We start from the raw sequence: 52,528 nt of genomic DNA, 5'->3' as shown, positions 1-52,528 counted from the left end.
AAATTTATATGTTCAAATACAAAGCCCGGGGAATTTTACTGATCGTAAAATTCCCCGGGCTTCTTTGTTAATTCTTGAGGTTTTGTCCCAGCCTCGTTTTGTTTATTCTAATTCGATTTGCTTTGTTTCTTTACCTAAGAATAGTACGCCGACAACCCCGATAATGATTGCTCCACAGAAAATAGCAAAAATGAAGCCGATATCATAACCTGCTGTTAATAATGATCCCACTAACAAAGGACCGAAAATACCACCGATTCGTCCAACGGCTGCTGCCATTCCTACACCCGTACCACGAATAATTGCCGGATATTGCTCAGGAGTGTAAGCATAAAGTGCACCCCATGCTCCTAAGTTAAAGAACGATAAAAACATTCCAGATGTTAACAGTACTGCCAAAGTATCAGCATTACCAAAAATGAAAGCACTTACAGCTGTTCCAATTAAATAGGAAACAAGTACAAATTTCCGTCCGATTTTTTCTATAAACCATGCAGCAGTAAAATAACCTGGCAACTGAGCAAGTGTCATAATAAGAACGTATTTGAAGCTCGTAATCATATCAAAACCTTTACCAACCATTACACTAGGAAGCCATAAAAACATACCGTAATATGAGAAAACAACTGTAAACCATAGCACCCATAGCATCAATGTTGAACGTGCATATTTCTTCGACCATACATCTCGAATGTTTTGCCCAACACTACGTTTCTTCGACTCTGTCTTCACAGTAAATTGTGGCGAATCTGGTAGATGCCAGCGAAGATAAATCGCATATATTGCTGGAATAGCCGTTAACAATAATGCGACACGCCAGCCCCAACTAGGAATAACAAAATATGAAATCAATGCAGCAATTAACCATCCTGCTGCCCAGAAGCTTTCTAGTAAAACAACGACACGTCCACGTTCTTTGGCTTCAACACTCTCAGAAACTAACGTTGAGGCAACCGGCAATTCTCCGCCTAGCCCCATCCCTACTAAAAAGCGCAGTGCCATAAAAGCAGTTAAAGTAGTTGTAAACGCGGATAAACCACTTGCGATAGAAAATAACACCAGAGTCCACATAAAAATTTGCTTTCTTCCTACTTTATCGGCAAACACACCGAAAACGAGCGCACCTACAGCCATCCCAATCGAATTAATACTACCTATCCAGCCTGATTGACTTGGGGTTAATCCCCACTCAGCTGCTAATGCCGCAATAACAAAAGATAATATCCCAACATCCATTGCATCGAAAAGCCAGCCTACGCCCGCTACTCCTAAAAGCTTATTGCGAGAAATGGATTGTTGAGGTTTATTCGTTGTAACCGTATTTATTGTCATCTCAACCACCTGTCTTTACACTTGACTTTACATTACGATATTACTATACAGTTGTTTCAAGAAAGTGACAAGCAAAATTCAAATTACCGAATTGTTTAGACAATTTCTGAAATGCTATTGAAAACACAGGGCGATTTGCGTTAAAATGTCTTTTATACAAAAACAACTGTTCTTTCTATAAGAACAAAAGGAGATCGTGAACGTTATGTGGAAAGGCCTTATTGAAGAATATAAACAATTTTTACCCGTAACTGAAAATACACCTGCCCTAACTTTAAATGAAGGTAATACGCCTCTTATACATTTAGTAAATCTCTCTAAAAAACTTGGCATTGAGCTTTACGGAAAAATCGAAGGTGCAAATCCAACAGGTTCATTTAAAGACCGCGGTATGGTGTTTGCCGTTGCTAAAGCAATCGAAGAAGGCAGTAAATGTGTTATTTGTGCTTCTACAGGTAACACATCAGCAGCAGCAGCAGCTTATGCAACTCGAGCGGGAATCCAATCTATAGTGGTTATCCCTAAAGGAAAAGTGGCCCTCGGCAAGCTAGCTCAGGCGACAATGTATGGTGCCAAAATTATCGAAATCGATGGTAATTTTGATGATGCCTTAAATATTGTTCGTCAAGTAAGTGAAATTACTCCTGTGGCACTTGTAAACTCTGTAAATCCATTCCGCATTGAAGGGCAAAAAACAGCATCATTTGAAATTGTAGATGCTTTAGGAGCAGCTCCAGATTATCTGTGCATCCCTGTCGGTAACGCAGGAAACATTACTGCATACTGGAAAGGCTTTAAAGAATATGACGCTGCAAAAGGCTCTGGTTTACCAAAGATGTTTGGCTTTGAAGCAGAAGGTGCAGCTGCTATTGTAAAAGGCGAGCCAATTGCTAATCCAGAAACTGTGGCTACAGCAATTCGTATAGGTAATCCTGCAAGCTGGAAATATGCTGAGGCAGCTCGCGATGAGTCTGGTGGAATCATTGATTCGGTAACAGACGAAGAAATTTTAGCTGCGTATAAATTAATTGCTGGAACTGAAGGAATTTTCGTTGAACCAGGTTCGGCGGCTTCATTAGCGGGTGTTATTAAATCGGTTGAAAATGGAAAAATTGCAAAGGGCTCAAAAGTTGTTACAATTTTCACAGGTAATGGATTGAAAGATCCTGATACTGCGATGAGTGTCTCAACTGTTGAAGTTGTATCACTTAAAAATGATGAAGAAGAAATTCGAAAATACATCGAGGGCGTACTATGAGTAACATGTGGCAAATCTCAGTTCCTGGAAGCACAGCCAACCTTGGCCCCGGCTTTGATTCAATAGGACTTGGCTTGTCTCTATACTTAAAACTAACTGTTTCTTTACAGGATAGATGGGAAATTATCCACCTTGATGAGAACGGTCCTAAAAAGTTTGAGCTTGAAGAGCACTTACTATACGTAATAGCTAAAAAAATTGCCGATCAATACGGTAAACAGCTACCTGCTTGCCGAGTCGAAATGGCAAGTGAACTTCCATTAGCCCGTGGTTTAGGAAGCAGTGCAGCCGTTATCGTTGCAGGGATTGAACTTGCTAACCAGGTTTGTAAGCTAGGTTTAACCGTTCAGGATAAACTCAATTTATCCTCACAAATTGAAGGACATCCAGACAATGCTACAGCCTCCGTTTTAGGGGGCTTAACAATTTCTTCAATGGATGAAAACGGCGTTGTCGATACATTCCATGTAAATGATATTGATGCTTCCTTTGTTGTGTTTGTACCCGACATCGAACTAAAAACAAGTGAATCTCGTTCTGTTTTACCAGAAAAATTTGATCGTGCATATGCAGTACATGCCTCAGCAAATGCTAATATGTTGGCCGCTTCATTAATGGCACGAGATTTTGAGCGTGCAGGTCACTATATGGAGGCTGATTTATTCCATGAACCTTTCCGTGCCAAACTGATTCCACAATATACAGAAATTCATGAGGCTGCGAAGGCTAACGGAGCATTTGGAACAGCTTTAAGTGGAGCGGGACCAACACTTATTTCTATTATCCCCACCGCTATTGCTAATGATTTTGTAATGGCCATGAAAAATCAATTTCCAGAGCACCACATTATCTTAACAAAAGCCGATGAGCATGGTGTACAAGTTAAATAATGTATGTTGGACGTCTACTAAAAGGTAGACGTTTTTTCTTGAAGGTATACTATTAAGGTCTAAACATTGTAAAATCGCCTGTTAGGATACTATGCAGAGAACGGAAATGAGCTTTCCTTAAGGAGGAAGTACCTTGAAACCAATTATTTTCTGTGATTTTGATGGCACTATAACAGAAACAGATAATATCATCTCGCTCATGACGCAATTTGTACCGGAGGAGTCTGAGAAAATTGCTAAGTCTATGATGGAAAAAACTATAACCTTTAAAGATGGTGTTTCAGCAATGTTCGAGCTACTATCTGCCAACCAAAAGGATGCTGTTGTTCAATATTTATTGGATACAACCATTATACGCAAGGGCTTTGGCGATTTCGTTCGCTTTGCACAAGAGGAACATATTCCGTTTTATATTGTCAGTGGAGGTGTCGATTTTTTCATTGAGCCGTTGTTAAAAAGATACGGCCCATTTTCAGGTGTTTATTGTAATAGTGCTGATTTTTCAGGGCAACAAATTAAACTAGTCTATCCAAATAGCTGCGATAAGGAATGTACGAAATTTAAATCCCAAGGCTGTGGCTGCTGCAAGCCAAGTGTCATACGTAAAGTCGCACAAAAAGAGCATTTTAAAATCGTGATTGGAGACTCCCTTTCTGATTTTGAAGCCGCAAAACAAGCAGATCTAGTCCTTGCCAGAGATCACCTTATTAAACGCTGTGAAGACCTTCATCTTCCTTATAAGCCTTTCGAGACATTCTATGACTGCTTAGATGCTATAAAAGAGCTTATTAAGTGATACTAATTCAATGGGGTTTTCTTCATTCCCATTGATTATTATCTTCACCAATTAATAGAAATAAGAGCAATATCTTAGTAGCCACTTGCTTTTTTACACAGCAAAGGGAGCCACTCTTCAATGAAGATGGCCCCCCTCTCTATTTATCGTTTTAAAATGTCTCTTACGACGTTCATACCAAATGACACAGATGATAAACCAAGTATATCCCATACTCCATCCAGCTAACACATCTGAAGCAAAATGACGAGCACCGGCAACTCGAGACATACCAATTAGCACAGTTAATATAGTTGCCCCAAGCCAAAGCAAAGTTTTACGCCCCTTGCTATTGTTCTCAGATAAAATATAGGCAGTTGTAAATAAATACAAGATACCTGTCATAGCATGTCCAGATGGAAAGCTAAATGATGTTAGTTGTGCTTCAATTTCAGGGCGTGGTCGATGTACCCATTTTTTCAATAACTGATTAAGTATATTCCCACCCGCAAATGTTAACAAAACAAATAATATGGCTCGGTAATTTCCTACCTTCCAAGCTAAATACACTATTAAAATTATGGCGACAGACACTACAAATACCGGTTCCCCTATATAATGAAAAAGCTCTAAAAAACGATTATCGAAAAATAGATCTGCCATTTTTGTATCAAAATTTTTGATTACATTACTTTGATAAGTAACTCGTAACACAAAAAAAGTAATGAATGTTAATACTGCCAAAGGATATACCCATTTTTTCATATAATACTTCACCTCAAAGCATTCATGCTATTGTTTTTCACATCATAACATATTGGCTAGAGGTGCATTCGCTTTTTTATTCCGAAACTACTAAATTACTTTCTTTTTCTTGGACTGTCGCTTCTCCACAAAATTGCAACTTCTTTAGGCATTATTTTTTAAACAAAAACACACTTCCTCGTATCATTGTTCAGTTAAATCATTTAATACAGGATCAAATAGCCAATCCTTTGGTCCAAAGTTTTTATCCTTCTCGCCTCTTACTTCACGAGATATCTTGTTTTGGATAATTACTTCTCTGAACTTTCTACTAAATAAAGTTTTTCGATATAAATATCTTCCATCATGGCTCCATTCTGCCGAGAAGAATACATCACCTGTTAAGCTTGTTAAATCCTCGCACTTATACATATCAGGACCGTTGATAACACCACTTAACCCACATCGACACGGAGGTTGCTCTGTCGCAAAATACAATTTAACTCTTTCAGTGCTGCATTCCGGTAGTACTTGCGTTGGAATAATTTGATAAGCTTTTTGCTTCCCTTCTTCCGGTCCTTGATGGATAACCTCTAAAAGTTCATAGCCTCTAATATTTTCACGTTTCATTAATGTCACTAATTCCTGTGAAGCAACCCAATATCCGCTAACATGTACCAGATGACGGTCCTTCATTTCTGTAGTATCTATAACTAACGGTGAAAGTTGCTCTTTTTCCATGAGTCCACAATGCTGGCAATAGGTGCTTATAGAAAATAAAGTTCCTTTATCATCTAAAAACATATCAGGTGAATTCCCTGTTGAGTTTAACGTAAACAATGATGCTTGCTCATATTCACTATCTGAAAAATCAAAGTAAAAACGTTCTCCGATTGAATCAATTCCCAGCTCATGTTCCAGTGATTTATATAACGCTGCTACATGTTCATATGTAACATCTTCATTTAATGTAAAAATAGGGTTAAACGATGTCTTTAATTTTCTTTTTCTTATTTCAGGCGCACCGATAAAAATTCCATAGCGATTATAAACTTTAATGACTTGATCTTGACTAGATTCATCTATAGAAAATAAATTTTCAAGTTCTACTTTCAAAGTACACCCCTACCTTTATATAAAGTTTTATGGTGAAGTATGTTGACTAGCTAGTAACTTTAAAAAAATCTACAATCTCTACTTTATTCATAGATAGTCAGGCTGCATATTTTAATCGAAATCTTATTAAGACTATAGCAAATCTACTTAACCACGATTATCTTAAGCGTACCAGTACTAACACCGATATTTCAATGTTGGGTTTACGCCAATTTTTTGGCGGTCTTTGGTAAGGTTTTTGGCGCGATTTGGCGGACATTTAAAAAACACCGCCAAAATATGGCGGTGCACTAAGAAAATAATAGGTATTTAGAATTATCATCAAGGTATAATTACCCAAAACAAAATATGGTATTCTAAAGTCGCCTAAACTCTCCCTTTTTATAGAAAAATATACCAATGTAAAATGAGTATAACATACAGATGAACTATAGTAAATTCATTTTTTCTGCAAGACTAACAGCCTCTGTACGTGAGTCTACATTCAACAAAGAAAACAACTGAGTTAAATATCTTTCGGTTGTTCGCTGAGGAATATTTAGTTCGATAGCAATTGCTTTATTCGTGTGACCTTCAGCGATTAATCTTAAAATTTTCTTTTCTTTTTCATTTAAGTGTATCTCGAGCTTTGCATCTGGTAATTTAAATCGATTGTCGAGGAAGTCCAAGAAATTTTGAGGTAAAACAATTTCACCATTTGCAATCGCTCTGATAGTCCGTAATATTTGTTCTTTAGATGCCGTTTTAGCTAAAATCCCTTCTATTTTCCGTTCTAAAATAAGTGGATAATAATCAGTAATATCATCACCTGTATAAAGGATAATTGAAGCATTTGACTGGATAGCTTTAATGTTACGGGCTAAATGAATGCCATTTTCTAACGGCATGTTTATATCAATTAAGTAGATATCATAGGGTTTGTTTTTAATTCTCTGTATGACATTAGTGGCATCACTTTCTGTATCAACTATAATATCTTCATTTTCTTGAAATAAATTCTTCGTTCCCTCTAACACAATAGGGTGATCATCCACTATAAGCATCGTAATCAAGTGTGTCACTTCCTTCTTTTACTGTAATTCTAATAGACATCCCTTCATTAACTTGCGAATCAATGTAAAAATTCCCGTTAAAGGCCTTTATACGCTCTTGCATACCTCGAATTCCCATCGATTCTGTGACAATAATATCATCAACATTACAGCCTACTCCATCATCCTTGTAGAGAATTTCAAATCCATCTTCCATCTCTCGAAGGTGGATTTCAACTGTCGTTGAATAGGAATGTTTTAAAGCATTGTTGAGTAATTCTTGAAATAGTCTATAGATCATTAAATTCATACGTTCATCCTCTAAGTAAAGGCGATCTATCGTATAAATCAACATAAAATTAGCTCTTTCCGATACTTTTCGAATAAGCTTCTCCAAGGCTGCATTTAGCCCTAATGTATCTAATAACGGCGGCTTGAGATTTTCACAATAAGCTCTTAAATCATGTAAAGAAGCAACCATTTGCTTATGAACCATTGCAAGCTTCTGCTGAATATCTTTCGTATCTTTCGTATTTATTAGAACATCAACCTCTCGAGCAATATGAAGCTGCTCTTGTAGATTAGTGTCATGTAATTCTTGCGCTAATTGATATTTCTCCTCTTCAAATCTTAACCATAGTAGTTTGTTTAACCAAGGTAATTGACTATCATCTGCTTGTCGCATATGCTTAAGTTCCTCTAACAGTTCTTCCACCATCTTTGTATTTTCAATGAAATTATTTACATATAATAAAAGCAATTCAAGCCATAAAAGCTCTTCATCTTTTAAATGAATTGAATTGTTATGTCCCAATACTAAGGCTCTTTTACAATGAGCATCTTGATGGAGGAAGGCTAGATAAACCTTATCAATTTTACGTATTTCCCCTAATTTTAAATCTTCCATTAACATATGATTAATCGGGGGCCTTCCCTCAACCGTTGAAGTAAATTGGTTTATGTCATAGTCATAGGTCAATACAAATATATGCTCTAGCTCAAGATGTAGTGAAACCTCTTGTGCAAATTTCTCTAAAAGCTCATCTATTTTAATCGTTTTGCCAATTCTATCTACCGCAGTATATAACTGATGTATATAATCCCCTTTTGTTGAAAATAAAATTTTCCGTTTTCGATAATCGACCTTCTCCTTTATGTAAAAAAGCACAACTAGCGATACAAAAGTGAAAATAGAAACACCCGACATTACGGTCATTGTTAAAGATTTTCCTGCAATCCAATACAAACCGATTGTAAACCACAAAGTAAAAATTAGAGAAAAAATAACATAGTAACGTAGTCTAGTTATATGATATTCGATATCAAATAGTCGCTCTGTTAGTTGTGTAAAGATAAAGCTAAAAGGAATTAGTAATAAAAATAAAGCACTAACTTCACCAGACAGTATATATTGATCAATTAAAATTTTAGGGAGTGTATATAAAAAAAGAAATGGTAGAAACGGTATCAGTATAGTATTCAATAAAATTTTCAACTGAGGTGAGCTATATTTGAAATAGCTTAGCAATAATATACTAAGTACAATAATCAGGAGAATGAAGAAAAGAGCTAATACAACATTTGAAAGAATATTATTCGAAGCAGGATAGAAAAAGCCGATACTCCCTAATAAACAGGCTATTACAGGTAATATATAAAAATATTTGATATTTTTAGTAAAGAGCCAATTTATTTTTACAAATGTATAATATTTTTCCAGAAAATGTAATAATACAACTAAACATAACAGCATACTACTACGATTTACTATAATTCCAACTCCATTTAATCTACCAGAGGCCCCACCGCTTACATAAGCTATTGAAACAGTTAGCATGAAAAGAATAAGCAAATTAGTAAGCTTAGAATTTTTCTGTTTAAAGTGTAGATAGATAGTAATGAATAGCGTTAAGAAATAATAGCAAGCTGGAATTATTAATACATAGAAAAATTGCTGGGGTATATCTAAACGTTTGATATGTATCTCTACTATTTCTCCATCAGGTTTCATGATTGTTATACTATTAGCAGATAATATTTTAGATTTATATTTCACCTGTTTTAAATTATCGATTGGCATACCATCTACTCTTAAAATCACATCATCTGGAGATATACTTTCCCATTCTGCCCAGTTTTTAAAATAAGGGTGAGCCACTCCCCATTTGCCATTCTCTTTTTCTACCTTAATATCCAAATAAGGCGCGCTATAATTCACATAGTTTAGATAAAGGCCAATCACTAGATAGAGAATTATAGCGGGCCAGAACCACTTATTACTCAATGATTTTAATTCCAAAAATCACTTTCTGAAACTATATCACCACTAAACGCTTCTAATATAGCTTTTTGTTCTACAGACGAAACTCCAATTAATGAGGCTTTTTGGTTCTTTAATAGTGTAACTAGGCCCGGATTTTGTTCTAAATACTGTATAACATTCATCATACAAATCTCTCCTCATTTCATTAGTTTTTTTAGGTATTCTTTACCTTCTTCACTTATCGCCACATTTTCCAGAATATTAAGCGCTTTAAACTTGTAGACATTTTTAATAGTAATTGCATACCTTATGGCGCCGCCATTTGTCAACTCATTTTCAGTAGCAATATTATCCAAAAATGCAACTATATCATCATTATAATAGTTAGTTACAGATTTTGAAACCTCATTTTTTTGTGATAAAAGATAAATAATAGGCAAAGAGTATCTCTTATTGAGCAGATCATTTTTAGGGCCCCATGTCTTTAACCCTTGAATATCATTTTTAATTTGTTGGATAATACCTATGTATTTTCCATACTCTTCGACTTGAGGAGATACTTCCCCTTTTGCAAGCACTTCACCTATTAAGCAGCTCATAGCCGTTAATGATCCTGATTTTTGCTCAATCATTTGTATATAGGCTTGCTCATCTTTGCAAATATTAAGTAAATCTAACTGCTGTCCGTTAATACTCTGTAATGCAAAATCCTCCAGTATTTGAACCGCAGTGTTTTTGTGTTCAAAGGAAGTTTCACGTATAGTTCTAGAAGCCATAACAAGCATTGCTAAAGCAGCATTTAATGATACCTCAGGTGTTCTACACCAACTATAATCTGAATCTTTATCCTGCAAGTCATCGATAATATCAAAGGACAAAATTAGAAGTTCGATAGCTGCTGCAACTTTATAAATGTCCTCATTCAAATAATCTGCAAATTTTTCATAATGCCAAAAACATAGCTTACCAAATGAATAGCCTACAGTACTTTTTTCTTCTTTAAAGCCTTTTAGCATTGATTGTAATTCTCGACCAATCAATGCCTCATTATCAACAAGAATGTCCAATGATTCATTAATGCGTTCATCTAGTCCCTTCAATAGTCCTCTCCCCCTTTAAATTAGGTTACTAAATATTATATAGATTAATGGGAAATAATACTATACAAGTCAAAGTTAATGGAAATATTTTCTTAACTATACTACTTTCCATTACTACAATAAACATAAATACCGCCAAAAAATGGCGGTATTCGTAGAAAGCACGCCATTTTTTTGCTAAAAAGTAGTAAAAAAAATGGCGGTGTTGTATGATTGACCGCCATTTTTTGGCGTAAATTCACCATTGAAATGGCGTTCTTGTTGATGATACGCTTACATTAAGAAAAGTTTAAATTAACTAAATTCGTACCAACAAAGGAAATTCTCCAACACTAGGAGTGATTGAAATGAAAAATGGGGTAAATGAAAACGTTTTAATACTTACGACTACTTTTTCCTGCGCAATTTCTGTCAATGAGGAAGAAGTGACCATAAAAAAACCATCACGTGAACAACAATATATCGAACAAATAATCATTCAAGCTGAGCAACAAGCTTATCAGGAAACTTTAATAGAGTATAAAAACAAGTCTATATCTGCAAATTTTATCTGTGATATACCTGGATTTGAGGATACTTTTCAGCACAAACTAGACTCTTTTATTGAACCGTATGGAATCTTAAGAGTGTCTGAAGAAAGTTTATCTATTTTGCCTTTAATAAGTCCATTTACTTCTGGATTGAACATAAATGCACCTATAATCTATACCTCTTCACACTGTAGTATTATAAATGCACGATGCATGCGGACAACTAATCACAAAAATGCTAGCAGTTCAGCGATTGGTAATGCAGTAAATATACCCGAAGCAGTCGGCATACCTGTTTATTTTAATCATACAGCTCTAGAAATTGATATCTTCTCATCAGGGAACTTCACAACTGTAATGGAAACAAAAAGCGCAACCAATTACTCTAATGCAAATTTTACGGGTGTTTCTATAAATGAAAATGGTATCTCTTTAAATATTACTACTGCATTTAATACTTGGAACAAGGCTTCCATTAAACATTAATTTGTTCAGAATCCGCCAGAGGCTTTGGACCAACGCGATGTGGTCACTCAGTCGTTGCCACCTTTTTAGACTGGGTTCCTCTATTTCAGCGGATGTTTGGACACCCGCTAAATATAGCTGTTATTGCTTCCTTCATATTTCCGTCGGTCTTCTTATTTATTTAATAAAGTTGGGGAATGACACTGTAATAGGCATGTCTCCCCTTCCCCCTTCAACTGAAAGAAATTATTACTAAGAACATCAACGAATTACCCTCAAACTCATAAAAAGGTGCCTCAAATTAGCTTTCGAGACACCTTTACGCTATTATCCTTTTACATAATAAACTTCTTGTCCACTTTCAATGATGAAATCAGGTTTCGGTTTACCAGCATTTGCTTTATGACCAGCAATATGCTCAGGACTCTTCTCCCAATTTTTCCACGCTTCTTCTGATTCCCACCGAACCATAATTAGCACTTCTTCATCACCACGGCGTACTTTTTTTACTAGTACTTGCTTATCAATAAAACCTGGTTGTTGCTCAAGCAATGCTGGACTATCTTTTTTAGCACCAAAGCGCCCAACAATTTTGTCAGAATTCCCTTCAGTAACGACCATACGTTTAATTTGTACAAACATATTAGTTAAACGCCTTTAAAATGTCACTAACTTTTTGAGTTTCAGAAGTTAATCCGCCACCTGATAAGTACCAAACTTGTGGATCTAGGTAGAAAATTTTACCGTTTTTAGCAGCGTTTGTAGCGCCAACGATTTCGTTTTCAATTGCAGCTTTTGTACCTGACTCACCTTCTGGATTTACAGCAGCATCACGGTCAACTACGAATAAAATATCTGGGTTTGTATCACGTACGTATTCAAATGAAGCGTTAGCACCGTGCGTAGATACTTCAATTTTTTCATCAGCAGCTTTTACACCATATACGTCATGAATCACACCGAAACGTGACCCAGCACCATATGCAGATAATGAACCTTCATTGGCTAAAACGATTAAAGCTTTGTCTTCAGATGAAGCTGTTTTCGCTTTGATTTCTTCTACTTTTGCCTCATATGCTGCAAATGCATCAGCAGCTTCTTTCTCTTTACCAAAGATCTTACCAGCTAATTCAACGTTCACTTTAAATGAATCCATGAAATTAGCGTTATCAACACCAACGAATACTGTAGGTGCAATTGAAGATAATTCTTTATATGCAGCAGCTTGACGACCAGAAATGAAAATAATATCTGGATTCATTGAAGAAATTGCTTCAAAATCAGGCTCTTTTAAAGAACCAACATTTACGTAAGTTGTCTCAGTATATTTGCTTAAATAGCTAGGCACTGATTGTTGAGGAACCCCTGCAACTTCAACTCCTAGTGCATCTAGTGTATCTAGGAAACCGTAGTCAAATACAACAACTTTCTTTGGTTGTTCTTTAAGAGTTACTTCTTCAAATGTATTTTCACCGCTTGTGCTTCCTGGAATTGTGATTGGGTAAGCTGAAGCCTCTTCATTTTGTTCCTCAGCTGGCTTATTATCAGTTGTAGCACCTTTATCTTCTTCTTTTGTTTCGTCCTTTGAACCGCAAGCAGCTAATACTAATAGCATCATCGCCATTAATAGAGTAAGTAATTTCCAATTTTTCATTGTAAAGTAGCTCCTTTTAAATATTTTTTATAGTTTTGATGGATTAACGATCTATTACTTCTATGAGTTAAAGTACACACAAATACGGCAACCATTCTGTTCTTGAACGGGGATATCCATATCATAGATTTCTTTTAGCGCATCTGAGTTAATAATGTCATTTGTTGGACCGTCTTTGACAACACGTCCATTTTTTAAGGCAACGATATGATCAGAGTATACAGAGGCAAAGTTAATATCGTGTAATACGATGACAACCGTTTTTCCTAGTTCATCAACAAGCTTTCGCAAAATTTTCATGATTTGCACAGAGTGCTTCATGTCCAAATTGTTCAACGGCTCGTCAAGCAAAATATAGTCTGTATCCTGCGCAATGACCATTGCAATAAATGCACGTTGACGTTGACCCCCTGATAATTCATCCAAATAATTGTGCTGAATATCCTCTAAATTCATATATACTAGTGCCTCATCTACCTTTTGCTCGTCCTCTGGCTTTAAATTTCCTTTTGAATATGGAAAGCGGCCAAATGACACCAGCTCACGAATCGTAAGACGTACATTCATGTAGTTTGATTGCTTTAAAATCGATACCCGCTTCGCAAAATCATCTGATTTCCAACGACGTACATCTGATTTATCGAGTAATACTTCTCCAGTGTCTGCATTAAGTAAACGGCTTACCATTGAAAGCAATGTTGATTTACCCGCACCATTCGGTCCGATAAAAGAAGTAATCTTCCCCGGTGCAACATCGACACTGACATCTTGAATGACCGGTTTTTTCCCAAAATACTTAGATAGTTCCTTTACTTGGATCATCCTGCTGACCTACTTTCCTTCAATAATAAGTAGATGAAATACACGCCACCTACGAAGTTTATAATAACGCTAAGTGTTGTATCGAAGTTAAAAATACGTTCGACTATCCACTGTCCACCGACTAAAGCAACTATGCTCATAATACAAGAACCTGCAATTAACACAGAATGCTTGTACGTCTTGAAAAACTGATACGATAAATTCGCTACAATTAAACCAAAGAATGTAATGGGCCCTACAAGTGCAGTAGATACTGCAATTAATATAGAAGATAGAATAAGCATACGCTGTACAAGCTTATCGTAAGGTACCCCTAGGTTAATTGCTGTATCACGGCCAAGTGACATGACGTCTAATTGGCTCATGTGACGCCAGCCGTAAACAAAGGTAATAATGATGACAATAGCTGCAAGCCATACTAAATCTGAATTAACATTATTAAAACTTGCAAACAATTTACTTTGTAAGCTTAAAAATTCATTCGGGTCAATCAATACTTGGAAGAACGTTGTTACGCTTCCTAAAAATGTTCCGACAATCATACCGACAAGCAGCAAGAAATAAATCGGACGTTTTCCTTCCTTGAACAATACACGATAAAAGATTAACGCAAAGATAACCATGGCTAACACAGCTAATAAAAAATTATATTTTGCATTAATGACGAAGATCGACATAGAGCCGAAGAAGAAATAGATGAATGTTTGAACCATCATATATAATGCATCAAGTCCCATTACACTTGGCGTTAAAATACGATTATGTGTAATCGTTTGGAAAACCACGGTTGAATACGCAATGGCTACTCCTGTTAACGACATCGCTACTACTTTAATGAGGCGGCGCGGGAACGCATAATGATAGTTACCATTAAGCCCGTAAAATACATACAGTAAGATAAAAATTACTGCTAGACCGATTAAAATCAACATCCTAGTACGATTACGCATATGCTCTCCCCCTAAACAACATAATTAGGAAAATCGCACTTCCGATGACGCCGACCGTCATACTAATTGGAATTTCATAAGGGAAAATCAGCACACGCCCTAATATGTCGCAGAATAATAAGAACGACATACCAAGTAATGCTGTATGAGGCAATGTCTTAGCAAGATTATCCCCCTTGAACAGCGAAATAATATTTGGAATGATTAAACCAAGGAATGGAATCACACCAACGGTTAGTACCACTGTCGTCGAAATAAGCGCCACTAACACTAAACCTAAATTCACAACGAATTTGTACGAGAGACCAAGGTTTTTCGCAAAATCCTCACCCATTCCAGCCACTGTGAAACGGTTTGCATAAATGTAAGCTATTATCAGCACGGGTACACTTATGTATAAAAGCTCGTATCGGCCTTTCATCATTAATGAGAAATCTCCCTGTAACCATGCAGAAATGTTTTGGATAATATCTGCTTTATACGCAAAAAACGTTGTAATCGACGAAAGAATATTCCCAAACATTAAGCCAATAAGTGGTATAAAGATCGCATCTTTAAACTTTATTCGATTTAATATTTGCATAAACAATAATGTGCCGGCCAAAGCAAATATGAAAGCGAAGGAAATTTTTTGAAAGTACGTGACATTTGAGAAAAACATCATCGAAATTAGTACACCCAACTTTGTAGCATCTAAAGTACCTGCTGTTGTTGGTGACACGAACTTGTTCCTACTTAAGCTTTGCATAATTAAACCAGCAATACTCATACCTGCACCTGCTAACAAAATTGCTACAAGTCTCGGTACACGACTAATTAAGAATAGTCTAGTTTCTTCTGATTCGAAGTCTAATAGGTCACTCGGTTTAATGTTCACTACACCGATAAATAATGACACCATTGACAACACCACAGTTGCTGTTAAAAGATATCTTATTTTCATTGTAATCCCCGGTAGATTCATTTTTGCTCGTAATTCACTTTCTAATGAAAATGATTATCATTACTCACGATTCTCATTATAAGCATGTTTCCATTCTCAGTCAACCTTCAATTGAGAATTATTCTCGTTTTATTTATCAATCCCTAAAAAACAAGTATAAATAACCGAGTACCTGAGATTTCTACCGTTTTCAGAAGTAAAAAAATTCAATATTCCTACAATTTTTCATAAAAATAAAAAGGTAATTGAGAATAAAATACCAATTTCTTTCTCAATTACCTTATCAATTTAAACTATTTTTCGAATTCCTCTTAGCCATGCTGAAATAATAAAAAGAACTAATATAAAACCGACATATCCCATTACAGCATATACCTTTGCTACAAGGGTTGTAAAACCAGCAAGACTTGCTAAAAAGCCCAAACCTCCAATAAAGAAGACAGCTACCTTAAAACTAGGCTTATTAGGCTTAAAAAATCTTACCATGAATGAATAGAACATCCCCACCGCTGTATTATAAATCATCCCTAATAGTGAAATGGACATCAGTAAGCCTACTATTGGATGAATCTCATTTGCTAAGGCTAACATCGGTATATTTATCCCAATAACTACATTCATTTTTGCAAGTAGAGAAAGGTTAATAAGTAGAATTAAAGCACCTAGCAAAACCCCGCCAATAATGCCTCCCATCCCGGCAACTTTTTCGTTACGGACCGACCCACACATAACAGTTAAAAGCGAAAAACACACACCGATATTAAAAGACATATATAGTAATGCCGTAACCCACCAACTTTTAGAACTCACCTGTACTTGTTGTGCGATAACAGCTTGCTCGACAAAGGTTAAATCCATCGTAGCTAATGAATAAACAGCTATTATTGATACAATTGTTAGCAGATAAGGGGTAGCAATAGCAATAATGTTAATAATACTTTTCACATTCATCATGACTGTCGCTATCGTAAGCACAATCATAAAAATACTCCCCAGCCAGACTGGTAGTCCAAACATTTGCTGAAAAGTAGCTCCTGCCCCTGCAAACATGATTACTGCTACCCCAAATAAGAAGAGCGACAATAAATAATCCATCACAAAACCTACAGTATTACCTGAAATTTGATAAATTAGATCCTTATGCGATGTTGTACGTAGTCTTGAGCTAATTTGAGCAATACACATTCCTACTAAGGCAAATCCAAAGGTAGCGATAAGTGCGCCATAAATCCCATTAAAGCCATAGCTCGTAAAATATAATACGATTTCCTGTCCTGATGCAAATCCCGCACCGACGATAATTCCTACATAGGCACCACCGATTTGCAAGCTCTTTTTCAAACATTTCTCTCCTCGTTTATCACGTATTAACGGGCAGTAATTTATCTGTACCGAAAGCAAAGCGTCAGGTACAAGCCCCCCTGCTTCACGTGTCAACAAAGCAAATCTCGTCGGGGATCATCTGCCCGTAAAAACCCGATTAGTTCGGGGCAACATCATGTTGATCTAACAAGCGTTAGTTATGTTTATATTCTTTTTAGGCCACTGAATGAAGTTTCACTTTAATGATAGACCTTCTTGCTGATGGTTAACTTTTCAATTACCTTCAAATTAGGTATATATCCAATTCCTATAGTTTGTGGCACACTTATATAACCATCTTCCACAACCACTTCAGGGGTAATAATATCTTCATACCAATAATGGCTAGAGCCAGCAGTATCTCCAGGCAATATAAAATTACTGAGAGATGTTAATGCAATATTATGCGCTCGTCCGATTCCTGCTTCTAGCATACCGCCACACCAAACGGGAATATTATTTCTTTTACATAAATCATGGATTCTCTTAGCTTCGGTTAAACCACCAACACGTCCTATTTTGATATTAATAACACCACAACTACCAAGCTCTATCGCTTTTCGAGCATCTTCGTAACAGGTAATACTTTCATCTAAGCAAATAGGTGTTATTAACTTTCGTTGTAGCTTAGCATGATCAACAATATCATCTACAGCTAATGGTTGCTCGATCATTAGTAGATTAAATGCATCAAGTTGCTGTAATACATGCATATCATTTAAAGTATAGGCAGAATTAGCATCTACCATTAATGGCAAATCTGGCATTTCAGCTCGAATAGCACGTATCACTTCTACATCATGGCCAGGCTTTATTTTCACTTTTACACGTTTATAGCCCTTTTCTAAATGGCTTTTTAATAAATCAATTAATATTTTCGCGGAAGGTTGAATGCCTACACTCACGCCTACCTCTATTCGTCTTTTATCGCCACCTAACGCATGAGCAAGCGATTGTTTTGTCTGCTGTGCATAAATATCCCATACAGCTCCTTCAATCGAGGACTTTGCCATACAATTACGACGAATAGAGGAGAACAAAGTACTCACCTCATCCGGATGCCCAATCTCTTTATGTAACAAGATGGGAATCAAAAAGTCTTCAAGCATATGCCATGTTGTTTTTAATGTCTCTTCCGTATACCAAGGCGTTACAAAGGCAACAGCTTCTCCCCATCCTACAATCCCTGTTTGATCTTTCGCTTCTATAAGTAAGAGCTCTTTTTCATCAATAGTACCGAAGCTTGTTGTAAATGGTGCTTTCATAGGCATTTTTATATGTCTAACTATAATCTCTTCTAGTTTCACAAGATTTCACTCCTTATCCTTATTATAAAGCTAATAAGGAGCGTCTGACTAACAGATAGCTATGAACATATTCCTTATGCTTTTTCATGCGAACGATTGCATAATTTTGTTCAAATAATGTTGTTAAAATTGTACGAACTTTATAACGCCAGTCCTCTGCAAGCTTAGGGCTCTCTACTTTCATCTTTTGTAAAAATTGAGGAATAGGTAATAAATAAGCGTCCTTTAAAAATGTTTGCTCTCGTTGAAACTCACCATCGATATCAAGTACAGGTAATCCATCCACCGTCAAAGACCAAGGTACAATTTCTTCAGCTCCTTCTTCTAGCTCATCTAGACAATCATCCACTTGATCGCGTTCAAGCCACCACTCTACAACAATGCGATCTGAAGGTAGTCCATCGTTAAAGTCATCGTAGAGTGGACCGTAATAATCATTTTTATATTGATAGCTAAAAGCATTCAGCTTCAAAAATGATAAATTAGCCATGCGTGCCTCCAGTGGTTCAAATAGCCAACATACAAGCTGAAATCCATGTTCTTTTGCATACTCTTGCTGTGCGTGCTTTAATAATTCACCTACACCTTGTTCACGATATGTTTTCTCCACACCAATCATGTGTGAGTGCAAATACATTTTCCCTTCGCGATAACCAACAAAACAATAGTTATAGCCAATTAGCTTTTCTTCTAAATATGCTCCAAGTATTAGTCCACCATTTTGTACAGCTGCTAACAATTGATGTGAGGGGATAGCCTGACTCCCCCAAATTTCTGCATTTAATCTTTGCACTTCTACAATCTCAGCAGGTGTCATTATTTTTTGAATTCGCACTCTTTCTAACATTATGCTGATGCCTCCTTTGTATTCCCCGACTCTAATGCTAACAATACTGATCTTGTTAGAATTTCAACCCCCGTTACAAGCCTCGCTTGCTTAAATTTCATCTTGGGATGATGTAATCCCGGTGTTAACCCACAACCTAAACCTAACATTGTGGATTTTAAGTGTGGTCGTTGAACAGCATAGTGATGAAAATCCTCTCCTCCTGGTGTACGTACTGGCTTTCTTAGATTAGACAACCCTGTTGCTTGAACAATTGCCTGTTCCATCAAATATTGAGCAGTCGGATCTACCTCTGCTGCCACTATATTTGCTACAGTACGTAATTCAATCTGTACTTTATGCAAGACCTTAGAGGAGTCTATTACGCGCCTGACTCCTTGGGCAAGGGCATCCATAACATCATTTTGTTGTGCGCGTATATCAATTGTGAATGATGCGTACCCAGGAATAATATTGCCTGATTCCCCACCTGCATGAAATTTTGTCATTTTAATAGATACAGGAACCATAGGATCCGTATGAATCGTTCTTAAATCTTCGATAATAGTAGCTCCTACTTCAATGGCATTTATACCGAGATGTGGTCTTGCAGCATGGGCATCTTCACCAATGATTTCCCCTTCAAGTAATCGAGAGGCTCCATGGTATAATGCAGCACAGTATGTTCCATCTTCAAGTTCTTGTACCGGTCTCACATGGACACCAAATAAATAGTCTAAATCATCAATGATTCCTTCTTTTAGAACAGCTAAAGCACCTGTCCCTTTTTCTTCTGCTGGTTGGAAAATGACACGAATAGTACCTTTGAATGAGTGAGGTTGCTCTTTGAAAAGTAATAGAGCACCAATCGCCATGGTCATATGTCCGTCATGCCCGCAGGAGTGATTTGCTTTAAATTCACCATCTACCTCCTGCCATAACGCGTCTATGTCCGTACGCAAACCAACTTTTGGATTGCCTTTTCCTACGTCAACATAAAGCCCGGTATTGTTTTTAAAACGTACTGGTGAAAAACCTTCCCGTGTTAATAAATCAAAAATATAGTTTGTTGTTTCTACCTCATGCCAACTTACTTCTGGATTTGCATGTAAATACGTGAAAATCTCCATTAATCTTGGCCTCAAACGATCTAAAGCTTCTTTCATGACAACCACCCCTCGAATTTTCATACTAGTAAGATTATTATAACGAAAATAAAATCTTTTCTACACAGAAACTTATACCCTATTCAGCAAATTAACTACCAAAAAATTAATCCAGCAGTCACTGCTGCTTTTCTTTCCGTCGTTATCCATCACTTTGGCTCTTCTTAAACTGACGCTATAAAAAAATAGCCGCTGAATAAAGATAAAAAAAGATGCAGGTACAGTTATCTGAATAACTGTACTCACATCTTTTTATTAGTTAATACCTCGCATAGCTTTTGAAATAATTGGCGAAAGTACTAATATTATTATCCCTAAAACAATTGATAATGAGCCTAAGAAACCGAAGTATGTGAATTCGCTTACAACTTCGTAGACTCTAACAAGTTGTGCATTAATCGCTTGCGCAGCAGCACTTGTTAAAAACCATAAAGACATCGTTTGTGCAGCAAAAGCCTTTGGAGCTAATTTTGTAGTAGCCGACAAACCTACTGGCGATAATAATAACTCCCCAACTACGACTAAAAAGAATGATAATACTAACCACAATGGACTTACTAAATCTTCACCACCAGATAAATACGCTGGAAGCATCATCACTATGAATGACAATCCTGCAAAGAATAATGCATAAGCAAATTTACGCGGTGTAGATGGTTGCTTATCTCCCCATTTCATCCATAACATAGCAAATAACGGAGCCATTGTAACGACGAATAACGGGTTTAACGATTGGAACCAAGAAGATTGAATATGGAAACCACCAATATCTAATTGTGTACGACTATCTGCAAATGTTGCTAAAATAGTTGCCCCTTGTTCTTGGATTGCCCAAAACATTACAGCCGATATAAACAAAGGAATATAAGCGAGCACTCGAGACTTCTCGTCCTTCGTTGTTTTTTCACTACGATACATATAAATAAAGAACACTGTTGGAATTACAATACCTAGCGTCGTAATAATTAAACTAAAAACATTCATTGTCAGTACGCCTGTTTTGATACCAATTGCTCCAACAATAATAATAAGTAAAGCTATTATCCCAAATCGAGTAAAGACTTTTTTACGTTCTTCAGGCAGTAGCGGGTTGTTTACCTGTAACCCTGCTAACCCTAAATATTTTTTCTCTGTTAATTTATAAATAATTAAACCAACTAACATTCCGATCCCTGCTACACCAAAGCCTAGGTGGAAATTGTACTTTTGTCCAATTGTTCCGACAATTAAAGGTGCAAGGAATGATCCCATATTAATACCCATATAGAAAATTGAAAAACCTGCATCACGGCGACTATCTGTTTCAGCATACATATCTCCGACAATGCTTGAAATGTTTGGTTTTAATAAGCCTGTCCCAATAACAATAAAGAACATCGAAACAAATAACATGCTTACGCCGCCAGGTAACGCTAGCAGGAAATGTCCAAACATAATGAACACGCCGCCATAGAAAATGGTTCTACGTGTACCTAGTACTCGGTCAGCAATCCAACCACCGATAATCCCTGACATGTAAACCAATGATCCGTAGATAGCCATAATTGAGTTCGCTGTTCCACGATCTAAGCCTAAGCCGCCTTCATGTAATTCATAATACATAAAGAAAATCAGAATTGCTCGCATACCGTAGTATGAGAATCGTTCCCAAAATTCAGTGAAAAATAATGTAAAGAGCCCTTTAGGGTGTCCGACAAAGCCATTTTGAGGGACGGATTTTACAATTTCATCTTTAGTAGACATAAAAATATCCTCTCCCGATTTCATTATTCAATAATAATATTATTACCCAATAGTAAGGATAAAAACTTTATTTCATCATACTAAAGCGTTTTAAAAACTTTTTCAAGAGTTTTAAAAAATGTTGGAATTTTACACCTTTTCTTTAAATTCAGAATGATTTTTATAGATTTATAGCAAAACTATTGATATTCCTAAGTTTTCTCAAAATTAGATATCTACTAAATTAGAAACTACCCTAAAATTATTCTAAAATATTTTATAGTCAGATTATTTATTTTTTTAACAAATAAGCTAGTATTATCTATAATTTCATTCACAACGATATAAATTCGCTTTTTCGATTACAAAAAAGCATGCTAGTAACAGGAAGTGTTTCTAGCATGCCTTTAGAACAACAATGCGATTCATTATTTTATTATATATTGTTGGTATTTTGCATAGTCCGCTTCTTTTACCTCAAGTGTTAACATTGTTCCATTTTCTTCATAAGCTGTTTCATAGACAGAAGCATGCTCATTTAAATAAGATACGATAGTTCCTTGTTCATAAGGAATGAGCATTTTACATACCACATAATCAGAGAAAATATGCTGACGTATCATTTGTAGCAATTCCTCTAATCCAATTCCTTGCTTGGCTGAAACCCAAATATTATCTCCACTAATAACAGGGTATGGAATGTTTGTTAAATCAGCTTTATTATATACATAAATTGTCGGAATCCCTTCAACGCCAACAGCTTTAAGCGTTTCATTTGTTACATCCATCATAAAACCATGCTCAGCGTTAGAAACATCTACAACATGTAGTAATAAGTCTGCATCACGAGCCTCTTCCAATGTTGAGCGGAACGCCTTTACCAGATGATGTGGTAATTTGCTAACGAATCCAACTGTATCTGTTAATAAAAATATCTTTTTATCAGGCAACTCTATTTGACGGACAGATGTTTCCAGTGTGGCAAAAAGCATATCCTTCTCAAACACTTGTTTATGATCTTCTTGTCCAATTTTAGTAAGTAGCTGATTCATAATTGTTGACTTACCAGCATTCGTATAGCCAACAATGGAAACGACAGGAATAGCATTTTTGCGTCGTTGTTTTCGCTGAGTCTCTCGTTGTTCCTTTACATGCTCTAGTTCCTTCTTTATTTTCGCAATCTGATCCTCAATTTTTCGACGGTCTAGTTCTAGCTTAGTCTCACCAGCACCACGGTTTTTAAAGCCTCCGCCTGTACCACCACCTTGACGACTCAAAGACGCATGCAAGCCTACTAAACGCGGCAGCATATATTGCAATTGCGCTAATTCTACCTGCATTTGTGCTTCACGCGTTTTAGCACGACGTCCAAAAATATCTAAAATCAGCATCGTTCTATCAATGACCTTCGTTTCTAAATCACGTTCTAAATTGCGGATTTGTGAAGGTGATAATTCATCATTAAAAATCACTAAATTTGCTTGTGCTTCATCATAGAAGTTTTTTATTTCCTCAATTTTACCAGTACCAACATAATGAGATGGCGTAATGCGCTCTAAATTTTGCGTTACAATGCCTACAACCTCTACATTTAAAGCTTCAGCTAAATTATTAAGCTCCTCCATTGAATAATCAAAGTGCTCGTCATTTCGTAAATTTACGCCAACTAAAATGGCCTTTTCTAACAATATATCTACATCCTTGATTTTATCCATCCCAAACCTCCCACCAATATCTCGGTGTTTCTACGACAAATTTTCTCCATCTTACCATATAATGCCCTAATTCGTGTCGTTCAATAGCTGACTCTTACTTTTCTTAACATCCACATCTGTAAAAAATGCGCCTTCTATGTAAAAGGCGCATTTCTTTCAATTTACTTTCCTTCTCTTAGTAATACTACAGTGCGATTGAATTCTTCTTCAATATCTTTTTGTGGTCTAAACGTCACAACGCTGACTATAACTGCAACGATTAAGCACACTAAGAAGCCTGGAACAATCTCATATAAAGTGCTTGATAAAACTTCTACTTTACCCCAGATAAAGGCGGTTGCTGCACCAAAGCCAGCCCAAGCAAAGCCAACTAAGCTTAAAATAGAACTGTCCGGATTCCATGCTAAAATCGCAGCAATTATTGCTACAACTAATACAGCTACACGACCAATTAAGACGTAATGCTTATCATCTGCTGTTTTATTAAATAATGCTTTATAAATATCTTCTACAAGCGCTGATGAAGTAACAATTAATTGTGATGAAATAGTACTCATAATGGCAGCTAAAATAGCAGCAAGCATTATTCCTGCAATAAATGGATGAAATAAAATTTGACCAAGTACAATAAATACTGTCTCTGCGTCCTTTAACTCCCCCGCATTTTGCTCATAATAGGCTACACCTACCAAAGCAGTGGCAATAGCTCCAAATAGACTCAACATCATCCAGCCAATACCGATACGACGAGCCTGTTTTGTCTCTTTCACTGAGCTAATGGCCATAAAGCGCACTATAATATGCGGTTGTCCAAAATAACCTAGTCCCCATGCAAGTGATGAAATAATCCCTGCCGCTGTTGCAGTTGCAGGTAATAAGTTCAAATGCTCAGGATTTACAGCTTTAATAGATGCTATTGTATCTCCAATTCCGCCTGTTAAAAACAAACCAAACAATGGTACAGTAATAAGTGCTAAAAACATAATAAGGCCCTGTAAAAAGTCCGTATAACTAACTGCTAAAAACCCACCAAATAATGTGTACGCCACAACTACAGCTGATACGATTATTAAACCAGTATGGTACTCATAGCCAAATGAACTATCAAAAAACTTGCCTCCTGCTACCATTCCTGAAGAAACATAAAAAGTGAAAAAGATTAAAATGATAATACCTGAAGCGATTCTTATTAGCTTTGTATTGTCACGTAAACGATTATCCAAATAACTTGGAATTGTAATGGAATCATTGGTAACTTGTGTATAAACACGCAACCTAGGTGCAACAAATAACCAATTCAAATACGCTCCAATCGTTAATCCAATAGCAATCCATGCCTCAACAAGTCCTGACAAATAGATTGCACCTGGCAAACCCATTAACAGCCAGCCAGACATATCTGCTGCACCTGCACTAAGTGCTGTGACTGCTGGGCCTAACGAACGCCCGCCAAGCATGTAATCTGTTAAATTTGATGTTTTAACAAATGCATACCAACCGATAGCTAACATGGCTACCATATAAATAATAATCGCAAATAATTGATACATATTCCCTGACATACTTCTCCTCCTATTCATTAGTATTCTTAAAATTCTAAAAATTATAAAAATAATTTGCAACAAATATAACATAAATATACAATTATCCATAATTCTAATTCCACATTGCACTTCTTAAAGTGTGATAAACTAGTGCCATCTATTACACGACAAAGAAGGCGAAAATGTATGACATTTGAAGAAATGAAAGCTCAACTTACAGACAAAATTTTACAACAACAACTTGTTACTGCAACAATCAGTCAACCACGTATGAAATCAAACGAAGTCAAACGCATCAAACTAAAACCTTTATTGCTAAAGGATACTTATCATATACAAATCGAATACCAATTTGAACGCATTTTAAAACACGAAAATGTCCTTTTGGAAGATTTTCCCGTGAAGCTAGAAGCATTTTTTAATGACTACCGTCAAGCACATATTGATTTTACGGATGAAAAAGTACAAGTACAATTATCAAAAAAGAACAAGGTATTATGGAAATCAGATAAAACTGCAACACCGAAGCAAGTAGATTTAGCACATAATCGCAAAAAGAACTATCTTCTTGCTGACGATAAACCATACCCGTTTTTAATTCGTCTTGGGGTACAAACAGAAGAAGGAAAAATAAAAAAACAAAAATACGATAAATTTAAACAGATTAACCGCTTCATTGAATTCATTGATGATGCATTAGCTTATTTGCCAAAGGATCGTCAGGTTCGTATTTTAGATTTTGGTTCAGGCAAATCATATTTAACATTTGCTCTATACCATTATTTAAAAATTGAAAAAGGCTTAGATATTCGTGTTACTGGCTTAGATTTAAAGAAGGAAGTTATTGAAGAGTGTTCTCAAATTGCACAGGATTTAGGCTATGAGCAACTTGAGTTTTTAGTAGGTGATATTAACGATTATAATGATGAGTCTGCTGTAGATATGGTAGTAACACTACACGCTTGCGATGTTGCAACTGATATGGCATTAGCCCGCGCCGTAAAATGGGGTGCAAGCGTTATTTTAAGTGTCCCATGTTGCCAGCATGAGCTAAATCGCCAACTCAACACACCTTCACTTGAAATTATGCTTCAGCATGGACTTGTTCGTGAACGTTTTGCAGCACTCGCAACAGATGCTATTCGAGCAGAAATTTTATCACTCGTTGGCTATGAGGCACAGTTACTGGAGTTTATTGACATGGAAAACACACCAAAAAACATTCTAATACGAGCATATCATACAGGTAAGAAGCCAAGCATGGAACAACTCGTTAACTACAATTCATTTTTAAAACTACTCAATGCAAAGCCGTTTTTAGAGAACGAGCTACAAGCTTACCTATAAATTTCGCGGTATTCCTAGGTGAAACGCGGGGTTTTGTTCTCCTTCCGCGGGTATTCCTTAGTGGAATGCAGGTATTAGAAAACATTCCACTGTTTATTTCATCAAATAAAGGGCGGTCCTAAAATATCTGGACCGCCCTTTCGATTATAATTCTTGTCGTAATGCTTGAATAACATCTATCTTTGTGGCTTTACGCGCTGGACGATAGCCTGAAATCATTGCAACGCCAATGCTAATCGCTGATGCAATAAGAACAAGTTGCCATGGGATAAGAGAAAACGTAATCTCGTTCCGACTAAAGCCATCTTCACCCGTTGCCGCTTGTAAAATTAAAGGTAATACAGCATTGGCCACAAAACTAATAACATATGACATCGCTACAGCAATCAAAGTCCCCACAATACCGATGAACGTACTTTCCATTAAGAATAACCGCTGAATAAGCTTCGGACTTGCTCCAATTGCCTTTAAAACACCAATTTCACGAGTACGCTCTGTTACTGCCATTGTCATTGTATTAAAAATGCCTATTGATGCGATTAATACAGCGATTGTTCCTACAAATATTAATCCTATTTTTAATACTAAGAAAAATACATTCATTTGATCTAATTGCTCAGTAACTGAGTAAACGCTATAGCCTTTATCTTTCAGCTTGTCTAATATCGGCTTAACATTTTCTAGACTATCAGCAAAAATATTAAACTCCGAATAAAACATTTCATCCTCTTTAATATCAAAAGTTGCTGCCATGTTTGTGACTAAAACTGACTTCTGCTCTATCCCCATATAAACTGAGTTATTAATCATCCAGTCATAAGAAGGCTTCTTCATTACACCAACAATTGTATATCTCATCTTCTCTGTTTCTTCGGTCGTACCCGTATTAGGTACTAATGACAATTCGATCTCTTTACCAATCAAAGATTCCTTATAGCCTTCCTCTTTTCCATCATAATATGTGCCTTCTGCTTCGGCTTTTTTATTTTTTTCTTCTATAATATTGCGCTCCGCATCATTTAATAATGTTTGAGCAAAATGATAACCTACAATGATTTCGTTTGGCTTTGTTGGATACTTTCCTTCTGCAAGTTCACTATTTACTTGCTCAAAATCCTGCATATTAGCTACATATAAATTAGAGTTTGTATCACGTCCCTCAAAGAATGAGTGTGCTGATGCGTTGACAGTAATCGTTTCGAGAACTGTTTCAACATGTTCAATATCTTTAATTTCATGTATTTGGTCATTTGAAAGTTGTTCATTACCGAACACTTGAATTTTTGTGACTTTTTCGTTCGATAGTATTTCATTGCGTAAGGAATCCTGGAGACCAAATCCCACTGATGCAAGGACAATTAAAAATGCACAGCCCATTGTTGCCGCAAGCACAGTCATAAAAACGCGTAATTTATTTTTCTTTATATGTTGTGTAACAAAATCTAGTTGATCTTTAAATAACATGTTAAGCTTCCTCCTTTACAAGCTCCCCATCGTACATGCGGAAACGTCGATGTGCTATTGTTGCTACTTCCTCGTCGTGGGTAATGATGACAAATGTTAAACCAAACTCACGGTTTAAACTTTGAATGAGCAGCAATATGTCTTGCTCTGTTTCCGAGTCAAGACTTCCTGTCGGCTCATCCGCCAACAAAATAGGAGGATTTGTAATCAAGGCTCTTGCAATACTGACACGCTGTTGCTGACCACCCGATAGTTCATTCGGGTAATGGTCCGCCACCTCCGTCAAACCAACCTTCTCCATTATTTTTTTCACATTTTCCTTCCGGACAGCTTTTTTAGCACCTTGTAATTTTAATGGTAATTCAATATTTTCAAACGCTGTTAAACCGGGCATCAGTTGAAAGTTTTGAAAGATAAATCCGAACTGTCGTAAGCGAAAAGCCGCACTCTCTACTTCCGTGAGATTAGCTGTTTCCTTTCCGTTCACCTTGATTGACCCTTGTTCAGATTTCATAAAACCCGCCAAAATTTGTAATAAGGTTGATTTCCCGGAGCCACTTTTTCCAACAATGGCAACAATCTCTCCTTTTTTCACCTCAAAGTTTACCCCTTTTAACACAGGAATCTGTTTTTCTTTGCCTTTTTTTCCTATTAAAAATGTATGTTGTAAGTTCTCGACTTGAATCATTTTCAAAATAATGCTCCTTTCTTTTTCTTTCTCTATTGTAGAAAAGAATTCTTAATAATTTTGAAGGATAAAAATGAAGATATCCTTAAGAAAAAGAGTATCTTTACATTACCTTTACAATTTCGCAAAGAATCTATTTATAGATTTCATGTTTCAACAGGCTTTTTTCTGTATTAAACAGAGCGTCTCATTCTCAACAATGCCTTATTTCAAGGTGTTTTGCTGTACTAATGAATACAAATACAGCATTATTCTTTATTATTTTGTGAACAAATTGTATATTACGGGAATGTAAAGTTTTATAAAGAATCGATGAATTTTGTGTAGAAAAATTAAAGATTTTGTTATGATAGTAAAGTTTAGAGGTCGATTAATTTATTTATATCCAGGAGGATTCGATTTACATGCTTAACTCAAAAAAACAAGACCCTTTCTTTATAGCATTACATAAAATTGCTGAGAATATGAGAGAGGCCGTACATTACGCAAATGATTTTCGTATCAACAGTGTAGCTGACCTGAAAGAGATTAGCATTACAATGAAAAATTACGAAACAGCTGGCGATAAGCTCATTCATGAACTAATCGTGATGCTAAACAAATCATTTATGACACCTATCGAACGCGAGGACATTTTAGAGTTTGCGATTCGTATGGACGATGTATTAGATGGTACGGAGCATTGTATCGCTCATTTTGAAATGTTCTCCCTAACAGAAGTTGATGAATCAATGCGTATTTTCTTAGGCTATATTTCAAAAAGTGCAGACGAAATTGTTAAAGCAACAGAAGAGTTAAAGAAAAAGAATCTTATTGGCATGCGCCCACACGCAATTCTAATTAAAGACTATGAGCGCGAATGTGATGAAGTACAACGTACATCTATTAAGAAGTTATTTTTGAATGAAAAAGATCCAATTCGACTTATTAAATTTAAAGATATATATGAACAACTTGAAGATATCGCTGATCATTGTCAAAACGTTGCAAACACAATGGAAACAATTATCATGCGTAATGCGTAATTAGGAGATGGGCACTTACAATGAATACAATCATTATACTAACCGTACTGGTCGTCATCTTTGCCCTAACATTTGATTTTATCAATGGCTTCCATGATACAGCCAATGCTATCGCAACCTCAGTTTCCACTAGAGCGTTGAAACCCCGTGTAGCTATCATGATGGCAGCGACAATGAATTTTATCGGAGCTATTACCTTCGTCGGAGTGGCAAAGGCGTTGACAAAAGATATTGTAGATCCATTCTCTTTAAATGCCTTTGATGGAGACACGACCGGCTCTGTCGTTATTTTATCAGCATTAATTTCGGCTATTATTTGGAACTTACTAACATGGTATTTCGGTATTCCCTCGAGTTCTTCACACACTCTGATTGGATCCATTGCTGGTGCAGCTATTGCGTCTGCTGGCTTCGGAGTTCTAAACTATGGCGGTTTCACTAAAATCATTATGGCCTTAGTGCTATCACCAATCCTAGCGATTTGCGCTGGTTTTATTATGATGACACTGTTTAAATTATGGTTTAAAAACTTAAACTTATATCGTACGAATAAAGGTTTCCGTACTATGCAAATTTTCACTGCCGCAATTCAATCTTTTACACATGGTACAAATGATGCACAAAAGGCCATGGGGATTATGACGATGGCGTTAATCGCTGGTGGTTTGCATACAGGAGATGAAATTCCTTTCTGGATACGAGCTGCAGCAGCAACTGCAATGGGTCTTGGTACTTCTATCGGTGGCTATAAAATTATTAAAACAGTCGGCGGTAAAATCATGAAAATCCGTCCTGTAAACGGAGTTGCAGCAGATTTAGCTTCTGCATCAGTTATCTTCGGTGCAACATTAATTCACCTACCAGTATCTACAACACACGTTATTTCTTCCTCTATCATGGGTGTCGGCTCTGCACAACGTGTACGTGGTGTAAACTGGGGAATGGCGCGTAAAATCGTAACTACTTGGGTTATTACAATGCCAATATCTGCAGTTATGGCAGCTATTATTTACTTTGTATTATCGTTATTCTTTTAAATTGATTGCACACTAAGACTCCTGTTCCTTGTTGAACAGGAGTCTTTACATTGTCACACGACAAAATGCGGCACATCCATTACACTATTTGAAAAGGGGGATGCTACACTACTATGAAAACTTTTTCTGCTTTTATAACAGCTCATGCAAAAGCAATCGTAGCTATATGGCTCGTTATTTTTATTACGATGGCTGTGTTTGCCATACAACTTCCAAGTAAGCTTCATGGTGATGGATTTTTTGTCAAAGGAGATCATACCTACGTTACAAATGAGCTTGCAGAAGCATTCGATTTTCCTTCCGATACAATTTTAGTCGTTTTTGATCCAGCTGAGGATAAAAAGATTCAAGACACTTTAAGAAAATTGAAAAAAATAAAAGAAATCCATTCAATCCAATCACCACTAGAAGATCCATCTTTGCAAAAGAACGGTATTGCTTATGCAATGGTTCACATGAAAAATGATATCGAGAATCTACCTGATGTTGTGGAGGAAATACGCTCATTAATCGTAGATGATGGTGTTAGCATTACAGGCGGACCTGTGATTTCAGAGGATATCAATACAGCAAGTCAAAAAGATTTAGCATCAGCTGAAGCAATAGGATTACCCATTGCTATCATTGTGCTTTTACTTGCTTTTGGTACTGTCGTAGCCTCTATTTTGCCAATCATCATCGGCGTTGTCACGGTTGTAACTGCATTCGGGATTTTGACATTACTAAATGGGCATGTTAATTTATCAATTTTCGTGTTGAATATAGTACCGATGCTCGGGTTAGCTTTAAGTATCGATTTCGCCTTGTTGTTTATTAACCGTTATCGTGAAGAACGTGCTCAAACATCCGTTGTGCAGGCTATCCAAACAGCGATACAGACAGCTGGTCGTTCCATTATTTTTTCAGCCCTTTGTGTCATGATTGGTTTAGGTGCTATGATTGTCATTCGCGTTGAAATATTTCTCAATATCGCCTTAGGAGGCGCAATCGTTGTTTTACTTGCAGTGCTTTCTGGCTTAACATTGCTGCCTGCTACGATGACGCTATTAGGAGATCGTCTAAATAAATGGCGTTTATTCCGTGTTAAAGCTGGCGGAGCAAATCGATGGCGTGGCTTTGCAAGCTTTGTTATGAAACATCCAGTAACCATCGTTATAGTGGCATTACTCTTTCTAGGTATTGGTATAATTCCATTGAAAGATATTAAATTAACAATCCCTCAGGTGGATTCGTTACCGACCAAATATGATGCACGAGCAGCTTATGATAAATTAGATAAAACTTTCGGTCTTGGTGATACCTCAACTTTATATTTGTTAGCAGAACGTAAGGAAGGCTGGGAAGATAGTGAGGCAAGAAAGCTTATTTACAGTATTCAAGAAAAGTTACTCGCTGATCCATTGGTAAATCATGTATCAACCATTTATACGACTGCGAACATTAAATCACCTGAGGAACTAACAGCTTCCTTGGAAATTCCACAAGTAGCAGAACAATTAAGGCCAATTCTAAATACGTTTTCTAAGGATAAACAACTCTTTATCCCAATTACATTGGATGCAGCCGGTTCATCAACTACTGCACAAAAGTTTGCCCGAACTTGGAAAGATAAAGATTTAGGTGTGGACTTTGCACTTGGCGGCCCTGCCAAATTCAATCAAGAAATTTTTGATGAAATTGCTAGTAAAATTATATTGGCTGTAGCTATTATTATCGTATCAACATTCTTTATATTAACGCTCGCTTTCCGTTCGATTTTAATCCCACTGAAGGCGATTATTATGAATATTATTGGACTTTCGTCTGCCTTCGGTATTCTCGTCTATATTTTCCAATACGGACATTTCGGAATTGCAGCTGGCTCAATCGTACTTATTATTCCAGTCATTGTATTTTGTCTTGTATTTGGCTTAAGTATGGACTATGAAGTATTTTTAATATCACGGATTCAAGAGGAATATCAAAAAGGTGCAGATAATACACGAGCTACGATTGACGGTCTAACTTCTACAAGTCGTATCATTACTTCGGCTGCTCTTATTATGATTGTTATAACAGGAGCATTTGCGTTTACAGATGTTATGCCTGTGAAGCAAATTGGTGTTGGGATTGCTATTGCAATCGCCCTTGATGCAACCATTATTCGTTTAATGCTTGTGCCAAGTCTTATGAAGCTCTTCGGGGATTGGAATTGGTGGCTTCCTTTTACGAAGAAGCATAATTGATTGAAAAAATCCGCTTCCTTTTGTGGGCTTTCCCCTAAACAAAAGTTGCGGATTTTTTCCTATTTTGAATAAATACCGTTGTACCATTCTTTTGCTGCTTCTACCTCAGGCATTGTTAACTGATGACCATAATTAAACCATTTAGTTGTTACATCTGCACCAGCTGATGTTAACAGCGCCTCTAAGTCTTCGGATTCCTGTGCAGAACACATTGGATCATTTGTTCCAGCACCGATAAAGACTGGGATTGAAGAAAGTACAGGCAATTCAATACCACGTCGAGGCACCATTGGATGATGTAGTATAGCACCTGCTAAAGCGCCCTCATAATGGAATAATAGGCTTGCTGCAATATTTGCGCCATTCGAATAGCCAATAGCCACAACTCGATTACGGTCAAAGCCATACTGCTGTGCCGCCTCTAATAAGAAGTCGTTTAATTCCTTCGTACGGAAAATTAAATCCTCTATATCGAATACACCTTCTGCTAATCGGCGGAAGAAGCGTGGCATACCATTTTCAAGCACATTCCCTCGGACACTTAAAATGCTTGCTGTATCATCAATTTCCTTTGCAAGACCGATTAGGCTTTCTTCATTCCCACCTGTCCCATGTAACAACAATAAAATTGGTTTTGTTTCATCTGTTCCTTTATAAAAAATGTGCTGCATTTACAGTCCACCTTTCAATTATCTTGAATTCGAGATAATTGTAGCCTGTGGTAAAATTAAATTCAAGCTCTTTGACTTATTTATTTCGCGGTTTTCACGATTTGGCTGTTCTTCATGGTTTTTATAAAAATTAGTAATCGTGAAAACCGAAAATAAACATACCAAAATAACAACAGCAATAACAACTCCCACTAATCTTTTCCCGTTCATTTGTTATAATCCTCCGTAATTCTTAATTCTTTTTACGAAATCCCTCTTCTAGTAAATATTCTTTTGCAGCATCATAGGTCCCAAAGGCTTCCTCTAAGTTCTCTCCATGATAAACATTCCACGAACGTTGCTCAAAAGCTAGCTTTAGTTGAGTCCCTTCTCGAGATTTCCATATCTCAACAACTGGCTCTTGCTCCTCTTCTTCTTCCGATAAATATTGAATAGCATCTTCAATTATCTCACGAAGCTGTTGTTCATCGTAGTCACGGATATTTACTAGGCCTTTGTCATTTGCTTCTTCCTCATAGCGCAATAGATCTCCCACAAAGATAAAGCCGTTACCGTTTGGATGTAGCTTTTCCACAACAACTGTCTTTTCATAAAGGCTATCCATAAAGTGATAATTTAAGCGTTTCAAGGAAATTTCCTTCTTGGTAAGTTCAGAAAATGATTCAATAATGGCTTGTTTTTGTTCAAATGTTAGCATATAAAAATGCTCCTTTTCTATACAATCTCTTTACAGTATAACTTATTTTTCCTGTTATATCGAAGTAAAATAGGACAAGTCTTATGGAATGACTTGTCCTACAAATTCTTTATTTACTCATAACGTTTTATTAAACATTTTTTCTTTTACAAATCGGATAACATGTGCAACGTATAGCTCCCGATACGGGACAAATTGTGGGTTACTTACTGGACGCACAATTTTTGCTCGTTGACCATCGGGGAAGTATTCATAACCCTCGATATTAAGAGTGGCTGTTTCGCCTAAAAAGAAAGCCTCCGCCTCATCTAGCTTGGCTCTAACAACCCCTGACACTTCCTCATACTGTAGCTCAAAAGCATCCCAATCATGTTTAAATGGGTATATGTAGACATGGCAGAATTCGTTGTCAATCATATTTTCTGAAACTATGCTACAAGACGTCATGCCCATTTTAACCACTTCATGTACGTCGATATCAAGACCTAGCTCTTCTTTTACCTCACGAATCCCTGATTCTACTGTCTCAACGGCTAATAGATGACCTGCCGCTGTAATATCAAGCAAGCCAGGATAGTCCTTTTTTTGTGCACTACGGATTTGGAAATAGATATGGTCCTCATTGACAAGCCAACAGTGGAATGTTTCATGCCAAAGTCCTTTTTCATGTACCTCTGCTCTTGTTGCTGTCCCAATCTGTTCATGCTGTTCATTAAAAACTTTCACAATTTCTTGTTCCATTTTTTCGACTCCTAAACTGACTTCGTAGCCTTTTGCTTAATCGCGTTACGTTGATCATAAATATTGGATGCGATAACCTTTAATACGGCATAAAATGGTACAGCAATGATAATACCGATGAAGCCCGCAATATTACCTGCTGCTAAAATAATTGTAATAACTGTTAACGGATGTATATCGAGCGTTTTTCCCATGACATTAGGTGTTATAAAGTTACTATCAATTTGCTGTGCCACAAGTGTAACAACCGATACCCATATAACTAGAACTGGATCCTGAATAACTGCCACAATTAGTGCTGGTGTAAAGGCTATCCATGGACCAATAAACGGAATCATATTCATAAAGAAGGCGAATATGACAAGTAGCAACGAATACTCTAAACCAATAATTAAATACCCCACATACATAATGAGCGCTAGTAAAAAACTAATTTGCAGCTGCCCTTGAATATAGCTTCGTAGAACATCGTCAATTTCACTTAGCGTTTTCTTCACCCATTCACGGCGTTCACCACTGAAATATTTATAAATCGACGGTGCAAACTTCTCATGATCCTTCAACAAATATATAAAGAAGAATGGAATTAAGATGGCTAATAATGAGACTGAAACAACGGATTGTAAAAAGGAGACCACCCCTTTACTTGCCACTACTGCAATATCCTGTACAGAATTCGCCATCTTTTTAATAGCATCATTTAACTGCTGTGGGAAGTTATCTTTATTTTGCGTCACGTAGTCTGTTGCATCCTGAATGCTTGAACTAATGCTCGAACTAATCATAGGAGCATTCTTCACTAATTTATTGACCTGCTCTGCAATCGGATTACCAACAATCCATCCAAAGCCTCCTGCAATAGCTATCATTCCAATAATAATAGTTAATATACTTGCCCATCTTGGAAATTTACGTTTTTCCAAAAATCTTTGAATCGGCTCAGTCACATAATATAGGACACCACCAAGTAATAAAGGCACAAAAATCGCTTTTAATATGATAACTAGAGGTGAAAAAATCCAATGAATCTCTATAAAATATTTAATGATTAGTAGAGCAAGTAAAACTCCTACACCTACTTGAAACCAAACCTTCCTCGTCACTTTCATTCACTTCCTTTTATCACAGTTACTGAAAATACTACTTATATATTAACCATTTCGCAAGTATCCTAGTATTTATTGCAAAAATTAAAAAATTAACTATCCTTTATCAATTTCGCCTTGGTGTAATTGCGTCCTTATTTTTGAAAACACGATATCCGTCATTTTGGTAATGCCATAGGACGTGGCGCGTTTAAACTACGTTCCTCTTTTTCAGTAGGCGTTTGAATGACAGATAAACAAAAAAATCGCTTCTCTCTCATAAGCAATCCGTAAGTCTCCTTAATGCTAAGGCATCTAAGGAGACTTGCATGGCTTGCTTCGCAGGAGTGTCACGATTTTTCACTAATGGTGCCTATCTTAATAGACTATAATATTGTATCATCTACTGAATTTAAGTAATCTTCAATATCACCAATAACCGATTCAACACAGCCGTCCTCAAATGGTGAAATTAAGCCTGCCTCTTTTACAAGTTTCGTAAAGGACATAGAGCCACCTAAACCACATAAATGGATATAGTCCTTCCAAGCAGCTTCAAATTCTTCACGTGAACGTTTCCAGAATTGGAATGCACAAATTTGCGCTAACGTGTAATCAATGTAATAGAACGGGCTCGCATAAATATGTGCCTGACGTTGCCATATACCGCCTGCTTCCAAATAGCTATTACGGTCATAGTCACGGTGTGGTAAATACGTTTCCTCAATTTTTTTCCACGCTGCCTTACGTTCTGCTGGTGTCATGTTTGGATTTTCGTAGATGACGTGTTGGAACTCATCGACAGCAACACCGTATGGCAGGAATAAAAGACCACTGCTTAAGTGGGTAAACTTATATTTTTCTGTATCTTCCTTAAAGAATAGCTCCATCCATGGCCATGTGAAAAATTCCATACTCATAGAGTGAATTTCGCAAGACTCATATGTTGGCCATAAATATTCCGGAATACCAATGTCACGGCTTGAATACACTTGGAAAGCATGTCCAGCTTCATGTGTTAATACATCGATATCGCCTGAAGTACCATTAAAATTCGAGAAGATAAATGGTGAATGATAGTTCTCGATAAATGTACAATAACCACCACTCTCTTTACCTTTCTTTGCGACTAAGTCCATTAATTCATGATCAATCATGAAGTTGAAAAATTCGCCAGTTTCAGGTGAAAGTTCCTCATACATTTTTTTACCATTCGCAACAATCCACTCTGGATCACCTTTTGGCGTAGCATTTCCTGATAAGAAGTTTAAAGCTTCATCATAGAATTTAAAGTCAGAAATTCCAATACGTTTCGTTTGGCGTTCATATAGTTTTGTTGCAACTGGTACGATTAAATCACGAACTTGATCACGGAATTTTTTCACCATATCCGCGTTATAATCAATACGATTCATACGAATATAGCCTAGCTCAACATAGTTTTGATAACCTAATTTAACAGCGATTTCATGACGCACCTTTACAAGCTCATCATATAGTCGATCGAATTCCTCTTCATGCTCAGCAAAAAAGCCGAAGCGTGCATCTGTCGCCGATTTACGCATTGCACGATCAGTAGACTCTGAATATGGTCCTAGCTGGGCAAGTGTTAATGTTTCACCGTTAAATTCAATTTGTGCAGAGGCTACTAGTTTATTGTATTCTGAAACAAGCTTGTTCTCCTTTTGCATTAAATCAATGACAGCTGGTGAAAAGCCTTTAATTTGATAGGTTGCTAAATCGAATAACTGCTGGCCCCACTTTTCTTCTAACTTTTCACGGAATGGTGAAGCAATCAGTGCTTTATAATATTCTGTTGATACATCTTCCAGCTCAGGGCCAACTTCGTCAAAGTAATCGCGTTCAGCCTGATAAAACTCATCATTTGTATCAATCGAAGCACGAATGTACACTAAATTCGCCATCGTAGCATAGTCATTACTTTGTTCATTTAATTGTTCGATGATCTCACTTTGCTCGCCCATTGTTTGAGCATTTTTAAAATGTTCAATTAAGGCTAATTGTTGCTTTTTCATTGCCTCAACATTTGGGCGGCTGTATTCATAGTCTTTGAACGTTTTCATAGAAGTCCCCTCTTTCTGTCATATACCCCGTTATATTTCTATTATATGCCAAATCCATATGATTAAGAAACATTTTAATAACCAATTATATATGTTTTTAATAGTGCCGCTCTTTCACGTAACCTTAACTTTGCTTCCACAGATTTTGGCGTATCTGCAACAACAACATCTACCTTCAACTCCAAAGATTCAGCCAAATATTTTGCACGCTTTAAATGAAAATCATTAGAGACAATTGTGATATGTTTTGTTCCTTTAGGTAATAATTCTTTAGAAAATAATAAGTTCTCATATGTTGATGTAGATTGGTCTTCTACTATTATTCTGTTTGTATCAATACCTTTGTTCTCTAAGTAATGAATCATAACAGAGGCCTCTGTGCGATCTTCATCTGCCCCTTGTCCGCCCGATACAATTACTTTTACATGAGGATACTTTTTTAAATACTTAGTAGCCTCTTCCAATCTATTTTTCAATGAAAGTGATGGAATCCCGCCCGATTTTACCTTTGCTCCCAGTACAATCATATAGGTAGCCGTTCCATTTGCGGCTGGCTGGGCTCCTTGTTTCATTTCCTCGCCTAACCAGACATAAACAACACCACCTACAACAAGTAGGAGAACACCTACTCTTATCATCCATTTTTTCACTATTTATCCCCCCTTTCCTGTTATTAACGTTAGGTAGAGAAAAAGGATGCTTGTACCGGTACTACAGTACAAACATCCTCATTAATTATCTTAATGTAAAGCGTTTAATAGATTCCTGTAATGTTGAGATTTCGTCTGTTAAATCATTAGAAGATTCACTAACAATTTGAATAGCACGCTGTTGCTCATCAACAGATGCCGTTACCTCCTCTGAAGCAGCAGCATTTTTCTCACTAATAGTCGCAATACTTTCAATAGATTGCATGATGATATCCTTTGAGCTATTCACATACTCTACGCCCGCAGTCATTTCTCCAATGACGGAAATAATTTTCTCAACAGCTAATTCGATTTCCTTGAAGGATGATTCTGTTATCGCCACTGAATCATTTTGCTGACGAACAATCACGTTTGTTTTCTTCATTTCGTCGTTCACTAAATTAGTTTCACTTTCAATACCTTTTAGTGTTGTACGCACTAGCTCCGTTGCAACAGATGTTTGATCAGCTAGCTTACGTACTTCCTCTGCAACAACCGCGAACCCCTTGCCATGCTCACCAGCTCGAGCAGCTTCAATTGATGCATTCAATGCAAGTAGATTCGTCTGATCAGAAATTTCCGTAATCGTACCGACAATACCTTCAATCTCCCTAACCTTCACAATTAAGCTATTAAATACTGCTTGTACGTTATTAATTAAAGCAGAAGACTCATGAGATTTTTCTTTTAGACTATTTAAATTAACAAGTCCCTCTTGATTTGATTGCTTCATATGTTGAGATGCGTCAATTATTAATTCATTTTTGTCATGCAAAACTTCGATCTGATGAGCAAATTCGATTGCAGTTCTATTTGTATCCTCTGCATCTGAAGCTTGCTTTACTGCACCTTCGGAGACCTCATTGATCGCTTTTACTATTTCATCTCCATAGGCGTTTGTTTCCTCTGCCACAGATGTTAAATTTGATGATGTAGATTGAATTTCTGTAATCGCTTCCTCAACATCTGTAATTAATGTTTTCAGTTGGTCTACCATTTCGTTAAATCCTTCATTTAGCTGACCAATTTCATCTGAGCGTTGTAAGTTTTCTATCTCTACTGTCAGATTCCCTTTTGCTACCTCACGAACATGTTTTGATATTTTTTGAACTGGTAAAGCCAAATGTCTAGAAACCATTATGACAACTACAGTCCCAATAATGATAGCACCTACTAGTGTAAGACCAATGACCAGTAATAATGAGTTAGCTTCTTTATTAAAGTCTTGCATATATGTACCTGATGCAATGATCCATCCCCAATGAGGATCCTTTTTAGAATAAATTATTTTATCAGCTAATACATCTTGACCTGGCAGCTCAAATTCATATTGAGTAAAGCCCCCACCTGCAAGTCCTTTTTCAGCTACTTCACGAATAAAATAGTTGCCACTACTATCTTTATCGTTCCATAGATTATCCCCTTCTCGAGTAGGATGGGTTGTTAACGTTCCTTTTTCATCTAAAACGTATATATACCCATACTTACCTAAATCCCCTGGATAATTAATTGGTCTCTTTCCATCACTATCCTTTGGTCCAAGAAATGCCTCACGTATTCGTTCTTGTGCAGCCACCAAAGAAATTTCACCTTTTTCAACTCTCTCATTTTCGAGCTCAATTAATTGCAAAGCTGATTCAACACTATTCTTAATAACTTGTTCCCCAATATCCTCCATACCATTTTTCGCTTTACTATAGCTAACTAATCCTATAATTAAGCTAGGAATAATTAATAATGCTAACGAAATGATAATAAGTTTTCCCTGTATAGAACGTAAAAACCTCATCCTTTGACCCCCTTTTCTTCTTCGTTCATCAGACGTATTACTCTATATTATGTTATGATTTGAAAGTTTTAACAATGGGTAAAACGCAATTTACGTCTGAATTATTCGCTTTTTTGCTTAAATATGCTATCATACACATTTTATAGATTAAAAAACTATCTTTCTATAGGGGGATGCCCAATAGAAAGATAGTTTTGATCTCTATCATAATTTAAATGTATTTATAGCTTCAATGACTTCCTTAGACGTTCGATCTAAAATAGTTACAACCTCATTTAATTCCGAAACCATTATCACTTGTAAATCTGATGCCTCAGCCACTTCCTTGGTTCCTTGTGCACTTTGGTGAGCGATATCCTTCATTTGCTCTGTCGTCGCTAATATTTCTTCAGAGCTAGCGGACATTTCCTCAATAACAGCAGAATCATCCTGAATCTTATTGTTTACCTCAACGACCGACTGTGAAATTAGCCGTAAATTTTCACCAATTTGTTGTACTGCTTGATTACCAGCCTGTACATCCTTGGTACTATTAGTCATTTCATGTAGAGCACGATCTGTGATAACCTTAAAGCCCTCTAAATGCTTATGGATATCGTCAGCAGACGCTTTGGACATTTCTGCAAGCTTACGAACCTCGTCAGCCACTACAGCAAACCCTTTGCCAGCTTCCCCAGCTCTTGCGGCTTCAATTGCTGCATTTAATGCTAGTAAATTTGTTTGGTCAGCAATGCTCGTAATGATCGTTACCATTTTTTCGATAGAACGGAATCTCTCACCCATTTCTTGTACATGACTAGCAGTCCGTAAAACAGACGACTCTACATTTTGAATTTGTGCCACAACCTCATGTGAATGACTAACACTCGTCTCTACTAATCCTGTCATTACTGAAGAGGACTCTGCAATTTCTGATGTCGTATCAGCTAGACGCTGTATACCAATCGACATTTCATTCATCGTTAAAACAACCTCATGATTGTTTTGCTGTTGTTGCTCACTACCAGCGGTTATTTCGATTATGCTGTCTGCAATTTGAGAATTTGATGTTTCAACTTGTTGTGAGGTTGAATCTATTTTATTAACCACCTCTTGTAATGCTGACGTCCGATTTTGAATTGTCTGGAAGGTTGTTTTTAATTTATGCAATGATTCTTGGAAAGCTTGTGCAAAGATTGTAATTTCATTTTTCCCCTTTAAATGGATCTTCTTAATTTCCTCAGTTGCCAAGACAATATCACCCTGCGCAAAGCTTTCAGCCGCCACTCCTAAATTTGCTAGTGGCTTTAATGCACGATTCACATAGCTATACATAATAAACATCACAATTCCTGCTAAGGCTAATATCGCAACAATTAAAGCAGGCAAAGTGGCAGCTAACACAGTGTTAGCTATACCACTTACTTGTGTCGCCTCAATATCAACCCCAACAAAGGCAATAATATTACCAGATGCATCTTTCAATGGCACAGTTCCCGATAAATAATCACCAAAATCACTGTGTAAAATATCTGAGTAGTAACTACCCGTTTTCATTACCGCTTCAAGGTCCTTATAGTATGTTGAAGATGATTCATCGCCAATAACGCCAGCATTTTCCTGGTCATCTACAGGCATACCATCCACTAAAAACCTTACCTTTTTATCCTCTTTGGGTACGGCAAACGTATAAGCATATAGGACACCGTTTTTTTCACGTAAATCATTTAGCTCTTCACGTAACTGCCAATAAAACTTAGATTCTGTAGGATTATTTGATAGTTCAATATAATCGTCTGCATTTAAATGATTAGCTATGTTTTCTGCAACAGCTACCGCTTGTGAACCCATTGTTTTATTGACTGATGACTTCGCTGTATAAATGGTCGTTAGCATAAAAAAAATTAACAAAGCTACTAACATAAAGAATGAAATGAACACTATTTTATTACTTAATTTACCTGTCGCTCGCATACTTTCCTCCGTTAATTTACTAATATACTAATAACTTATTATCACCCATTTTTTAATTTTTTCAACTATTTCGATTTCAATACTATGATAATATCGTTATCCAAGCCGCTAAAGCTATTAAAGTAGCTAAAAGCGTTGGAATTGTTAGAATAATACCTATTTTTAAATACTGTCCCCAGCTTATTTTAATGCCTTTTTGCGCTAATATATGAAGCCATAACAATGTTGCAAGTGAGCCAATCGGTGTCATTTTTGGCCCTAAATTAGAACCAATGACATTTGCATAAATAAGCCCCTCTTTTATAGTCCCAGTAGCATTTGTCTCAGCAATAGCTAACGCATCAATCATTACAGTTGGTAAGTTATTCATAATGGCTGACAAAACAGCCGCGACAAACCCCATCGTAATCGTTGCGGCAACTAACCCTTGCTGTACAGCGTGCTCTAATAAACTTGCTAATAATCCCGTCATCCCTACATTTTTCAAGCCATAAACTACCACGTACATGCCGATAGAAAAAAATACTATATTCCAAGGTGCCCCTTTCACAACCCTCTTTGTATCGACCGCATTACTTCGCCGTGCAAGCCAGAAAAAGATCATCGCTATACCGCATAAAATAAATGACACTGGAATGTTAAAAAGCTCGCTCGTAAAGAAACCAATTAATAACATGGCGATAACATACCATGATAATGAAAATAGTCTTGGATCACGAATTGCTAGTTTCGGCTTCTCAACTTCCTCCAGGGAATATGTTTTGGGAATTGAACGATGAAAGACAATATACAGTACAACAATGCTTACCAATAAAGAAACGAGGTTTGGTATGAGCATATGTAAGGCATATTCCATAAACCCAATACCAAAATAATCTGCTGACACAATATTTGTTAAATTACTAATGACTAAAGGTAAAGATGTTGTGTCTGCTATAAAGCCACTTGCAATAATAAAGGGAAAAACCATTTTTTCAGTTAAATTTAGCTTACGGACCATAGCTAGAACAATCGGGGTTAGTATTAAAGCGGCACCATCATTTGCAAATAATGCAGAAACAATGGCTCCTAGACAGGCAATATATATAAATAAACGAATACCACTGCCCTTTGCTAAGCGCGCCATATGAAGAGCAGCCCATTCAAAAAAGCCTATCTCGTCTAAAATAAGAGAAATTAAAATAATTCCAATAAACGATAATGTGGCATTCCAAACAATACCCGTTACCTCTATAACATCATGCCAAGTAACAACCTTTAGCGCTAAAGCGATTGCGGCCCCTATACAGGCAGACCAACCAATTGATAATTGTCGCGGCTGCACTATGACAAAAAATAACGTTACTAAAAACAAAATAATCGCTAAAACCGTTTGCACAATTCTCCTCCCCAATTAAAAACCAGTAGCTTATACGCTACTGGTTTTATTAATTTTCTTTATTATTCGCCTAAATCTGCATTATGGAAAACATTTTGTACGTCTTCTAAATCTTCTAATGCATCAATTAATTTTTCAAATTTCGTTACATCGTCGCCAGTTAATGTTACTTCTGTTTGTGGAAGCATTGAAAGCTCAGCTACAGTGAATTCTTGCACACCAGCCGCCTTTAACGCTTCTTGTGTAGCAAAGAATTGATCTGGCTCTGCATAAATAATAACTGCATCCTCTTCTTCAAGAATATCACGAGCATCAAGATCCGCTTCCATTAAAATTTCAAGAACTTCATCTGCTGACTTGCCTTCTAAACCGATAACTGCTGTTGAATCAAACATGTAAGCAACAGAACCACTTACACCCATGTTTCCATTATTTTTACCAAATGCCGCTCGTACATCAGATGCTGTACGATTAACATTGTTTGTTAAAGCATCAACGATAATCATCGTGCCAGCTGGTCCGAAACCTTCATAACGTAATTCGTCGAAGTTTTCATCGCCGCCACCCTTCGCTTTATCAATTGCTTTTTCAATAATATGTTTAGGAACACTGTATGTTTTTGCTCGTTCAAGAACAACCTTAAGGGCACGGTTTGATTCAGGATCTGGCTCGCCTGATTTAGCTGCCACATAAATTTCGCGTCCAAATTTTGCATTGATACGGCTTGTGCTTTGGTCTTTAGACGCTTTCTTTTCTTTAATATTGTTCCACTTACGACCCATAGTTTCCACTCTCTTTCAAATTATAAGTTTATCAAAATCATAGATGCGCAGTTGCACATCTGTAAATGGTAAATCAATTATGCCTCGGCATAATTGCGTCCGGAATCGGCTTTGTGCTTGCACAAAGAACTCCTTTCTGATTCCATGACATCCGCCGGAGGCTTTAACTTCTTTCAGCGGATGAAAGAAGTTAAATACTTCTCGTATCTTTACTCTGCAAATAATAACACAAATGATACTTGCAAAGCTAGATATACCAATGTTTGAGGTAAGTATTTTCTGATTAAAATTTGCGCTTTCAAAAGCTATTTGAAGCTATAGCCTCTGCTCTAGTATAATTTTTTCAAGCAATGCATGACAACCCTCTAGAACCAAATCATAGGTTTCTTGAAAATTTCCCGTATAGTATGGATCAGGTACATCTTTTCGATGGTCAGTCAAATCTAAAAAGCGGAAAATCTTTGGAGAACTAGGATTACCTAATATCGTTCTGATATTGCGAATATTGCTTTCATCCATGCCAATAATGTAATCAAAATTGTCAAAGTCAGCATTTTGTAGTTGTCGTCCTTGCATACCTTTCGTTGAGATGCCGTACTCTCTCAGCTTATCTTGTGTTCCTTTGTGAGGAGGTTCACCAATATGCCACGAACTTGTTGCAGCTGAATCAACTCCGATTTTATTACTCAAACGTTTTTTCTTAACCAAATCACGCATGACTGCTTCAGCCATTGGTGAGCGACAAATGTTGCCCAAACATACAAAAAGTACTTGAATCATTTTTATATCCTCCTACAACAAAACACCCAAAATCTGCTTGATTCTGAGTGCCTTTAAATCTGTCAGGGGCATTAAAGAATCTCTCCTCTGACTGAGTTTCACTTTATTTTTTTTCTGCTGCAATACGCTTTTCTAATTCTTCTGTCAAAGCCATTAATTCATGCTCAAGATGATGAGTAAATTCCTCGCGCCCTTCTTTACCCTTGCCCGTTACATAAAATGGCTCACCATAAATTAGATAGCCCTTTCCACGCTTAAATACATCACCAACGTTACGCGCACCAACGTAAGCTGCTGGGACAATTTGCGCTTTTGACAGCTGTGCTATTGTAATTGCTCCTTGCTTTAAATCCGTTCCTTCTGCATTACGTGTGCCGGAGGGGAAAATCCCCACAATTTTACCCTCTTTCAATAATTGTGAAGGAATTTTAATAACGCTTGGCCCTGGATTGTCACGATCAACTGGGAAAGCATTTAATCGATTAATAAGCCAGCCAAGACCCTTTTTCTCAAATAACTGTTTTTTCGCCATAAAGTGGATTTCCTGAGGATACATTGCAACTCCTAGGTTTAAAATATCAACATATCCTGTATGTGTACATGCAATAATAAACCCACCTTCTTTTGGTAAGTTTTGCTCCCCATATACACGAGCTTTCGAGCCCATTAATTTTAATATCACTTTGACAACATTTGCTGCTAATTTATACACTGTTCCATTCCTACCTTATTCAATAGTTATACCCATTGTAATCGAAAAGACCAGTATACTGCAATTGAATGTGAGTTAATTAGACCCTTCCCACCAATACATCAACATCAATCGTGATCTCATTTAAAAGGATATTTGCACCCTCTTTTTTATGCCAGCCCATTGGTGTCATTTCAAGCAGCGCTGGGACAAGCTCAATTGCTAGTGGTACTGTATAAGTGATACGCTCCACACTTACATCTGTAAAGCTTTCTTTAAAGCGAGCAACTATTTGCTCATTCGAATACGTCTCTTTCCTAGAATCCGCATATAATTGCGCTCGAAGCTCATGTAGGTAACCGCTTTGAGGAACAACCTTTATGACACGACCATTAGGAGTTAATAGGCGTTTAAATTCTTCATAATTTGCAGGCGATAAAATATTTAATATGGCATCAAAGCTTGACCTTGCAAATGGACTCTTCGCTAAGTCACCCACACACCAAATTTGCACAGGATAATGGCGAGATGCTGCAAGTATACCTTCCTTTGCAATATCAATGCCAATGCCAAGACAATTACCCTGTTTCTCGGCCATAATACGCGCTAAATGTGAACCCTCACCGCAGCCTGTATCAAGCACGGTTTCTGCGTGAGCAATTAGCACCGCAATTTTTTCTTCTACTAAATCATAAATACCACTATCAATAACAGCTTTTCTCGATTCGAAAAGTTCCTTACTATATTTAGAAGTAGTACCATGTGTCAGCATATTGATGTAGCCTTGCTTGGCAATATCAAAAGAATGATTAGAGGAACATACAAGTCTCCCCTGCTCATATATACTCATGGGCTCCTGACAAAATGGACAAGCAAAAAGCGTGATATTGTTATTCATTAATGCTGACGCTGCAGCTCGTTTAGAAAGTGCTCCCATTAATTTACCTCCTTTTCTTCATTAGGTGAAACAAGTGCAAATCGCTCCCATTTACGGCTTTTCCATCTAAAGTATACGATAATGGCTCGCAACCATTCATCTGCCGAAATCGCAAGCCAAATACCAACTAAGCCCCAATCTAAAACGAACACGAACAAGTAACCTAGCGGGAGGCTCATACAAACCATCGATAAGAAACCTATTTTCACTGGAAATCTTGCATCTCCTGAGGCACGCAATGAGTTAATAACTACAATATTCATTGTACGACCTGTTTCAAGCAGAATACTTAATGCTAATACAGATGCTCCAATGGCAATAACCTCTGGACTATCAGTAAAAACGTGCATTAACTGCTGACGGAAGATTGTCACAATACCAACCATTATAATTGTAAAAACAAACGCTGCACGCACACTTGTCCATAGCTGATGATAAGCTCGATCTTTTTTACCCGCACCGACATAACGGCCAATAATAATGGCTGTTCCTGTACCGATTGCAATTGCAAATAAATATGTAAACATTGAAATATTCATGGCATATTGTCTTGCTGCAAGCGTTTCTGAGCCTAAATACGTTGCATAATACAGGAAGACAATTTGGCAGAATTGATAAAGCACCTGCTCAAAAGCAGACGGCAAGCCAATGTTTAATATTTTTCTTATATATTCCTTGGAATACTCGAAATAATAGTGTAGCTTTACTCTTACTTCCATGACTTGATACAACAGCCAGAAAAACACCAGAACTGCTAAACTACGACTTATAACTGAAGAAATTGCTGCCCCTTTTACACCTAACTCTGGTAATCCTAAGTTACCAAAGATTAAACCGTAATTTAATACAACATGTAGTACATTCATACCTAGTGATACATACATCGTTTGCTTTGTCCAACCATGTACACGGATAATTGCTGCTAACGCATTTATAATTGCTTGTAAAAAAATAAAACTTCCTATGATCACCAAATAACTTTGTGCATATTTAAGGACTTCACCTTGCAAGTTCATCATGGTCATTAAATGACTCGCAAAAAGGAAAAATAGGACACTCATTATTAATCCTACGACTACATTCATCGTTACTGCTAATGCAGAAATCTTCGCAGCTTCAAAAAAGCGCCTTGAGCCTAAGTATTGAGATACAACAATGGAAGCACCATTCCCAACTACTTCAAGAATTAAAATCGCAATATGAATATATTGATTGGCTGCACCAACACCTGACACAGCGTTATCCGATAAAGCACTTAGCATAAAAGTATCGGCTAGTCCCATTAACATAAATAAAAATACTTCTAAGAAAATCGGCCATGTTAAATGAAACAAACTTAAGTTGTTAGTGTCTTTTATATCACTTTCTTTTACTGTATCTGCCAATACTTTTCACTTCTCCTATACATTTCATAAAGTGAAGATTTATCAGCTTGGGTTTTCTTCACCCCACTGATTATTTAGCCTTCACTAATCAGGCATTAGCGGGCAGTTACTCGCCCACCTCACTTTTCGCTTTTTCGTTCAGATAAAATACTGCCCGTAAATGCGGGATAAAAATCTATTGTATCTTATCATAGATTTTTAAGCTGTAAAGAGTTTTATAAAGAAACATCAGAAAAGATAGTATATGACACATAAAAACCCTTTCACATAGTATTGTGAAAGGGTTTCGTATTATGTTAAGCAATGGGCCTGTAATTGCTCGCGTCTTTCTTTTGTTAAACCAAATTCCCGCTCTAAAAACGTGGTCTTCGAGCCATATCGGTTTTCCATTGCATCAAATGCTGCCTGTAAATACTCCTCGCGGGCTGACATTAATGCATAAAATTGCTGTATTTCTCGATCATTATAGTCTGGTTGAATTGCCTGAGCCATTCGATCCACCAAGGGGCGTAAATACACATTTGTATTTAAATAATCATCCATAATCGTTTCCTCAGGTACATCTAAAGCGAGTAAAATAAGCGCACCGCCAATACCTGTACGATCCTTTCCTACAGCGCAATGATGAACGAGCCCTAAATTTCCAGGGTTCTGAATTGTTGCCATTAACTCCTTAAACGAAATATTATCGAAAGGCATTTGGGCGTAAAATTCTTGGAACATCTCTGGACTTACAACCTTATAAAAATCCTTTCCTCCCGTGTTCGTAGGCATCTCAAAAGCATGATTTCCCTTTGCCGGTATTTGAATATATTTGGCGTGTGGAAATATCGGATTAGGATTAATTTGCGCCTCATGGTTGTCACGGTAATCAAAAATTGTTTTCACACCTAGCGTTTCAAATAGCTTTTTATCTGCTGTCGTCATTTTGCCAAGGGCCGCTGAACGAAAAATCAAGCCATCCCTTACAGCACGGCCATCTCTCGTCTTATAACCACCCATATCGCGAAAATTATAAACAGCCTCAAACGGAATAATCTTCATATCAAATTGGTTCATTCACTGCACCTCACTTTGTTAGAAAGCATCCTTATCTCTATTCTATAGAACAATCCGATATAATACCAATTTTCAACTAGGAAATGTCATACCGGCTTAACCGGAATATGGCCGATATAGCTTTTCATCACCATAATGATGGTAGGTTTTTGCCGAGCGATTCATCTGGGGCCTTTACTGAACTTTCCTTCACTAAACGATATAAAAAAGCTGCCCTAAATTATAGGACAGCGATAGTTTGTTATGTTATTCATTTTTTAGTAGAAGTATTATTTAAATAGCTCAGGATATACTGCTTTTGCGATTAGCTCAACAGCTTCACCAATACGAGGTCCTGGGCGGTTTGAAATATCAGTATCTATATAGTAAACCGCTTTGTTTTGAATGGCTGTGATTGAATTCCATCCATCACGCGCAATGATTTCTGCTGCAGGATCCTCTACATAGTTTACTGTTGTTAAAATGACATTGGGATTTCTCGCAATTACATCTTCTTCAGATACCTTTGCCCATCCTTGTTGATCAGCAAATACATTGTTAACATTTGCAGCCTTTAAAATCTCTTGTTGGAATGTACCAGAGGCAGGTGTATATATGTCTGGCTTTGGACTAATTTCTACGTATACATTTTTTAGTTTCTCTACATCTTTAACCTTTGCTTGAACATCAGCTATTTTAGCTTTAATATCTTTTTTTAACTTTTCGCCTTTGTCCTCTATTCCCATGACAGTGGAAATTTGTTGGATGTCACCATAAACATCATCAAATGAAGTAGCTGATTGAATGGCAAATACTTTAATACCTGCGTCTTCAAGACCTTTTAACGCAGTTAAAGTCTCATCATTCCCAGTTGTATAGGCAATAACAACATCTGGGTTCAACGCTAAAATACGTTCACTATTGAATTTTACAGAATCAGAAACACGCTCGATTTTTTGTGCTTCTTCTGGATATGTATCAAAGTCAGTGGCACCAACGATTTTATCACCAACACCTAGAGCAAATAAAATTTCTGTATTACTCGGTTGTAATGATACAACGGTTTTTGGAACTGCATCAAATTCTACCTCTACTCCACGGTCATCCGTAACTTTATAGCTAGTTTCCTCAACTTTTTGATCTTCCTTCGAAGCTTCCTCTTTTTTAACATCCTCTTTGACACCACATCCTACTAAGACAAGTGCTAGGATTAACACCGAAAGCCACTGTAGATTAAACAATTTCTTCATTTCATTTATTCTCCTTTTTCTTTTTCATCGGGTATGACTTACTAATAAACGGTATTTCAACAACTCCAGCGTGCTGATTCATATAGACAGCCATTACAAAAAATACATTGGCTAGTAATCCTAAATAATCAAAGAGTATAGCTGGTACTTCCCGTTCTTCAGATACTTTGTGTAAGACACGATATGATTTTTTCGCTTCACTACGACATAAATGTAATGCAGCAGCAGCCTCTATTCCTTGGGGTAATACGAAGTTTTGTATTTCCTCCCTCACATGGCTAACATAAAAATCATAGCGGTCACTTAGCCAAGTCAAATCATCTTCAGTTACCGCTAATTTACCTCGAACTGAGCCATTTACATGGTACGCCATTGGCAAAATGGCTACTAAATCATCTGCTACTACCTCTACCGTTTCTTTTTTCACCGCCGCTAAAGCAACGCCAATATGTGTTGTAAGGCTATCTGTTCGAATTTCAAAATCTACTGTTGATGCCTTTTCGCGCATAAATGGATAACAAGAATAACGTGCATCTTTTTTCAAATCTAAGTCCCCACTTTCCTTCATGAAAAACTCCTACTTCATATACTTCGATTTGAAGCATTATAAGCGAGCATAAAAAAACGTCGTTCCTACTACCCAAGGAACGACGAAAATAACATAAATAGTGTCGTAGTGACACGACATAGCCTATGTATTTGCCGCATATCCTCCTAGCTTCCGAAGAGTATCTATACGTTCAAATAAAGGTCGGTCTCCTGGCTTGTACAGTTCAACAACATTTTAATATGCTGATGAGTCATAAAAACCTTCCCATCTTGTGACAGTGGTATATTTTTATGATTCCTGTACTTACAGTTGCGGAAACAGCTTCGGTTTTTCACCGAATTCCCGATTATGCTATAGTTCAGCACCCTTATTCTGCAAGAATTATTCACTTATAAAGCAGTTTAACACACATTATTATGAATAAATAGCTTTGACATTTGCAAAAAACAAATGATAATAGACAAAAGTAACAACTATTTCTACACTATGAAGATTTTTAGTTGCTCAATCCTTAAAATTTTAATAATTTAGAATTCACACTTCCATCGGGCTATCTGCAAAGATATACAAAATCTTTCTCCAATAACTAGCTGTAATTTTATTTCTCCACTAAAAATAATTTGCATATAAAAGGCTCTTCACCATAACTTGGGGTTGACCATATAAAAATTCAATAAATTTACATTGAAGTATAGAAAAAAAGTGAAAACTCACGTATCGTAATTGT

The 52,528-nt window shown here is 36.8% G+C and carries 47 protein-coding genes and 1 riboswitch; of the genes, 8 read left to right on the top strand and 39 right to left on the bottom strand.

Annotated elements, in window-relative coordinates; all coding sequences use genetic code 11:
• Positions 1–102: 102 nt before the first annotated feature.
• Entirely contained in the window at positions 103–1,332 is a 1,230-nt protein-coding gene (locus ACIQXF_RS18900) for an MFS transporter (RefSeq protein WP_402785979.1), read from the bottom strand.
• A 205-nt stretch (positions 1,333–1,537) separates the two neighbouring features.
• Here ACIQXF_RS18900 and thrC point away from each other — a divergent pair, with 205 nt between their 5' ends.
• The 3 genes from thrC (at position 1,538) to ACIQXF_RS18885 (ending at position 4,276) form a co-directional block, all read left to right on the top strand.
• The gene (gene thrC, locus ACIQXF_RS18895; protein ID WP_402785975.1) at positions 1,538–2,590 is read left to right on the top strand and encodes a threonine synthase; all 1,053 of its coding nucleotides are present in this window, start codon (positions 1,538–1,540) and stop codon (positions 2,588–2,590) included.
• Positions 2,587–3,480 (top strand): homoserine kinase, encoded by an 894-nt coding sequence (thrB, locus tag ACIQXF_RS18890; protein WP_402785972.1) that lies wholly within the window; start codon positions 2,587–2,589, stop codon positions 3,478–3,480. The genes thrC and thrB overlap by 4 nt, the downstream gene beginning before the upstream one ends.
• A 133-nt stretch (positions 3,481–3,613) precedes the next feature.
• Complete coding sequence (locus ACIQXF_RS18885) at positions 3,614–4,276, top strand: 2-hydroxy-3-keto-5-methylthiopentenyl-1-phosphate phosphatase (RefSeq protein ID WP_402785969.1); 663 nt, start codon at positions 3,614–3,616, stop codon at positions 4,274–4,276.
• 117 nt (positions 4,277–4,393) lie between these two features.
• Here ACIQXF_RS18885 and ACIQXF_RS18880 read toward each other — a convergent pair whose 3' ends face one another.
• The 6 genes from ACIQXF_RS18880 to ACIQXF_RS18855 form a co-directional block, all read right to left on the bottom strand.
• On the bottom strand, positions 4,394–5,020 hold the full coding sequence (locus tag ACIQXF_RS18880; protein ID WP_402785967.1) for a phosphatase PAP2 family protein: 627 nt from the start codon (positions 5,018–5,020) through the stop codon (positions 4,394–4,396).
• A 183-nt stretch (positions 5,021–5,203) separates the two neighbouring features.
• Positions 5,204–6,115 carry a hypothetical protein gene (locus ACIQXF_RS18875; RefSeq protein WP_402785964.1) on the bottom strand — a complete coding sequence of 304 codons (912 nt, stop codon included), beginning with the start codon at positions 6,113–6,115 and terminating at the stop codon, positions 5,204–5,206.
• A gap of 428 nt (positions 6,116–6,543) precedes the next feature.
• On the bottom strand, positions 6,544–7,158 hold the full coding sequence (locus ACIQXF_RS18870) for a response regulator (RefSeq protein ID WP_402785997.1): 615 nt from the start codon (positions 7,156–7,158) through the stop codon (positions 6,544–6,546).
• Positions 7,142–9,364, bottom strand: a complete 2,223-nt coding sequence (locus tag ACIQXF_RS18865; protein WP_402785961.1) for a sensor histidine kinase — start codon at positions 9,362–9,364, stop codon at positions 7,142–7,144. The genes ACIQXF_RS18870 and ACIQXF_RS18865 overlap by 17 nt, the downstream gene beginning before the upstream one ends.
• A gap of 71 nt (positions 9,365–9,435) precedes the next feature.
• Entirely contained in the window at positions 9,436–9,594 is a 159-nt protein-coding gene (gene comX / locus ACIQXF_RS18860; RefSeq protein ID WP_402785958.1) for a competence pheromone ComX, read from the bottom strand.
• A 12-nt stretch (positions 9,595–9,606) separates the two neighbouring features.
• Entirely contained in the window at positions 9,607–10,509 is a 903-nt protein-coding gene (locus tag ACIQXF_RS18855) for a polyprenyl synthetase family protein (RefSeq protein WP_402785955.1), read from the bottom strand.
• A 347-nt stretch (positions 10,510–10,856) separates the two neighbouring features.
• Here ACIQXF_RS18855 and ACIQXF_RS18850 point away from each other — a divergent pair, with 347 nt between their 5' ends.
• Positions 10,857–11,525 (top strand): hypothetical protein, encoded by a 669-nt coding sequence (locus ACIQXF_RS18850; protein ID WP_402785953.1) that lies wholly within the window; start codon positions 10,857–10,859, stop codon positions 11,523–11,525.
• Positions 11,526–11,831: 306 nt separating this feature from the next.
• Here ACIQXF_RS18850 and ACIQXF_RS18845 read toward each other — a convergent pair whose 3' ends face one another.
• The 12 genes from ACIQXF_RS18845 to putP form a co-directional block, all read right to left on the bottom strand.
• Positions 11,832–12,146 carry an antibiotic biosynthesis monooxygenase family protein gene (locus tag ACIQXF_RS18845; protein ID WP_402785951.1) on the bottom strand — a complete coding sequence of 105 codons (315 nt, stop codon included), beginning with the start codon at positions 12,144–12,146 and terminating at the stop codon, positions 11,832–11,834.
• A 1-nt stretch (position 12,147) separates the two neighbouring features.
• The gene (locus tag ACIQXF_RS18840) at positions 12,148–13,158 is read right to left on the bottom strand and encodes a siderophore ABC transporter substrate-binding protein (protein WP_402785948.1); all 1,011 of its coding nucleotides are present in this window, start codon (positions 13,156–13,158) and stop codon (positions 12,148–12,150) included.
• A 60-nt stretch (positions 13,159–13,218) separates the two neighbouring features.
• A complete protein-coding gene (locus ACIQXF_RS18835; protein ID WP_402785945.1) occupies positions 13,219–13,980 on the bottom strand; it encodes an iron ABC transporter ATP-binding protein in 762 nt (253 codons plus the stop codon).
• Positions 13,977–14,930, bottom strand: coding sequence for an iron chelate uptake ABC transporter family permease subunit (locus tag ACIQXF_RS18830; protein WP_402785942.1), 954 nt, complete (start codon positions 14,928–14,930; stop codon positions 13,977–13,979). Before ACIQXF_RS18830 ends, ACIQXF_RS18835 begins: the two co-directional genes overlap by 4 nt.
• Positions 14,923–15,873 (bottom strand): ABC transporter permease, encoded by a 951-nt coding sequence (locus tag ACIQXF_RS18825; RefSeq protein WP_402785939.1) that lies wholly within the window; start codon positions 15,871–15,873, stop codon positions 14,923–14,925. The genes ACIQXF_RS18830 and ACIQXF_RS18825 overlap by 8 nt, the downstream gene beginning before the upstream one ends.
• Before the next feature lie 288 nt (positions 15,874–16,161).
• Positions 16,162–17,214 carry a YkvI family membrane protein gene (locus tag ACIQXF_RS18820; protein ID WP_402785994.1) on the bottom strand — a complete coding sequence of 351 codons (1,053 nt, stop codon included), beginning with the start codon at positions 17,212–17,214 and terminating at the stop codon, positions 16,162–16,164.
• Between the two features lie 221 nt (positions 17,215–17,435).
• Positions 17,436–18,542, bottom strand: a complete 1,107-nt coding sequence (gene menC / locus ACIQXF_RS18815) for an o-succinylbenzoate synthase (RefSeq protein WP_402785936.1) — start codon at positions 18,540–18,542, stop codon at positions 17,436–17,438.
• A gap of 22 nt (positions 18,543–18,564) precedes the next feature.
• On the bottom strand, positions 18,565–19,389 hold the full coding sequence (locus ACIQXF_RS18810) for a GNAT family N-acetyltransferase (RefSeq protein WP_402785933.1): 825 nt from the start codon (positions 19,387–19,389) through the stop codon (positions 18,565–18,567).
• Entirely contained in the window at positions 19,389–20,534 is a 1,146-nt protein-coding gene (locus tag ACIQXF_RS18805) for a M20 peptidase aminoacylase family protein (protein WP_402785930.1), read from the bottom strand. The genes ACIQXF_RS18810 and ACIQXF_RS18805 overlap by 1 nt, the downstream gene beginning before the upstream one ends.
• 255 nt (positions 20,535–20,789) lie before the next feature.
• On the bottom strand, positions 20,790–22,277 hold the full coding sequence (locus ACIQXF_RS18800; RefSeq protein ID WP_402785927.1) for a peptide MFS transporter: 1,488 nt from the start codon (positions 22,275–22,277) through the stop codon (positions 20,790–20,792).
• Positions 22,278–22,684: 407 nt separating this feature from the next.
• Positions 22,685–23,971, bottom strand: a complete 1,287-nt coding sequence (gene hflX / locus ACIQXF_RS18795) for a GTPase HflX (RefSeq protein WP_402785924.1) — start codon at positions 23,969–23,971, stop codon at positions 22,685–22,687.
• Positions 23,972–24,132: 161 nt separating this feature from the next.
• Entirely contained in the window at positions 24,133–25,533 is a 1,401-nt protein-coding gene (gene putP / locus ACIQXF_RS18790; protein WP_402785922.1) for a sodium/proline symporter PutP, read from the bottom strand.
• A 168-nt stretch (positions 25,534–25,701) separates the two neighbouring features.
• On the opposite strand from putP, the gene ACIQXF_RS18785 reads away from it, so the two are divergent.
• On the top strand, positions 25,702–26,862 hold the full coding sequence (locus ACIQXF_RS18785; protein ID WP_402785920.1) for a class I SAM-dependent methyltransferase: 1,161 nt from the start codon (positions 25,702–25,704) through the stop codon (positions 26,860–26,862).
• Between the two features lie 144 nt (positions 26,863–27,006).
• On the opposite strand, the gene ACIQXF_RS18780 is transcribed toward ACIQXF_RS18785, so the two are convergent.
• Complete coding sequence (locus ACIQXF_RS18780) at positions 27,007–28,326, bottom strand: ABC transporter permease (RefSeq protein ID WP_402785918.1); 1,320 nt, start codon at positions 28,324–28,326, stop codon at positions 27,007–27,009.
• A 1-nt stretch (position 28,327) separates the two neighbouring features.
• Complete coding sequence (locus tag ACIQXF_RS18775) at positions 28,328–29,014, bottom strand: ABC transporter ATP-binding protein (RefSeq protein WP_402785991.1); 687 nt, start codon at positions 29,012–29,014, stop codon at positions 28,328–28,330.
• A 404-nt stretch (positions 29,015–29,418) separates the two neighbouring features.
• Between ACIQXF_RS18775 and ACIQXF_RS18770 the strand changes: the two genes are divergently transcribed.
• The 3 genes from ACIQXF_RS18770 to ACIQXF_RS18760 all read left to right on the top strand — a co-directional run bounded on the left by ACIQXF_RS18770 (position 29,419) and on the right by ACIQXF_RS18760 (position 33,301).
• Positions 29,419–30,039 carry a DUF47 domain-containing protein gene (locus ACIQXF_RS18770; RefSeq protein ID WP_402785916.1) on the top strand — a complete coding sequence of 207 codons (621 nt, stop codon included), beginning with the start codon at positions 29,419–29,421 and terminating at the stop codon, positions 30,037–30,039.
• A gap of 20 nt (positions 30,040–30,059) precedes the next feature.
• Complete coding sequence (locus ACIQXF_RS18765) at positions 30,060–31,076, top strand: inorganic phosphate transporter (RefSeq protein WP_402785914.1); 1,017 nt, start codon at positions 30,060–30,062, stop codon at positions 31,074–31,076.
• Between the two features lie 113 nt (positions 31,077–31,189).
• Positions 31,190–33,301 carry an MMPL family transporter gene (locus ACIQXF_RS18760; protein WP_402785912.1) on the top strand — a complete coding sequence of 704 codons (2,112 nt, stop codon included), beginning with the start codon at positions 31,190–31,192 and terminating at the stop codon, positions 33,299–33,301.
• Positions 33,302–33,360: 59 nt separating this feature from the next.
• Here the strand turns inward: ACIQXF_RS18760 and ACIQXF_RS18755 are convergent, their stop codons facing one another.
• The 18 genes from ACIQXF_RS18755 to ACIQXF_RS18670 all read right to left on the bottom strand — a co-directional run bounded on the left by ACIQXF_RS18755 (position 33,361) and on the right by ACIQXF_RS18670 (position 51,795).
• Positions 33,361–33,972, bottom strand: a complete 612-nt coding sequence (locus ACIQXF_RS18755) for an alpha/beta hydrolase (RefSeq protein WP_402785909.1) — start codon at positions 33,970–33,972, stop codon at positions 33,361–33,363.
• Positions 33,973–33,990: 18 nt separating this feature from the next.
• Complete coding sequence (locus tag ACIQXF_RS18750; RefSeq protein WP_402785906.1) at positions 33,991–34,182, bottom strand: hypothetical protein; 192 nt, start codon at positions 34,180–34,182, stop codon at positions 33,991–33,993.
• A gap of 22 nt (positions 34,183–34,204) precedes the next feature.
• Complete coding sequence (locus tag ACIQXF_RS18745) at positions 34,205–34,669, bottom strand: hypothetical protein (RefSeq protein ID WP_402785903.1); 465 nt, start codon at positions 34,667–34,669, stop codon at positions 34,205–34,207.
• A gap of 117 nt (positions 34,670–34,786) precedes the next feature.
• Positions 34,787–35,410 carry an NUDIX hydrolase gene (locus ACIQXF_RS18740; RefSeq protein WP_402785901.1) on the bottom strand — a complete coding sequence of 208 codons (624 nt, stop codon included), beginning with the start codon at positions 35,408–35,410 and terminating at the stop codon, positions 34,787–34,789.
• An 11-nt stretch (positions 35,411–35,421) separates the two neighbouring features.
• Positions 35,422–36,519 carry an AI-2E family transporter gene (locus tag ACIQXF_RS18735; protein WP_402785899.1) on the bottom strand — a complete coding sequence of 366 codons (1,098 nt, stop codon included), beginning with the start codon at positions 36,517–36,519 and terminating at the stop codon, positions 35,422–35,424.
• A gap of 362 nt (positions 36,520–36,881) precedes the next feature.
• Positions 36,882–38,579, bottom strand: a complete 1,698-nt coding sequence (locus tag ACIQXF_RS18730; protein WP_402785897.1) for a M3 family oligoendopeptidase — start codon at positions 38,577–38,579, stop codon at positions 36,882–36,884.
• A gap of 74 nt (positions 38,580–38,653) precedes the next feature.
• Positions 38,654–39,229, bottom strand: coding sequence for a YdcF family protein (locus ACIQXF_RS18725; RefSeq protein WP_483869735.1), 576 nt, complete (start codon positions 39,227–39,229; stop codon positions 38,654–38,656).
• Positions 39,230–39,314: 85 nt separating this feature from the next.
• The gene (locus ACIQXF_RS18720; protein WP_402785894.1) at positions 39,315–41,057 is read right to left on the bottom strand and encodes a methyl-accepting chemotaxis protein; all 1,743 of its coding nucleotides are present in this window, start codon (positions 41,055–41,057) and stop codon (positions 39,315–39,317) included.
• 204 nt (positions 41,058–41,261) lie between these two features.
• Entirely contained in the window at positions 41,262–43,010 is a 1,749-nt protein-coding gene (locus tag ACIQXF_RS18715; RefSeq protein WP_402785891.1) for a methyl-accepting chemotaxis protein, read from the bottom strand.
• An 82-nt stretch (positions 43,011–43,092) separates the two neighbouring features.
• Positions 43,093–44,388 (bottom strand): arsenic transporter, encoded by a 1,296-nt coding sequence (locus ACIQXF_RS18710; protein WP_483869734.1) that lies wholly within the window; start codon positions 44,386–44,388, stop codon positions 43,093–43,095.
• A 62-nt stretch (positions 44,389–44,450) separates the two neighbouring features.
• The gene (locus tag ACIQXF_RS18705) at positions 44,451–45,170 is read right to left on the bottom strand and encodes a YebC/PmpR family DNA-binding transcriptional regulator (RefSeq protein WP_402785889.1); all 720 of its coding nucleotides are present in this window, start codon (positions 45,168–45,170) and stop codon (positions 44,451–44,453) included.
• Between the two features lie 315 nt (positions 45,171–45,485).
• On the bottom strand, positions 45,486–45,950 hold the full coding sequence (locus ACIQXF_RS18700; protein WP_402785886.1) for a low molecular weight protein-tyrosine-phosphatase: 465 nt from the start codon (positions 45,948–45,950) through the stop codon (positions 45,486–45,488).
• 103 nt (positions 45,951–46,053) lie between these two features.
• A complete protein-coding gene (locus ACIQXF_RS18695; protein ID WP_402785883.1) occupies positions 46,054–46,662 on the bottom strand; it encodes a lysophospholipid acyltransferase family protein in 609 nt (202 codons plus the stop codon).
• Positions 46,663–46,741: 79 nt separating this feature from the next.
• Complete coding sequence (locus tag ACIQXF_RS18690; RefSeq protein WP_402785880.1) at positions 46,742–47,578, bottom strand: putative RNA methyltransferase; 837 nt, start codon at positions 47,576–47,578, stop codon at positions 46,742–46,744.
• Entirely contained in the window at positions 47,578–48,963 is a 1,386-nt protein-coding gene (locus tag ACIQXF_RS18685) for an MATE family efflux transporter (protein ID WP_402785877.1), read from the bottom strand. The genes ACIQXF_RS18690 and ACIQXF_RS18685 overlap by 1 nt, the downstream gene beginning before the upstream one ends.
• 291 nt (positions 48,964–49,254) lie before the next feature.
• On the bottom strand, positions 49,255–50,022 hold the full coding sequence (locus ACIQXF_RS18680; protein WP_402785874.1) for a tyrosine-protein phosphatase: 768 nt from the start codon (positions 50,020–50,022) through the stop codon (positions 49,255–49,257).
• Between the two features lie 269 nt (positions 50,023–50,291).
• On the bottom strand, positions 50,292–51,251 hold the full coding sequence (locus ACIQXF_RS18675) for an ABC transporter substrate-binding protein (protein ID WP_402785871.1): 960 nt from the start codon (positions 51,249–51,251) through the stop codon (positions 50,292–50,294).
• Position 51,252: 1 nt separating this feature from the next.
• Positions 51,253–51,795: a hypothetical protein gene (locus ACIQXF_RS18670; protein WP_402785982.1), complete on the bottom strand. Its 543-nt coding sequence runs from the start codon at positions 51,793–51,795 to the stop codon at positions 51,253–51,255.
• 188 nt (positions 51,796–51,983) lie between these two features.
• Positions 51,984–52,185: riboswitch (cobalamin riboswitch) on the bottom strand.
• Between the last annotated feature and the right edge of the window lie 343 nt (positions 52,186–52,528).

The organism is Lysinibacillus sp. NPDC097231, assembly GCF_044761885.1.
Classification (GTDB): Bacteria; Bacillota; Bacilli; order Bacillales_A; family Planococcaceae; genus Lysinibacillus.
Note: the sequence above shows the minus strand (reverse complement) of the source record. Positions and strands in the feature narration are given on the sequence as shown.

Coding starts and splice junctions, on each gene's coding strand:
- ACIQXF_RS18900 (WP_402785979.1), bottom strand. CDS start 1,332: ATGACAATAAATACGGTTACAACGAATAAACCTCAACAATCCATTTCT.
- thrC (WP_402785975.1), top strand. CDS start 1,538: ATGTGGAAAGGCCTTATTGAAGAATATAAACAATTTTTACCCGTAACT.
- thrB (WP_402785972.1), top strand. CDS start 2,587: ATGAGTAACATGTGGCAAATCTCAGTTCCTGGAAGCACAGCCAACCTT.
- ACIQXF_RS18880 (WP_402785967.1), bottom strand. CDS start 5,020: ATGAAAAAATGGGTATATCCTTTGGCAGTATTAACATTCATTACTTTT.
- ACIQXF_RS18870 (WP_402785997.1), bottom strand. CDS start 7,158: ATGCTTATAGTGGATGATCACCCTATTGTGTTAGAGGGAACGAAGAAT.
- comX (WP_402785958.1), bottom strand. CDS start 9,594: ATGATGAATGTTATACAGTATTTAGAACAAAATCCGGGCCTAGTTACA.
- ACIQXF_RS18850 (WP_402785953.1), top strand. CDS start 10,857: ATGAAAAATGGGGTAAATGAAAACGTTTTAATACTTACGACTACTTTT.
- ACIQXF_RS18845 (WP_402785951.1), bottom strand. CDS start 12,146: ATGTTTGTACAAATTAAACGTATGGTCGTTACTGAAGGGAATTCTGAC.
- ACIQXF_RS18840 (WP_402785948.1), bottom strand. CDS start 13,158: ATGAAAAATTGGAAATTACTTACTCTATTAATGGCGATGATGCTATTA.
- ACIQXF_RS18835 (WP_402785945.1), bottom strand. CDS start 13,980: ATGATCCAAGTAAAGGAACTATCTAAGTATTTTGGGAAAAAACCGGTC.
- ACIQXF_RS18830 (WP_402785942.1), bottom strand. CDS start 14,930: ATGCGTAATCGTACTAGGATGTTGATTTTAATCGGTCTAGCAGTAATT.
- ACIQXF_RS18825 (WP_402785939.1), bottom strand. CDS start 15,873: ATGAAAATAAGATATCTTTTAACAGCAACTGTGGTGTTGTCAATGGTG.
- ACIQXF_RS18810 (WP_402785933.1), bottom strand. CDS start 19,389: ATGTTAGAAAGAGTGCGAATTCAAAAAATAATGACACCTGCTGAGATT.
- ACIQXF_RS18805 (WP_402785930.1), bottom strand. CDS start 20,534: ATGAAAGAAGCTTTAGATCGTTTGAGGCCAAGATTAATGGAGATTTTC.
- ACIQXF_RS18800 (WP_402785927.1), bottom strand. CDS start 22,277: ATGTCTACTAAAGATGAAATTGTAAAATCCGTCCCTCAAAATGGCTTT.
- hflX (WP_402785924.1), bottom strand. CDS start 23,971: ATGGATAAAATCAAGGATGTAGATATATTGTTAGAAAAGGCCATTTTA.
- putP (WP_402785922.1), bottom strand. CDS start 25,533: ATGTCAGGGAATATGTATCAATTATTTGCGATTATTATTTATATGGTA.
- ACIQXF_RS18785 (WP_402785920.1), top strand. CDS start 25,702: ATGACATTTGAAGAAATGAAAGCTCAACTTACAGACAAAATTTTACAA.
- ACIQXF_RS18780 (WP_402785918.1), bottom strand. CDS start 28,326: ATGTTATTTAAAGATCAACTAGATTTTGTTACACAACATATAAAGAAA.
- ACIQXF_RS18775 (WP_402785991.1), bottom strand. CDS start 29,014: ATGATTCAAGTCGAGAACTTACAACATACATTTTTAATAGGAAAAAAA.
- ACIQXF_RS18770 (WP_402785916.1), top strand. CDS start 29,419: ATGCTTAACTCAAAAAAACAAGACCCTTTCTTTATAGCATTACATAAA.
- ACIQXF_RS18765 (WP_402785914.1), top strand. CDS start 30,060: ATGAATACAATCATTATACTAACCGTACTGGTCGTCATCTTTGCCCTA.
- ACIQXF_RS18760 (WP_402785912.1), top strand. CDS start 31,190: ATGAAAACTTTTTCTGCTTTTATAACAGCTCATGCAAAAGCAATCGTA.
- ACIQXF_RS18755 (WP_402785909.1), bottom strand. CDS start 33,972: ATGCAGCACATTTTTTATAAAGGAACAGATGAAACAAAACCAATTTTA.
- ACIQXF_RS18750 (WP_402785906.1), bottom strand. CDS start 34,182: ATGAACGGGAAAAGATTAGTGGGAGTTGTTATTGCTGTTGTTATTTTG.
- ACIQXF_RS18745 (WP_402785903.1), bottom strand. CDS start 34,669: ATGCTAACATTTGAACAAAAACAAGCCATTATTGAATCATTTTCTGAA.
- ACIQXF_RS18740 (WP_402785901.1), bottom strand. CDS start 35,410: ATGGAACAAGAAATTGTGAAAGTTTTTAATGAACAGCATGAACAGATT.
- ACIQXF_RS18735 (WP_402785899.1), bottom strand. CDS start 36,519: ATGAAAGTGACGAGGAAGGTTTGGTTTCAAGTAGGTGTAGGAGTTTTA.
- ACIQXF_RS18730 (WP_402785897.1), bottom strand. CDS start 38,579: ATGAAAACGTTCAAAGACTATGAATACAGCCGCCCAAATGTTGAGGCA.
- ACIQXF_RS18720 (WP_402785894.1), bottom strand. CDS start 41,057: ATGAGGTTTTTACGTTCTATACAGGGAAAACTTATTATCATTTCGTTA.
- ACIQXF_RS18715 (WP_402785891.1), bottom strand. CDS start 43,010: ATGCGAGCGACAGGTAAATTAAGTAATAAAATAGTGTTCATTTCATTC.
- ACIQXF_RS18705 (WP_402785889.1), bottom strand. CDS start 45,170: ATGGGTCGTAAGTGGAACAATATTAAAGAAAAGAAAGCGTCTAAAGAC.
- ACIQXF_RS18700 (WP_402785886.1), bottom strand. CDS start 45,950: ATGATTCAAGTACTTTTTGTATGTTTGGGCAACATTTGTCGCTCACCA.
- ACIQXF_RS18690 (WP_402785880.1), bottom strand. CDS start 47,578: ATGGGAGCACTTTCTAAACGAGCTGCAGCGTCAGCATTAATGAATAAC.
- ACIQXF_RS18680 (WP_402785874.1), bottom strand. CDS start 50,022: ATGAACCAATTTGATATGAAGATTATTCCGTTTGAGGCTGTTTATAAT.
- ACIQXF_RS18675 (WP_402785871.1), bottom strand. CDS start 51,251: ATGAAGAAATTGTTTAATCTACAGTGGCTTTCGGTGTTAATCCTAGCA.